General features: G+C 74.5%; 53 protein-coding genes, 3 tRNA genes and 1 pseudogene (1 of these 57 running past the window's edge). 30 read left to right on the plus strand and 27 right to left on the minus strand.

Features of this window, described 5'->3' with window-relative positions; all coding sequences use genetic code 11:
- The first annotated feature begins 124 nt into the window (after nt 1–124).
- Nucleotides 125–201 (plus strand) — tRNA-Met (locus ACI79K_RS08635).
- 79 nt (nt 202–280) lie between these two features.
- On the opposite strand, the gene ACI79K_RS08640 is transcribed toward ACI79K_RS08635, so the two are convergent.
- Nucleotides 281–838, minus strand: coding sequence for a hypothetical protein (locus ACI79K_RS08640; RefSeq protein WP_456589329.1), 558 nt, complete (start codon nt 836–838; stop codon nt 281–283).
- Nucleotides 839–951: 113 nt separating this feature from the next.
- Nucleotides 952–2,298 (minus strand): threonine/serine ThrE exporter family protein, encoded by a 1,347-nt coding sequence (locus tag ACI79K_RS08645; RefSeq protein ID WP_456589328.1) that lies wholly within the window; start codon nt 2,296–2,298, stop codon nt 952–954.
- 182 nt (nt 2,299–2,480) lie between these two features.
- On the opposite strand from ACI79K_RS08645, the gene ACI79K_RS08650 reads away from it, so the two are divergent.
- Nucleotides 2,481–4,070, plus strand: coding sequence for a BCCT family transporter (locus ACI79K_RS08650; RefSeq protein WP_456589327.1), 1,590 nt, complete (start codon nt 2,481–2,483; stop codon nt 4,068–4,070).
- Between the two features lie 83 nt (nt 4,071–4,153).
- Nucleotides 4,154–4,230: transfer RNA gene (locus ACI79K_RS08655), tRNA-Met, on the plus strand.
- A 185-nt stretch (nt 4,231–4,415) separates the two neighbouring features.
- Here the strand turns inward: ACI79K_RS08655 and ACI79K_RS08660 are convergent.
- On the minus strand, nt 4,416–4,703 hold the full coding sequence (locus ACI79K_RS08660; RefSeq protein WP_456589326.1) for a hypothetical protein: 288 nt from the start codon (nt 4,701–4,703) through the stop codon (nt 4,416–4,418).
- Nucleotides 4,704–5,044: 341 nt separating this feature from the next.
- On the opposite strand from ACI79K_RS08660, the gene ACI79K_RS08665 reads away from it, so the two are divergent.
- The 3 genes from ACI79K_RS08665 to ACI79K_RS08675 are packed head-to-tail and all read left to right on the plus strand — an operon-like array spanning nt 5,045 to nt 11,084.
- Nucleotides 5,045–6,832: a thiamine pyrophosphate-requiring protein gene (locus ACI79K_RS08665; RefSeq protein ID WP_456599517.1), complete on the plus strand. Its 1,788-nt coding sequence runs from the start codon at nt 5,045–5,047 to the stop codon at nt 6,830–6,832.
- 3 nt (nt 6,833–6,835) lie between these two features.
- Nucleotides 6,836–9,946 (plus strand): FAD-binding and (Fe-S)-binding domain-containing protein, encoded by a 3,111-nt coding sequence (locus ACI79K_RS08670; protein ID WP_456599518.1) that lies wholly within the window; start codon nt 6,836–6,838, stop codon nt 9,944–9,946.
- Between the two features lie 28 nt (nt 9,947–9,974).
- Nucleotides 9,975–11,084, plus strand: a complete 1,110-nt coding sequence (locus tag ACI79K_RS08675; protein ID WP_456589323.1) for an enolase C-terminal domain-like protein — start codon at nt 9,975–9,977, stop codon at nt 11,082–11,084.
- A 16-nt stretch (nt 11,085–11,100) separates the two neighbouring features.
- On the opposite strand, the gene ACI79K_RS08680 is transcribed toward ACI79K_RS08675, so the two are convergent.
- Genes ACI79K_RS08680 through coxB form a run of 8 tightly spaced genes read right to left on the minus strand, consistent with a single transcriptional unit; the run spans nt 11,101 to nt 18,326 of the window.
- Nucleotides 11,101–12,375 (minus strand): cytochrome b N-terminal domain-containing protein, encoded by a 1,275-nt coding sequence (locus ACI79K_RS08680; protein WP_456589322.1) that lies wholly within the window; start codon nt 12,373–12,375, stop codon nt 11,101–11,103.
- A complete protein-coding gene (locus ACI79K_RS08685; protein ID WP_456599519.1) occupies nt 12,372–13,187 on the minus strand; it encodes a QcrA and Rieske domain-containing protein in 816 nt (271 codons plus the stop codon). The genes ACI79K_RS08680 and ACI79K_RS08685 overlap by 4 nt, the downstream gene beginning before the upstream one ends.
- Nucleotides 13,184–14,017 (minus strand): c-type cytochrome, encoded by an 834-nt coding sequence (locus ACI79K_RS08690; RefSeq protein WP_456589320.1) that lies wholly within the window; start codon nt 14,015–14,017, stop codon nt 13,184–13,186. Before ACI79K_RS08690 ends, ACI79K_RS08685 begins: the two co-directional genes overlap by 4 nt.
- Complete coding sequence (locus tag ACI79K_RS08695; protein ID WP_456589319.1) at nt 14,014–14,400, minus strand: c-type cytochrome; 387 nt, start codon at nt 14,398–14,400, stop codon at nt 14,014–14,016. The genes ACI79K_RS08690 and ACI79K_RS08695 overlap by 4 nt, the downstream gene beginning before the upstream one ends.
- On the minus strand, nt 14,397–14,867 hold the full coding sequence (locus ACI79K_RS08700; protein WP_456589318.1) for a hypothetical protein: 471 nt from the start codon (nt 14,865–14,867) through the stop codon (nt 14,397–14,399). Before ACI79K_RS08700 ends, ACI79K_RS08695 begins: the two co-directional genes overlap by 4 nt.
- Nucleotides 14,864–15,472, minus strand: coding sequence for a cytochrome c oxidase subunit 3 (locus ACI79K_RS08705; RefSeq protein WP_456589317.1), 609 nt, complete (start codon nt 15,470–15,472; stop codon nt 14,864–14,866). Before ACI79K_RS08705 ends, ACI79K_RS08700 begins: the two co-directional genes overlap by 4 nt.
- On the minus strand, nt 15,469–17,373 hold the full coding sequence (gene ctaD, locus ACI79K_RS08710; RefSeq protein WP_456589316.1) for a cytochrome c oxidase subunit I: 1,905 nt from the start codon (nt 17,371–17,373) through the stop codon (nt 15,469–15,471). The genes ACI79K_RS08705 and ctaD overlap by 4 nt, the downstream gene beginning before the upstream one ends.
- On the minus strand, nt 17,370–18,326 hold the full coding sequence (coxB, locus tag ACI79K_RS08715; protein ID WP_456599520.1) for a cytochrome c oxidase subunit II: 957 nt from the start codon (nt 18,324–18,326) through the stop codon (nt 17,370–17,372). Before coxB ends, ctaD begins: the two co-directional genes overlap by 4 nt.
- Before the next feature lie 146 nt (nt 18,327–18,472).
- Between coxB and ACI79K_RS08720 the strand changes: the two genes are divergently transcribed.
- From ACI79K_RS08720 to ACI79K_RS08760, 9 genes are all read left to right on the plus strand, one after another.
- The gene (locus ACI79K_RS08720; RefSeq protein ID WP_456599521.1) at nt 18,473–19,123 is read left to right on the plus strand and encodes an ABC transporter ATP-binding protein; all 651 of its coding nucleotides are present in this window, start codon (nt 18,473–18,475) and stop codon (nt 19,121–19,123) included.
- Complete coding sequence (locus tag ACI79K_RS08725) at nt 19,120–19,797, plus strand: heme exporter protein CcmB (RefSeq protein ID WP_456589313.1); 678 nt, start codon at nt 19,120–19,122, stop codon at nt 19,795–19,797. Before ACI79K_RS08720 ends, ACI79K_RS08725 begins: the two co-directional genes overlap by 4 nt.
- Nucleotides 19,798–19,874: 77 nt before the next feature.
- The gene (gene ccsA / locus ACI79K_RS08730) at nt 19,875–20,612 is read left to right on the plus strand and encodes a cytochrome c biogenesis protein CcsA (RefSeq protein ID WP_456589312.1); all 738 of its coding nucleotides are present in this window, start codon (nt 19,875–19,877) and stop codon (nt 20,610–20,612) included.
- A gap of 91 nt (nt 20,613–20,703) precedes the next feature.
- Nucleotides 20,704–21,117, plus strand: a complete 414-nt coding sequence (locus tag ACI79K_RS08735) for a cytochrome c maturation protein CcmE (RefSeq protein WP_456599522.1) — start codon at nt 20,704–20,706, stop codon at nt 21,115–21,117.
- Nucleotides 21,114–23,111, plus strand: coding sequence for a heme lyase CcmF/NrfE family subunit (locus tag ACI79K_RS08740; RefSeq protein ID WP_456599523.1), 1,998 nt, complete (start codon nt 21,114–21,116; stop codon nt 23,109–23,111). Before ACI79K_RS08735 ends, ACI79K_RS08740 begins: the two co-directional genes overlap by 4 nt.
- Nucleotides 23,108–23,647, plus strand: a complete 540-nt coding sequence (locus ACI79K_RS08745) for a TlpA family protein disulfide reductase (protein ID WP_456589309.1) — start codon at nt 23,108–23,110, stop codon at nt 23,645–23,647. Before ACI79K_RS08740 ends, ACI79K_RS08745 begins: the two co-directional genes overlap by 4 nt.
- Nucleotides 23,644–24,846: a cytochrome c-type biogenesis protein CcmH gene (locus tag ACI79K_RS08750; RefSeq protein WP_456599524.1), complete on the plus strand. Its 1,203-nt coding sequence runs from the start codon at nt 23,644–23,646 to the stop codon at nt 24,844–24,846. The genes ACI79K_RS08745 and ACI79K_RS08750 overlap by 4 nt, the downstream gene beginning before the upstream one ends.
- A complete protein-coding gene (locus tag ACI79K_RS08755; RefSeq protein ID WP_456589307.1) occupies nt 24,843–25,253 on the plus strand; it encodes a hypothetical protein in 411 nt (136 codons plus the stop codon). Before ACI79K_RS08750 ends, ACI79K_RS08755 begins: the two co-directional genes overlap by 4 nt.
- Nucleotides 25,250–26,164, plus strand: coding sequence for a cytochrome c oxidase assembly protein (locus ACI79K_RS08760; protein WP_456589306.1), 915 nt, complete (start codon nt 25,250–25,252; stop codon nt 26,162–26,164). The genes ACI79K_RS08755 and ACI79K_RS08760 overlap by 4 nt, the downstream gene beginning before the upstream one ends.
- A 13-nt stretch (nt 26,165–26,177) precedes the next feature.
- Here ACI79K_RS08760 and ACI79K_RS08765 read toward each other — a convergent pair whose 3' ends face one another.
- Complete coding sequence (locus ACI79K_RS08765) at nt 26,178–26,582, minus strand: phage holin family protein (RefSeq protein ID WP_456589305.1); 405 nt, start codon at nt 26,580–26,582, stop codon at nt 26,178–26,180.
- A gap of 48 nt (nt 26,583–26,630) precedes the next feature.
- Nucleotides 26,631–28,148, minus strand: a complete 1,518-nt coding sequence (locus tag ACI79K_RS08770) for a phytoene desaturase family protein (RefSeq protein ID WP_456599525.1) — start codon at nt 28,146–28,148, stop codon at nt 26,631–26,633.
- 198 nt (nt 28,149–28,346) lie between these two features.
- Here ACI79K_RS08770 and fdh point away from each other — a divergent pair.
- The 3 genes and pseudogenes from fdh to nrfD all read left to right on the plus strand — a co-directional run bounded on the left by fdh (nt 28,347) and on the right by nrfD (nt 33,720).
- Nucleotides 28,347–31,640, plus strand: a pseudogene (gene fdh, locus ACI79K_RS08775) (formate dehydrogenase).
- Nucleotides 31,637–32,674: a 4Fe-4S dicluster domain-containing protein gene (locus tag ACI79K_RS08780; RefSeq protein ID WP_456589303.1), complete on the plus strand. Its 1,038-nt coding sequence runs from the start codon at nt 31,637–31,639 to the stop codon at nt 32,672–32,674. Before fdh ends, ACI79K_RS08780 begins: the two are co-directional and overlap by 4 nt.
- The gene (gene nrfD, locus ACI79K_RS08785; protein ID WP_456589302.1) at nt 32,671–33,720 is read left to right on the plus strand and encodes an NrfD/PsrC family molybdoenzyme membrane anchor subunit; all 1,050 of its coding nucleotides are present in this window, start codon (nt 32,671–32,673) and stop codon (nt 33,718–33,720) included. The genes ACI79K_RS08780 and nrfD overlap by 4 nt, the downstream gene beginning before the upstream one ends.
- 276 nt (nt 33,721–33,996) lie before the next feature.
- Here the strand turns inward: nrfD and ACI79K_RS08790 are convergent, their stop codons facing one another.
- The 4 genes from ACI79K_RS08790 to ACI79K_RS08805 form a co-directional block, all read right to left on the minus strand.
- Entirely contained in the window at nt 33,997–34,446 is a 450-nt protein-coding gene (locus ACI79K_RS08790; protein WP_456589301.1) for an AAA family ATPase, read from the minus strand.
- Between the two features lie 180 nt (nt 34,447–34,626).
- Nucleotides 34,627–35,529, minus strand: coding sequence for a glycoside hydrolase family 15 protein (locus ACI79K_RS08795; RefSeq protein WP_456599526.1), 903 nt, complete (start codon nt 35,527–35,529; stop codon nt 34,627–34,629).
- A gap of 59 nt (nt 35,530–35,588) precedes the next feature.
- A complete protein-coding gene (locus ACI79K_RS08800; RefSeq protein WP_456599565.1) occupies nt 35,589–36,662 on the minus strand; it encodes an SDR family oxidoreductase in 1,074 nt (357 codons plus the stop codon).
- A gap of 118 nt (nt 36,663–36,780) precedes the next feature.
- A complete protein-coding gene (locus ACI79K_RS08805; RefSeq protein WP_456589298.1) occupies nt 36,781–37,317 on the minus strand; it encodes a hypothetical protein in 537 nt (178 codons plus the stop codon).
- A gap of 140 nt (nt 37,318–37,457) precedes the next feature.
- Here ACI79K_RS08805 and ACI79K_RS08810 point away from each other — a divergent pair.
- The 5 genes from ACI79K_RS08810 to ACI79K_RS08830 all read left to right on the plus strand — a co-directional run bounded on the left by ACI79K_RS08810 (nt 37,458) and on the right by ACI79K_RS08830 (nt 40,464).
- Nucleotides 37,458–37,534 (plus strand) — tRNA-Met (locus ACI79K_RS08810).
- 133 nt (nt 37,535–37,667) lie between these two features.
- The gene (locus ACI79K_RS08815; protein WP_456589297.1) at nt 37,668–38,981 is read left to right on the plus strand and encodes a cytochrome P450; all 1,314 of its coding nucleotides are present in this window, start codon (nt 37,668–37,670) and stop codon (nt 38,979–38,981) included.
- On the plus strand, nt 38,981–39,199 hold the full coding sequence (locus ACI79K_RS08820) for a ferredoxin (RefSeq protein ID WP_456589296.1): 219 nt from the start codon (nt 38,981–38,983) through the stop codon (nt 39,197–39,199). The genes ACI79K_RS08815 and ACI79K_RS08820 overlap by 1 nt, the downstream gene beginning before the upstream one ends.
- An 8-nt stretch (nt 39,200–39,207) precedes the next feature.
- A complete protein-coding gene (locus ACI79K_RS08825; protein ID WP_456589295.1) occupies nt 39,208–39,498 on the plus strand; it encodes a GNAT family N-acetyltransferase in 291 nt (96 codons plus the stop codon).
- Nucleotides 39,499–39,570: 72 nt separating this feature from the next.
- Complete coding sequence (locus ACI79K_RS08830; RefSeq protein ID WP_456589294.1) at nt 39,571–40,464, plus strand: polysaccharide pyruvyl transferase family protein; 894 nt, start codon at nt 39,571–39,573, stop codon at nt 40,462–40,464.
- Here ACI79K_RS08830 and ACI79K_RS08835 read toward each other — a convergent pair.
- Nucleotides 40,421–41,302: a glycosyltransferase family 2 protein gene (locus ACI79K_RS08835; RefSeq protein ID WP_456597154.1), complete on the minus strand. Its 882-nt coding sequence runs from the start codon at nt 41,300–41,302 to the stop codon at nt 40,421–40,423. The two genes, ACI79K_RS08830 and ACI79K_RS08835, sit on opposite strands and share 44 nt — an antisense overlap.
- Before the next feature lie 22 nt (nt 41,303–41,324).
- Between ACI79K_RS08835 and ACI79K_RS08840 the strand changes: the two genes are divergently transcribed.
- Nucleotides 41,325–41,642 carry an antibiotic biosynthesis monooxygenase family protein gene (locus tag ACI79K_RS08840; protein WP_456589292.1) on the plus strand — a complete coding sequence of 106 codons (318 nt, stop codon included), beginning with the start codon at nt 41,325–41,327 and terminating at the stop codon, nt 41,640–41,642.
- Nucleotides 41,639–42,409, plus strand: coding sequence for a type I methionyl aminopeptidase (gene map, locus ACI79K_RS08845; protein WP_456589291.1), 771 nt, complete (start codon nt 41,639–41,641; stop codon nt 42,407–42,409). The genes ACI79K_RS08840 and map overlap by 4 nt, the downstream gene beginning before the upstream one ends.
- A gap of 102 nt (nt 42,410–42,511) precedes the next feature.
- Here map and ACI79K_RS08850 read toward each other — a convergent pair whose 3' ends face one another.
- The 4 genes from ACI79K_RS08850 to ACI79K_RS08865 are packed head-to-tail and all read right to left on the minus strand — an operon-like array spanning nt 42,512 to nt 47,274.
- Complete coding sequence (locus tag ACI79K_RS08850) at nt 42,512–43,660, minus strand: cystathionine gamma-synthase (RefSeq protein ID WP_456599527.1); 1,149 nt, start codon at nt 43,658–43,660, stop codon at nt 42,512–42,514.
- Nucleotides 43,657–45,108, minus strand: a complete 1,452-nt coding sequence (locus ACI79K_RS08855; RefSeq protein WP_456599528.1) for a cystathionine beta-synthase — start codon at nt 45,106–45,108, stop codon at nt 43,657–43,659. The genes ACI79K_RS08850 and ACI79K_RS08855 overlap by 4 nt, the downstream gene beginning before the upstream one ends.
- Nucleotides 45,109–45,124: 16 nt before the next feature.
- Entirely contained in the window at nt 45,125–46,297 is a 1,173-nt protein-coding gene (locus ACI79K_RS08860; protein WP_456599529.1) for a zinc-dependent alcohol dehydrogenase, read from the minus strand.
- Nucleotides 46,298–46,326: 29 nt separating this feature from the next.
- Nucleotides 46,327–47,274: an SRPBCC family protein gene (locus ACI79K_RS08865; protein ID WP_456599530.1), complete on the minus strand. Its 948-nt coding sequence runs from the start codon at nt 47,272–47,274 to the stop codon at nt 46,327–46,329.
- A 289-nt stretch (nt 47,275–47,563) separates the two neighbouring features.
- On the opposite strand from ACI79K_RS08865, the gene ACI79K_RS08870 reads away from it, so the two are divergent.
- From ACI79K_RS08870 to ACI79K_RS08880, 3 genes are read left to right on the plus strand one after another with little or no spacing between them, the layout of a single operon-like run.
- Nucleotides 47,564–48,373, plus strand: a complete 810-nt coding sequence (locus tag ACI79K_RS08870; protein ID WP_456599531.1) for a phosphatase PAP2 family protein — start codon at nt 47,564–47,566, stop codon at nt 48,371–48,373.
- A 40-nt stretch (nt 48,374–48,413) separates the two neighbouring features.
- Nucleotides 48,414–49,436, plus strand: coding sequence for an aldo/keto reductase (locus ACI79K_RS08875; protein ID WP_456589285.1), 1,023 nt, complete (start codon nt 48,414–48,416; stop codon nt 49,434–49,436).
- Nucleotides 49,437–49,488: 52 nt separating this feature from the next.
- Nucleotides 49,489–50,835 carry an FGGY family carbohydrate kinase gene (locus ACI79K_RS08880; protein ID WP_456599532.1) on the plus strand — a complete coding sequence of 449 codons (1,347 nt, stop codon included), beginning with the start codon at nt 49,489–49,491 and terminating at the stop codon, nt 50,833–50,835.
- Between the two features lie 13 nt (nt 50,836–50,848).
- Here ACI79K_RS08880 and hisN read toward each other — a convergent pair whose 3' ends face one another.
- Nucleotides 50,849–51,688: a histidinol-phosphatase gene (hisN, locus tag ACI79K_RS08885; protein WP_456589283.1), complete on the minus strand. Its 840-nt coding sequence runs from the start codon at nt 51,686–51,688 to the stop codon at nt 50,849–50,851.
- Nucleotides 51,689–51,710: 22 nt separating this feature from the next.
- Nucleotides 51,711–51,893, minus strand: a complete 183-nt coding sequence (locus tag ACI79K_RS08890; RefSeq protein WP_456589282.1) for a DUF2795 domain-containing protein — start codon at nt 51,891–51,893, stop codon at nt 51,711–51,713.
- Between the two features lie 53 nt (nt 51,894–51,946).
- Here ACI79K_RS08890 and ACI79K_RS08895 point away from each other — a divergent pair, with 53 nt between their 5' ends.
- On the plus strand, nt 51,947–52,483 hold the full coding sequence (locus ACI79K_RS08895) for a DUF2087 domain-containing protein (RefSeq protein WP_456589281.1): 537 nt from the start codon (nt 51,947–51,949) through the stop codon (nt 52,481–52,483).
- 74 nt (nt 52,484–52,557) lie between these two features.
- Nucleotides 52,558–53,277 carry a hypothetical protein gene (locus ACI79K_RS08900; RefSeq protein WP_456599533.1) on the plus strand — a complete coding sequence of 240 codons (720 nt, stop codon included), beginning with the start codon at nt 52,558–52,560 and terminating at the stop codon, nt 53,275–53,277.
- On the opposite strand, the gene rsgA is transcribed toward ACI79K_RS08900, so the two are convergent.
- The 3 genes from rsgA to ACI79K_RS08915 all read right to left on the minus strand — a co-directional run.
- Nucleotides 53,271–54,287 carry a ribosome small subunit-dependent GTPase A gene (gene rsgA, locus ACI79K_RS08905; RefSeq protein WP_456599534.1) on the minus strand — a complete coding sequence of 339 codons (1,017 nt, stop codon included), beginning with the start codon at nt 54,285–54,287 and terminating at the stop codon, nt 53,271–53,273. The two genes, ACI79K_RS08900 and rsgA, sit on opposite strands and share 7 nt — an antisense overlap.
- Nucleotides 54,284–55,567 carry a 3-phosphoshikimate 1-carboxyvinyltransferase gene (aroA, locus tag ACI79K_RS08910; RefSeq protein WP_456599535.1) on the minus strand — a complete coding sequence of 428 codons (1,284 nt, stop codon included), beginning with the start codon at nt 55,565–55,567 and terminating at the stop codon, nt 54,284–54,286. The genes rsgA and aroA overlap by 4 nt, the downstream gene beginning before the upstream one ends.
- Nucleotides 55,568–55,661: 94 nt before the next feature.
- Nucleotides 55,662–56,654: the 3' portion of an NAD-dependent succinate-semialdehyde dehydrogenase gene (locus ACI79K_RS08915; protein ID WP_456589277.1), read on the minus strand. Its footprint extends 471 nt past the window's final position; the window shows 993 of its 1,464 coding nt (coding positions 472–1,464); the start codon falls outside the window, past its right edge; it ends in the stop codon at nt 55,662–55,664.

Consider the following 56,654-nt stretch of genomic DNA (forward strand, 5'->3'; position numbering starts at 1 on the left):
CCCCCCCCCCCCCCCCCCCCCCCCCCCCCCCCCCCCCCCCCCCCCCCCCCCCCCCCCCCCCCCCCCCCCCCCCCCCCCCCCCCCCCCCCCCCCCCCGGCAGGGCTGGTACGGTGATGTCACCGACGCGGGGTGGAGCAGCTCGGTAGCTCGCTGGGCTCATAACCCAGAGGTCGCAGGTTCGAATCCTGTCCCCGCTACCACCACGAAGGCCCGGCCCCACCAGGGGTCGGGCCTTCGTCGTTCTCGTCCTTCCGGGTGCTCGGGCCGCCGGTCCCGTGGTCAGACGGCGCTGAGCTCCTCGTGCGTGCGGGCGTCGGGCCAGTCGCGCGACCAGCCGTCGGCCTGGCGTGGTGCACGGCGGTAGGGCGTCGGCCGCGGTCGTGCCGGCGGCAGCGCCGGTTCCGCCGTCGGGGTGCGCCCTCCGGCCGGCACCTGCTGGACGGGAGACGACGTCCCCGGGGCGGCGGGGAACCGTGGGGCCGGCGGCGTGCCGACGTGCGCGGGTGGGCGCGGTCGCGTGGTCAGCGCGGCGAGCAGCGTGTGCGGGCGCGTGCGGTCCGGGTCGGCCACCGGCGCGGCGGCCAGCGGGCGTGCCGGGGGTGCGGGGAACGGTTCTCGCCGCGGTGGGTGGGCCGGATCCGGCAGGCGGAGCTCGGCGAGGTCCTTCCACGTCGAGTGCCGCAGCCCGTCGACGGTGCACCGCACGCGGGCGGAGACCCGGCCGTCGGGGGTGTGCCGCCAGCCGAGCAGCTCGCCGGAGTACCAGATCCCGCGGTGGTGGATCTCCACCGGCTGCGGGTCTCCGACGAAACTGCTCGCCGCCACGTCCCCCGCCACGACCCGGACTGTAGGCGGGCCGGGAACGGGGGTGCCGGAGGCGCACGGGTCCGGCGCCTCGCGCGTGACGGCCCGTCCCACCGTTCACACGGGTCCGTGCCGACGCCTCCGCGTCAGGCGCGCGCCACCCCGCGACCGCCGCCGGTGACGCTCCGCGCGCGTGCTCCTCGGGCCTGGACCAGGCCGGTCAGGCGCCGCTCCCCGGGCAGCCTGGTCCGTCGCAGGGACTGCGCCACGTACTCGCCGAGCAGGGACCCCGCCGCCAGCGCCAGGCCGATGGCGATGGCGGTCCCGAGCAGCGTGAGGCCGCCCAGCGTGTCGCCCTCGGTGAGCCGGCGCAGACCCCGGTAGATGGCGAGCCCGGGCAGCAGCGGGATGATCCCGGCGGCCACGTAGACCAGCGCGGGGACCCGCTGGCGGGCAGCCATGACGAAGCTGCCGAGGCCGATGACGACGGCGGCGGCGGCCGTCGCGAGGGTGACCGACAGCCGCAGCTGGTCCAGCCCGACGAACACCGCCCAGCCGAGCGCACCGGCGGCCGCCGCCGGAGCCAGGGTGCGCCGGGGGGCGTAGTTGGCGACGGCGAAGGAGGCCGAGACGGCGGCTGCGGCCGCGAGCTGCAGCGGCACCTCCGCCAAACCGCTGGGCGAGGGGTCCCACATCGTCATCGGCACGCCGAGCCGCACGCCGATCGACAGCCCGACCGCCACCCCGCTGATGATCCCGGCCGTCAGCAGCAACGTCTCGAAGGCCCGGGCGCTCGCCGTCACGTAGAAGCCGGTGATCGCGTCGTGCACCGAGCCGACGAGCGTGACACCCGGCAGCAGCAGCACGATGCCGCCGGCGACGACGAGCGACGGGCGGACGCCGATGTCGGCGGCCACGAGGGCGAGGGCGACCGAGGTGGCGATCAGCCCGCCGGCGGCGTTGAGGAAGAAGGGCGGCAGTCCGCGGCGGCCGAGGCGGTCGATGGCGAGGTCGACCAGCACCGTGGCACCGAAGGCGGCCGCCGTCACCACGGGCCCGGCGCCGAGCAGCACGGCGACCCCGGCGGCCAGGAACGCACGCGCCCCGGTGACCACCCACCGGCGGTAGGGGTGCCGTGCGGTGGCGATCGCCCGCAGCCGGTGGTCGGCCTCCGGCGGGGTCACCCGTCCCGCGGCCAGGTCGCCGACCACGTTGTGGACGGCGGTGGCGCGGGAGTAGTCCAGCTCCCGCCGCTGGACCAGGCGCAGCCCGCTGATCGGGGCGGCGTCCGCGGCGGGGTGGCCGGAGACCGTGATCGAGGTGAAGGTGATGTCGCACTCCACCCGCCCGAGCCCGCAGGACCGGGCCACGACCGTGCACGTGGCGGTCACCTCGGCGGCGCTGGCGCCGGCCGACAGCAGCAGTTCCCCCGCCCGGAGGGCGAGGTCGACGGCGTGGTGGGGGTCCTGCTGCGTGGGCGGCTGAGGTGGCACCCGCCCACGATCCCCGACGGTTCCGGTCCCGCGGGGGTGGGGCTTGTCACGCCCGGAAAGATGCGGCGCTCCGCAAGTGGTGCAAGTCTGGATCGTCGTCCGGCCGTCGACCCCGCCCCCGTACGGTCTGCCGCCGGTGGGCGCCCGGCTCTCTTGTTCCCGACCGAAGGATCCTTCCGCTCGTGCGAAGAACATCCGCCGTCTTCTGGGCCTCGCTGGCCATCGTGCTCCCCTTCGTCCTCTGGGGCGTGCTGTCACCGGAGTCCCTCGACTCCGCCGCCACCTCGGCGCGCACCTTCGTGGTCGACCGGTTCGGCTGGTTCTACCTGCTCACCGCCACGATCGTGCTGGTCGCGGTGATCGTGGTCGCGGCCTCGCGGTGGGGACGGGTGCGGCTGGGTGCGGACACCGACCGGCCCGAGTACAGCACCCGGGCCTGGTTCTCGATGCTCTTCAGCGCGGGTATGGGCATCGGCCTGGTGTTCTGGGGCGTGGCGGAGCCGGTGTCGCACTTCCTCACCCCGCCGACGGCCGACCCGGGGACCACGGAGGCCGCCCGGGATGCGTTGCGCTACTCGTTCTTCCACTGGGGCCTGCACCCCTGGGGCATCTACGCCGTCCTGGCCCTGGCCCTGGCCTACGCCCGGTTCCGCCGCGGCTGGAAGGCCACGATCAGCGGGGCGCTGCGACCGCTGCTCGGTGACCGCGTCGACGGCCCGCTCGGCGTGGCGGTGGACACGGTCGCCGTGGTCGCCACCGTCTTCGGTGTCGCCACGTCGCTCGGCCTGGGCGCCGCGCAGATCAACGGGGGCCTCGCCTCGCTCGACGACGGCATCGCGACCGGTTCCGGCGTGCAGCTGGCCATCATCGCGGTGGTCACCGTCCTCTTCCTGATCTCGGCGCTCTCCGGGATCAACCGCGGGATCAAGTGGCTGTCGACCGCCAACGTCGTCCTCGCGGTGGGGCTCTTCGCCTTCGTGCTGTTCACCGCGGCGTCCGGCCGGCTGGTCGGTGCGTTCACCACGACCCTCGGCAGCTACCTCGCCGAGCTCCCCACGATGAGCCTGCAGACCGGCCCCTTCGACGCCGAGCGGTCGGATTGGATCAACGGCTGGACGATCTTCTACTGGGCGTGGTGGATCTCCTGGTCGCCCTTCGTCGCGACCTTCATCGCGCGCATCTCGCGCGGGCGCACCATCCGGGAGTTCGTCATCGGCGTGCTGGCGGTGCCGACGCTGGTCAGCGGGCTGTGGTTCTCCGTCTTCGGCGGAGCCGGAATCCTCGCCGAGCAGGAGGGGGCGGAGCTCGCCGGGCAGTCGACCGAGTCGCAGCTGTTCGGGCTGCTCGACACGCTGCCCGGTGGGGTGGTGGCCGGGATCGGGGCGATGATCCTGATCGTCACGTTCTTCGTGACCAGCGCCGACTCCGCCACCTTCGTGCTCGGCTCGCTCAGCAGCCGCGGTGGGCAGGACCCGGCGCGCGTCGTCAGCGTGATCTGGGGGCTGGTCATCTCCGCCTCCGCAGCCGTCCTGCTGGTCAGCGGCGGCCTGGGCGGGGTGCAGACCGCCTCGATCGTCGCCGCCTTCCCCTTCGCGGTCGTGCTCCTCATGGTGCTCGCGTCGCTGGTCAAGGGGCTGGGGGAGGAGCCCCGTCTCCCGCGCCGCGCTCCGGAGGACCCGCTGCTTCCCGGCACGACGGCGTCGCCGAACGGTCACCCCACCGGCGGGGCGACGGCTGCGCCGCCGGCAGCGGGCACGTCCAGCACCTCCTGAGCCGGCTGTCGGCCCCGTGGTCCCGCCGACCACGGGGCCGACAGCGGGTCGGTCCCGCCGAGAGGGTAGGGTGGCGGACGCAACGCGGGGTGGAGCAGCTCGGTAGCTCGCTGGGCTCATAACCCAGAGGTCGCAGGTTCGAATCCTGTCCCCGCTACCAACGCAGTGCAGTGGCCCCGCCGGGCCCCGGAGACGGGCTCGGCGGGGCCACTGTCGTCAGCGGCCGACCGTGGGTACGCAGTCCGACCGGGTCGTCCTCACCGACGGCCGGGGCGGGGTGGCTGCGTCGGTGCGGGTGCGCGCTCGAGCACGTGCCCGAGATCGTGTGCCTCGAGTCCGGCTCGCTCAGGCGGTCCGGTCGGCCCGCTGACCGGACCGATCGAGGCCCGGGCAAACCCCGTCAGCGGCCGGTTCCGCCTCAGCGCTGTGGTCCGCGCCCCCGGCCCCGGCTGGGCTCTGCGCGTCGGCGGCGGACCTGCCGAGCAGCCACACGCCCAGCATGACGGCGAAGATGATGACGATGATCGCGACGGCGAGCGCGGCGATCCGCCGCCGGGCCGGCTTTCCGCGCCCGACGCGGAACTCGGGATCATGCGGTCCACCGTGCCCGCGGTGGTCTCCTCCTGCGCTCATCGGTCCTCCCGGGTTGGCCGGTGCCGCGTCCGCGGCTACCGGGGGTTGGGTCGGGGCCTGAACGGGGCGGCCGGAAGGTCCGGGCTGCGCGCCCACTCGCGAGGCCGGAGAAGACGTCGTCCCCGCCCCGAGCACGAGCACCCGCTGACGAGGCGGGCTCGGCGGTGAGCGTGGCTGCCTCCGTGTCGTCCCCGGGGGCCGACGTGCTCGACCGACCGGTCGTCCCCCTCACCTCGACTGGGGGGCATGGTCATCCGATCGTAAAGTCCCGTCTCGGTTTCATCCCGGCTCGACGGGTAGCGCGTCCAAGGACGGTGCAACCCAACGGGAGGGATCTCCCCATGAGCCAGACTGTCGCCGACGTCCTGCTGGACCGCCTCCGGGAGTGGGGCGTCGAGAAGGTCTTCTCCTATCCCGGTGACGGGATCAACGGCATCCTCGAGGCGTTCGGGAAGCAGGACGGCCTGCAGTACGTCCAGTCCCGGCACGAGGAGATGTCCGCCTTCGAGGCGGTGGGGTACGCCAAGTTCACCGGCCGGGTGGGCGTCTGCATGGCCACCTCGGGGCCGGGCGCGATCCACCTGCTCAACGGGCTGTACGACGCCAAGCTCGACCACGTGCCCGTGGTCGCGATCGTCGGGCAGACCGACCGGAGCGCCATGGGCGGCTCCTACCAGCAGGAGGTCGACCTGCTGTCGCTGTTCAAGGACGTCGCCCACCACTACGTGCACGTGGTGAACACGCCCGAGCAGCTCCCCAACGTGATCGACCGCGCCATGCGGATCGCGGCCGCCGAGCACGCGCCGACCGCGGTGATCATCCCGGCCGACGTGCAGGAGCTGGAGTACAGCCCGCCGACGCACGAGCACAAGATGGTGCCTTCCAGCAGCGCACACACCTCGGCGCCGACGATCGTTCCGGACGACCGGTCGATCCGCGCCGCCGCCGACCTGCTCAACAGCGGGAGCAAGGTCGCGATGCTCGTCGGCCAGGGGGCTCGGGGCGCCCGCGCGGAGGTCATCGAGGTCGCCGACATCCTCGGCGCCGGCGTGGCGAAGGCGCTGCTCGGCAAGGACGTGCTCCCCGACGACCTGCCGTTCGTGACCGGGTCGATCGGGCTGCTGGGCACCCGGCCGACCTGGGACATGATGAAGGACTGCGACACCCTGCTGACGGTCGGCTCCAACCTGCCCTACAGCGAGTTCTTCCCCGAGTACGGCCAGGCCCGCGGGGTCCAGATCGACCACGACGCGAAGTACATCGGCATGCGGTACCCGTACGAGCTGAACCTCGTGGGGGACGCCGCCACCACCCTCCGGGCGCTGATCCCGCTGCTGGAGCGCAAGGCCGACCGCTCGTGGCGGGAGGGCATCGAGGACGGTGTCCGGCGCTGGTGGGAGACCATCCACATGCGTGCCATGACCGACTCCGACCCGGTCAACCCCATGCGGCTGTTCTACGAGCTGAACGATCGGATGCCCGGCAACGCCATCATCACCGCGGACTCCGGGTCGTCGGCCAACTGGTACGCGCGTCACCTGCGGTTCGGCCCGGACACCCGGGGCTCGCTGTCCGGGACGCTGGCCACCATGGGCCCGGCGGTGCCCTACGGCATCGGTGCCAAGTTCGGGCACCCCGACCGGCCGGTCATCGCCTTCGTCGGCGACGGGGCGATGCAGATGAACGGCCTGGCCGAGCTCATCACCATCTCCCGGTACTGGCGGGAGTGGACCGACCCCCGCATGGTGATCGCGGTCCTGCACAACAACGACCTCAACCAGGTGACCTGGGAGATGCGGGCCATGGGCGGATTCCCGAAGCTCGCCGACTCGCAGACGCTGCCCGACGTCTCCTACGCCGCGTTCGCCGCCGGCCTCGGCTTCGAGGCGATCACGGTGGACGACCCGGACCAGCTGGGGCCGGCGTGGGACCGCGCGCTGGCGGCGGGCCGGCCGGCGCTGCTCGACGTGCACGTCGACGCCGACGTCCCACCCATCCCGCCGCACGCGACGCTCGAGCAGATGACCGAGACGGCCAGGTCGCTGTTCAAGGGCGACGAGGACGCGTGGGGTGTGGTCAGCCAGGGGGCCAAGACCAAGATCCAGGAGTTCCTGCCGCACCGGGGCTGAGCGATGGCGGTCACCGATCTGCCCCCACCCACCAGCCTGCCGCCGGAGCCTGCCGGGCCCCACCGGGTGGACGTCGCGGCGCTGGCGGCCGACCTGCGCCGCCGGGTCGACGGCGGTGTCCGGTTCGACACCGGCACCCGCGGCGCGTACTCCACCGATGCCTCGAACTACCGGATCCCGCCGCTGGGGGTCGTGGAACCGCGGACGGTGGAGGCGGCGGTCGAGGCGGCGGCGGTCTGCCGCGAGCACGGTGTGCCCCTGCTGTCGCGGGGCGGCGGCACCAGCCTCGCCGGCCAGACCACCAACGCCGCCGTCGTCCTGGACTGGAGCCGGTACTGCACCGGCCTGGTCTCGGTCGACACCGACCGGCGGACCTGCGTCGTGGAGCCGGGCATGGTGCTCGACCACCTCGACGCCCGGCTCGCCGAGCACGGGCTCACCTGGGGGCCGCAGCCGGCGACCCACTGGACCTGCACGGTCGGCGGCATGCTCGGCAACAACGCGTGCGGGGCCTCGGCGCAGGTGTACGGCAAGGCGGTGGACAAGGTCTCCCGGCTGGAGGTCCTGCTGCCCGACGGCACCCGCATGTGGGTCGGGCCGACGAGCGACGAGGAGTACGCCGAGATCGTCCGGGCGGGTGGCCGCCGCGCCGAGGTCTACCGCGGGCTCCGGGCGCTGCGGGACCGCTACCTCGCCGAGATCCGCACCGGTTTCCCGCGGATCCCGCGCCGCGTCTCCGGCTACAACCTCGACGCGCTGCTGCCCGAGAACGGCTTCGACGTGGCCCGGGCGCTGGTGGGCAGCGAGGGGACGCTGGTGACCGTGCTGCGCGCGGAGCTGCAGCTGTCGGAGCTGCCGCGGGTGCGCCGCCTGGCGGTCCTGGGCTACCCCGACGTCGTCGCCGCGGGCCGCGACGTCGCCCGGCTGCTCCCGCACCGTCCGCACCGGCTCGAGGGCGTCGACGAGGTGCTCCGCCGCAACCAGGACGAGCTCGGGATGAACCCCCGGGCCCTGGAGAAGCTGCCCGACGGCAGCGGCTGGTTGCTGGTCGAGCTCGCCGGGGAGGACGAGGAGGAACTGGGCGGACGCATGGATCGGATGGTCGAGGACCTCCGCTCCGCGCCCGAGCCGCCGGCCGTGCTGGTCCTGAGCGACCCCGCGGACCAGGCGGACATGTGGGCCTTCCGCGAGTCCGGGCTCGGCGCAACTGCGCATCCGCCGGACGCGCACGACACCTGGCCGGGGTGGGAGGACTCCGCCGTCGCACCCGATCAGCTCGGGGAGTACCTGGCCGACCTCGCGGAGCTGCTCGACCGGCACGGCCTGACGCCCTCCTCCCTGTACGGGCACTTCGGTCACGGGTGCGTGCACCTGCGCATACCGTTCCCGCTGGGCGCACCGGGCGGCGAGGACACCTACCGCCCGTTCCTCGAGGACGCCGCCGAGCTCGTCACCCGCTACGGCGGCTCCATGTCCGGCGAGCACGGCGATGGTCAGGTGCGCGGCGAACTGCTGCCCCGGATGTTCGAACCCGAGATCGTCGAGGCGTTCGGCCGCATGAAGGCGCTGCTGGACCCGGACAACCGGATGAACCCGGGGAAGGTCGTCGCCCCGTACCCCCTCGACGAGCACCTCCGGGTCACCGCCGACTACCCCGCCTGGCAGCCCGAGGTCGCCTTCGGCTACCCGGAGGACGACGGCTCGTTCGCCCACGCCGCAGCCCGGTGCGTCGGCGTCGGCAAGTGCCGCTCCTCCCTGGAGGTCGGGTCCGGCCAGGTGATGTGCCCGAGCTACCAGGTGACCGGCGACGAGAAGCACTCCACCCGCGGCCGCGCGCGCCTGCTGTTCGAGATGCTCCGCGGCGACGTCATCCGCGACCGCTGGCGTTCCACCGCGGTCCGGGACGCGCTGGACCTCTGCCTGGCGTGCAAGGGCTGCCGCAGCGACTGCCCGGTCGACGTGGACATGGCGACGTACAAGGCGGAGTTCCTGTCGCACCACTACGCGGGCCGGCTGCGCCCGCGGACCCACTACACGCTCGGCTGGCTGCCGCTGGTCGCGCGGTTCGCCGCGCTGGCGCCGCGGGTGGTGAACGCCCTGACGCAGACGCCGGGGGTGCGCACGGTGGCCAAGGCGGTCGGCGGGGTGACCCCGGAGCGCGACCTGCCGCTGTTCGCCCCGCAGCGCTTCACCTCCTGGTACCGCGACCGGGGACCCCGAGGAACGGGGGAGCGCGGCGAGGTGCTGCTCTGGCCGGACACGTTCACCGAGTTCTTCCAGCCGCACATCGGCGAGGCGGCGGTGACGGTGCTGGAGGACGCCGGCTTCACCGTGCGAATCCCCGACCAGGAGCTCTGCTGCGGGCTCACCTGGATCTCCACGGGCCAGTTGGCGACGGCCGCGCGGACCCTGCGCCGGACGGCGGGCGCGCTCGCACCGGAGCTGCGCGCGGGCATGCCGGTCGTGGCGCTGGAGCCCAGCTGCACCGCGGTCTTCCGGTCCGACGCCCCCGAGCTGCTCCCGGACGACGAGGACGTCCGGCTGCTCGCGGCGTCCACCCGCACGCTCGCCGAGCTGCTGGGCGAGCGCGCTCCGGAGTGGGAGCCCCCTCGGGCGGATCGCGCGGCGATGGTCCAGACCCACTGCCACCACCACTCGATCATGGGCTTCGACCAGGACCGCGAGCTGATGCGGAGGGCCGGGTTCGACGCCGACGTGCTGAACTCCGGCTGCTGCGGACTGGCCGGCAACTTCGGGTTCGAGCGCGGTCACTACGACGTCTCCATGGCCTGTGCCGAGCAGGCCCTGCTGCCCGCGGTGCGCGAGGGCGACCCCCAGGCGGTGGTGCTCGCCGACGGCTTCAGCTGCCGCACCCAGGTCGAGCAGGCCGACACCGGCCGCAGGGCGGTGCACCTGGCCGAGGCGCTCGCCGGTCTGGTGACCGGCGCGCGGCTCGAGGACAACCCGGAACGGGTGCTGGCACCGGCCCCGCATCCGCCGGGCCGGCTGGCGCAGGGGGCGGTGCTCGCGGCGGCCGCCGGCGTCACCACCGCCGCGGTGACCGGGGCGGTCACCGCGGTGCGGCGCACGCTGACCGGCCGCTCCGCCGGCTGACCACCTCCTGGAGAGGAGCACCGCTGCCGTGGGAACCACACCGGACGTCCCGGTGCAGAGCGTGGTCGTTGCCGTCTACCGGCTGCCGACCGACCGCCCCGAGGCCGACGGCACCCTGCAGTGGGACGCGACGACGGCGATCGTGGTGCACGCCGCTGCCGGGGACCGCACCGGGACCGGCTGGACCTATGCCGACCAGTCCACCGCGGCGCTCATCCCCGGCCTGCTCGCCGGCGTGGTGGAGGGGCGATCGGCCCTGCACCCGCAGGACGCCACGCATGCCATGGCCCGGGCCGCCCGCAACGCCGGCGTTCCCGGCCTGGTCGCGATGGCGATCTCCGCGGTCGACGTCGCCCTCTGGGACCTGAAGGCGCGGCTGCTCGACGTGCCGCTGGCGGTGCTCCTGGGGGCCGTGCGCCGGGACTCGCCGGTCTACGCCAGCGGTGGGTTCACCACCTACGACGACGCCGCGACCCGCGAGCAGCTGACGGGCTGGCTCGACCGGGGCTTCGACCGGGTGAAGATCAAGATCGGGGAGTCGTGGGGCAGCGCGGAGCGCCGCGACCTGGCCCGCACGCGGCTGGCCCGCGAGGTCGTCGGGGACCGCGTCGATCTGCTGGTCGACGCCAACGGCGGCTACACCGCCAAGCAGGCGGTCCGGGTGGGCCGGGCGCTCGACGACCTGGGGGTGGTCTGGTTCGAGGAGCCGGTCTCCTCCGACGACCTGGCCGGGCTGCGACTCGTGCGCCGGTCCCTGGACTGCGACGTCGCCGCCGGGGAGTACGGCGCGCGGATCGAGGACTTCGCTGCCCTCTGCGGCGCCGGCGCCGTCGACTGCCTGCAGGTGGACGCCAGCCGCTGCGGCGGGGTCACCGAGTGGTTGCGCGCGGCGGCGGTGGCCGCGGGGCACGGGCTCGAGGTCTCCGCGCACTGCGTGCCCACCCTGCACGCACACCTCGGCCTGGCCACGCCCAACCTGCGCCACCTCGAGTGGTTCCACGACCACGAGCGGTTCGAGCGCCGGCTGTTCGACGGCGCCCCCGAGCCGCGGGAGGGCCGGGTCCGGCCGGACCTCGCTGCCCCGGGGCTCGGCGTGAGCCTGCGCGAGGCCGACGTCGAGGAGCTGCGGGTGGCCTGAGCCGCGACGCCCGGGGTCAGAGCGGGGACTGGCGGGAGCGCCGCCGGGCGTACCAGAACAGAGCGCCCGCGAGCACCGGCGGGGCCGCCACCAGCGCGATGCGCAGGAACCAGATGACGGTGACCACCTCCAGCCCGAGCACCTGGGCGATCACGTCGCTGGCCGCCCCCGCGCCCGTCACCGCGCCGAGCACCACGACGAAGGTGACGAAGGCGACGCGGAACGGCGCGTCGAGCGGCCGCTCGCTGAGGTCGAGGTCGGCTTCCGGACGCCGGCGGAACAGCCGCTCCAGCAGCGGGTAGACCAGCACCGCCCCGCCGATGAGCACCGGCAGCAGGACACCGCCCAGGAACGGGTTGGTGATCGTCGCCCCCAGGATGCTGAACTCCACGGCCGGCAGGAGGAGGATGCCGCCCTCGGCCGGGAACAGGTACCAGTCCGGGTACATGTCGTTGCCGGCCACACCGGGCAGGTACGGGCCGATGTGCAGGACGTCCCCGAAGGGGACCAGCGCGGCGGAGACGACGAGCAGCGTGGTGGTCAGCAGGGTGAGCAGCAGCGCGCGGGACCGCAGCCCGCTCCGGCCGGGGGTCGCCACGACCAGCTGCCCGTCGGGGCGACGGCGCCGCGGCAGGACTGTGTGCCGCTGGCGGACGACGAGCCACAGGTGGACGGCGAGCAACCCTCCGAAGGCGACCGGCAGCAGCAGGACGTGCAGCCAGAACAGCCGGGGGACGACGTCGGCGACGTCCGGGCCCGCGAAGACGAGGTCGGCCAGCTCCCCGCCGAGCCAGGGCATGCTCGCCGCGATCGAGTACCCGATCCGGACGCTGCTGCCGGTGATCACGTCGTACACCAGGTTCTGGCCCGACCAACCCAGCGCGAAGGCCAGTGCGAGCAGGACCAGGCCGAGCAGGTAGTTCGAGATGCGGCGACCCCGGAAGGCCCCGGCGAGGAGCACCCGGAGCACGTGCAGCAGCAGCGCCGCGACGAACAGGTAGCTCGCCACCCGGTGCACCCGGCGCAGCAGCAGCCCGCCGGGCAGGTCGTGGCTGATCGAGACGACGGAGGAGAACGCGGCCGGCAGCTCCCGGCCGTCGTAGAGGTCGGCCGAGCCCTGGTACTCCACCAGCTCGGCCGACGGCTCGTAGAAGAAGGTCAGCACCAGCCCGGTCAGCAGCAGGACGGCGAAGCAGATCACCGCGACCGGCCCCAGCAGGAACGACCAGTGCGTCGGGACGAACAGCTCGCGTAGCCACCGGGGCCGGGTGGGGGCTTCCTGGACGCTCATCCGCGCACCGGACCGATGGGCGTCCCGAAGTCGCCGAGGGCCACCAGGAAGCCGTCCGCGTCGACGCCGAGGGGGAGCTGGGGGAGGGGGCGCGACGCCGGCCCGAACGTCGGTACTGCCCCGCGCGCCGCGTCGAAGGTGGCCTGGTGGCAGGGGCAGAACAGCGAGTCGCTGTCCTCCTGGTACAGCCCGACCGGGCAGCCGGCGTGCGTGCAGACCTTCGAGTAGGCGACCAGCCGTTCGCCGACGACCCAGTCGAGGACCGTCGGCGGCTGCGCGCTCTGCGCGGAGAGCCGCACCAGCACGACCGCCGCCAGGTCCTCCCGGGCGGCGCCCTCGGGCCACACGGTGCCGAAGCCGCCGATCGGCACGTCCGCCGCGCGGATCCGCTGGCCCTCGGCGGTCACCAGGTGCGTCCCCCGCCGCCAGCTGGTGGCCGGCGGCTCGTCCCGGCCCAGCCAGGCGAGCAGGCCGATCCCGGCGAGCGCGCCGACGCCGACGCCACCGAGGACCCAGCGCCGGCGGACCGGGTGACCGGCGACCGCCGCGAGCAGCGGTGCGTCCCCCGGCTCGCGCTGGCCCGGCCAGACGAGCTCCTGGTCCTCGTCAGCGGGCAGCGCGGCGGCCACGACGAGAGCGGCGCACAGCGTGCCGATGCCGAGGAGCAGCCCGAGCGCGGAGGTGGGCCAGTCCAGCACCAGGCCCGCCACGAACGCCGCGAGCAGGATCGCCGCCACGGCTCCGGCCGCGAGCGGGACCGGGCGGCGCAGGAGCGCGGGGCGGGACTCCGGGCGGGGCTCCGTGGCCGTCACTGCTCCGTGCCCTCCCTGTCCTCCGGGTCCGAGGGGGTGCGCCCGGCCGGTTCCGGGGCCGATCGCCGGCCGGTCCGGACGACGAGCACCAGCGCGCCCGCCATGGCCAGGGCGATCAGGCCGGTGAAGACACCGCCGTAGACGCGACTGACGTCCGAGAGCCCCAGGGGTGTGGTCTCGGCGTCCGACAGGTCCTGCACGTAGGCGGCGATGTCGGCGGCGTCCTGCTCGCTGAGGACCTCGTCGCCGAACCGGGGCATCTCGAACGGGCCGACCCGGATCGCCTCCACGATGCCGGTGGGGTCGATGCCGGTGACCTCCGGGGCGACCGTCCCGTCGGCCGAGATGCCGCCGTTGCCCCCGGCGCTGTGGCAGGGCGCGCAGTTGGTCAGCCAGAGCGGCTGCCCGCGGCCCGGGTCGCCTGCCCCCACCTCCGGGATCCCGCCCTCCAGGTCGAACTCCTCGGCCATCCAGGTGACGACCGCTTCGCGCTGGGCGTCGGTGAGCTGTTCCTCCACGGCGCCGACCGGCCGGTGCAGGATCGGCATCCGGCCGGTGCGGATGACCAGGTCGACGTAGGCCACCGGCAACCCGCGCAGGTCCGGCCCCGCCTCGTCGCCGGTCCCGGGGATGCCGCTGCCGTCGTTGTTGTGGCAGATCCCGCAGTACCGCTGGTAGACGGTCCCGCCGTCGGCGACCTCCTCGGCGGGCGGCGCCGGGGCCGGGGCGGCCTCGACCGGTGCCGCCACCAGGGTGAGGGCGACGCAGGCCGTGACCAGCGCCAGCACCTGGAGCAGGCGCGCGGCCGTCGGGATCCGGCGGCGGCTCACGAGGGCTCCAGCGAGTACAGGTAGGCGACGATGGCGTCGACGTCCTCGTCGGTCACCCCGAGGTCGGGCATCAGGTTGCCGGGGTCCAGCTCCTGGGGGTCCTGGATCCAGCTCCGCAGGTTCTCGGGCGTGTGGGGGAGCTGCCCGGCGATCACCCGCCGCTCGACGAGCGTCCCGAGCGGCGGACCCACCCGGCCCTGCGGCCCGGTCACCCCCGGCACCTGGTGGCAGGCCGCGCAGCCGTACTCGCGCAGCAGCTCGCGCCCGCGGTCCGCGGACACCTGCGGCTCGCCGGTCGCGTCGGTGCAGGCGCTCAGCCCGGCCGCGGCGGCCACGAGCGCCGCCGCCAGCCGGGCCCGCATTCCCCGCCGCCCCCCGGTCACCAGCACGGTCCGTACACGAGGACGGGGGGCAGCGCCAGCACGATCAGGCCGACCGCCAGCAGGTTCATGGTGAGGCCGGTGAGCGCGAGCAGCCGGTTGCGCGCGGGGCTCGGCACCGGGTCCCAGGCGCCGGCCGGGGGCGCGTCCGCGGGGTCGCGCCGACGCCGCCAGGGCAGCAGCGGCCGGAGCTCGGGACCGGGGACGGCGGCGGACTCCGGCTGCGGTGGCAGGTGCCGCATCGACCACCAGGACGCCCAGGTCGCGGCCAGGGCCATGACCGTGAGGGCCACGGTCAGCACGACGAGGAAGACGGGGAGCGCCAGGCCCTCGGTGGGGCACCCGATCTCGATGAACCAGTAGCCGACCAGCAGGTGCAGCAGCCAGGCCGCGGTGCCACCGCCGACACCGAACCAGAACAGGACCGGCCGGCCGGCGGGGCGCTTGGTCTCCGGAGTCGCGGCGGTCACCAGAACCTCGGCGTCAGGTAGAGGGTGGCGGCGATGACGATCCAGGACCAGACCACGAAGTACCAGTAGTGCGCGGCGGTCACCGCCATCTCCTGCTCGCGGGGGGGCATGCTGCCGGTCCGCACGCGCAGCAGCACGATGCCCAGCCCGAGCAGGGCCAGGGCGGCGTTGACGTGGTGGAAGCCGGCGAGGGCGAGGAAGAGGGAGCCGTACACGTCGCGCTGCGGGTCGATGTCGTTGGCCGCGTAGTCGGCGAACTGCACGAGGAGGAACGCCACCCCGAGGACGACGGCGGCGGCCAGCGCGGCGGGGACCCGGCCGGCCGCCTTCCCGGCCCGCGCCGACAGGTGGACCGCGGCCACCGGGACGGCGCTGAGCAGCAGCAGCGCGGTGGCGACCGCGGTCAGTCCCAGCGCGGGGGCGGGCGCCGGCTCGGGCGGCCACGTGTCGAAGCCGTCGCGCAGGTAGAAGTAGGAGAACAGCAGCGCCGCGAGCATCGACACCAGGACGAGCTGGAGCAGCAGCATCCCCCACCACCCGGTGCCGCGGGCGATGTGCGGGGCCGGACGGGGGGCGGCGTCCCCGGCGTGTCCGCTGGTCCTCACAGCCGGTCCTGCCTGTTCCAGACCCAGGCCACACCGGTCACGACCGCGGCGAGCACACCGGTGAGGGCGACGGGGTAGACGTCGATCATCGTGCCGATCAGGGCGACGGTGAGCGAGGAGGCCATCAGCAGCGGCCACCACGACTTCTGCGGCAGGGTGACCAGCTCCTCGGGGGCGGCGTCGAGGATGCTGGTGAGCACGACCTGCCGCACGGGAGCGCGGGGCTCGCGCAGCTCGTCCTGCCAGGTGGCCGGGTCGTACTTCGGCCGGAAGGGCCGGGTGTCCCACAGCGGCGAGCGGCTGGCGACCTCCGGGATGCCGCGGAAGTTGTAGGCCGGCGGCGGCGAGGTCGCGTACCAGTCCAGGGTCTCCCCGCCCCACGGGTCGTCCCCGGCCCGCTCGCCGTACCGCGCCGACAGCACCACGTTGCCCAGCGTCATGAGCAGGCCCAGGGTGAGGACGACGGTGCCCGCGGTCGCGATCGCCTGCGTGAGCTCCCACCCCGTGTTCTCCGCGTAGGTGTAGAGGCGGCGCGGCATGCCCTGCAGCCCGGTGATGTGCAGCGGGAAGAACGTCACGTTGAAGCCGACGAAGGTCAGCCAGAACGCCGTCTTGCCGATGCGTTCGTCGAGCAGGCGGCCGCTCATCTTCGGCATCCAGAAGTGGACGGCGGCCAGCACCGGGAAGAGGATCCCGCCGATGAGCACGTAGTGGAAGTGCGCGACGACGAAGTAGCTGTCGTGCGCCTGCTGGTCGAACGGGACCGAGGCGACCATCACCCCGGTGACCCCGCCGAGGACGAAGATCACGATGAAGCCGACGACGTACATCATCGGCGTCTTCCACACCGCCCGGCCCTGCCAGATGGTGGCGATCCACGCCGAGACCTGGATGGCGCTCGGGATCGGGATGAACAGGCTCGCCACGGAGAAGAAGGCCAGCCCGAGCTGCGGGATCCCCGTCACGAACATGTGGTGCACCCACACGCCGAACGACAGGATGCCGATGGCGACCGTCGAGACGGCGATCAGGCTGTAGCCGACGATCCGGCTGCGGGCGAAGACCGGCACGATCGTGGAGACGATGCCCAGCCCCGGCAGCAGGATGATGTAGACCTCGGGGTGGCCGAAGAACCAGAACAGGTGCTGCCAGAGCAAGGACTCGCCACCGGCCGCCGGATCGTAGAAGTGCGTGCCGATCTTGCGGTCCAGCTCGAGGAGCACGCTGGCGACCACCAGCGGCGGGAACGCGAAGATGACGGCGATCCCGGTGACCAGCACGTTCCACGCCAGCAGCGGCATCTGGCTGATCTTCATGCCCGGCGCCCGGTACCGGAGGATCAGCACCACCAGCTCGATCGCTCCGGCGATCGTCGCGATCTCCACGAACGTCACGCCCAGCAGCCAGAAGTCCATCGAGTTGCTCGGGGAGTACTCGGGCCCGGTGAGCGGGGTGTAGGCGAACCAGCCGCCGTCGGGGACCTGGCCGAACAGGAAGCTGCTGTAGAGGAAGATCCCGCCGAGCACGTAGATGTACCAGCCGAAGGCGGTCAGCCGGGGGAACGGCAGGTCCCGGGTGCCGAGCATGAGCGGCAGGAAGTACATCGCGAAGGCTTCGCCCACCGGCACGGCGAACAGGAACATCATCGTCGTGCCGTGCATGGTGAACAGCTCGTTGTAGGTCTGCGCGTCGAGGAAGGTGCTCTCGGCGCTCCCGAGCTGCCAGCGCATCAGCACCGACTGGATGCCGCCCAGGGCGAAGAAGACGAACGCGGTGATGAGGAAGCGCTGGCCCACCTGCTTGTGGTTGAGGGCCGTGAACCAGCCGGCCAGGCCGGGTGGGGTGGCCCACGTGGCGGCGAGCCGGTCCTCTGTGGCCGGGGGATCCTGCAGCGCGGTCATTCGAGGCTCTCCAGATAGGCCAGCAGCGCTTGCAGGTCGTCGCCCGAGAGGTTGTTCGGCGGCATGCGGACCCCCGACTTGAGGCCCTGCGGGTCGAGGATCCAGCCCGCCAGGTTGCCCCGCGTGTTCTCGAGCATCCCCGCGGCGATCGTGTCCCGGGACGCGAGGTGGGTGAGGTCCGGGGCGAAGTCGTCCCCCTCGCTGACGTCCTCGATCCGGTGGCACTGCCCGCAGCCCGCGGCCAGGTACACCTCGCGGCCGGCCTCCTCGAGCTCGCCGTCCGGCTCCGCGGAGCCCGCCTGCAACGCGACCAGGTGGTCGGCGAACTCGTCCTCATCCTGGGCGACGAGGACGAACTGCATGCGGGCGTGCTGGATGCCGCAGAACTCGGCGCACTCCCCGAGGTAGCGACCGGCCTCCTCGACCTGGAAGGACAGGACGTTGGTCTGCCCGGGGAGGAGGTCGAGCTTGCCGGCCACCGGCGGGATCCAGAGGCTGTGGATCACGTCCGCCGACGTCATCTCCAGCCGGACGGGGCGGCCGACCGGCACGTGGATCTCGTTGGCGGTCACCACGTCGGCGTCGGGGTAGCGCACCTCCCACCAGAACTGGTGGCCGACGACCTCGACGGTGAGCGCCTCGGGAGGGGCAGGCCGGGAGATGTCGACGCCCACCACGAGGCTGTAGGCGAAGACGGCGGGCAGGACGACGATCGGGACGACCACGCCCCACACGGCGATGAAGGCCTTCGCGCCCCGGTTCGCGGCCCGTGGCTCGCGGCGCGCGCGGTGCCGGAGGGCCAGCACCAGGAACACCACGGTGGCCAGCCACAGCAGACCGCCCAGGACGATCATGAACCAGGTGAGCCCGGCGATCTGCGCCGCCTCGGGGCCCACGGGATCGAGCACCGAGCCTGGCTCCGGTGCGGCCACCGGAGCGAGGTCGGCTGGCACGATCGCACCTCCGTGGCGGGCTGGTCGGGCTGCCCCTCCGGGGAGGGCTCCCGTGCGGTCCCGTCCGACCCTAGTGGCTGGCTTCGGCCGCACAACCGCAGCTGCTCGGCCCGGGCGCGGGCGGCGGTGGCACCATCCTCGGCACGATGACCCAGTCGAGGACCGGCCGCCCTGCCGCGGGGGAACCGCCGGTGCTGTGCCTGCAGGAGGTGGCCCGCCGCTACGGCGGGCGGACCGCGCTCGCCCCCCTGACGCTGCGGCTGTCGGCCGGCGCGGTCTGCGTCGTCGGCGGGGGGAACGGCGCCGGCAAGACCACGCTGCTGCGGATCGCGGCGGGGCTGGTGGAGCCGACGTCGGGCACCCGGTCGGTGACCGGGCACGCGCTGTACCTGCGCCCCGGGGCGGCCGCGCGCCGTCGGCAGCGGGCACTGGACGCCGTGACGTTCGCCGGCGCCCTGGCCGGCCGGGAGCAGCCGGCCGGTGCCGCTGCGGCGGCCCTCACCGCGTGCGGGCTCCCCGAGGAGTTGTGGGGACAGGAGGCCGGCCGCCTCTCGGCGGGGCAGCGGGCGCGGGTGACCCTCGCCGTGGCCCGCGTGGTGACCCCGGCGGTGGTGTGCCTCGACGAGCCCATGGAGCACCTCGACGCGACCGGACGCGAGGCAGTGCGCCGGACGGTCGAGGACCTGGCCGGTCACGGGGCGGCGGTGCTCGTCGCGGGCTCGGAGGTCGCCGCCGGCCTGGGCCCGGTCGACGCCCGCCTGGAGCTCGTCGGGGGAGCTGCGACGGTGCTCGGGTGAGCGGGGGAGGTGGACAGCGGCAGGGCCGCGCCGGCGTGCTGCGCACCGTTCCCCTGCTGGTCCGGCGGGACGCGCGGATCGCCCTGGGTGGCGTCGACGGCTTCGCCTCGGTGCTGCCGTTCGTCGCGGCCGGGGTCGTGCTGGGGGGTCTCGTGCTCGGCCCCGACCCCGTCGCGCTCCGGGCCGCCGCGCCCGGCCTGGTCTGGCTGCTCGTGCTCACCGCCGCGGTTCCGCTGGCCCGGCTGGTCGCGGCGGCGGAGCGCGACGAGGACTCCTGGGACCTGCTGCGCGGCCTGGTCCCGGCCGGGGCGCTGTTCCTCGCCAAGGCCGCCGTCCTCTGGACCGCGCTCGCGGTCACCTGGACCACGGGGACCGTCCTCGCCGTCCTGCTCCTCGACGGCCCCGTCTCCCTCGCCGGGTGCGCGGCGGCGGCGCTCGGCCTGGGCGGCGTCGCGGCGAGCACCACGGTGTTCGGCGCCCTGCTGGCGGCCTCGGCCCGCGGTGCGGGCCTGCTCGCGGCCCTGGTGCTCCCCGCCGGGCTGCCCGCCCTGCTGGCCGGGACGCAGGCCGGCGTCGTGGCGGAGCCGCTCCCGTGGCTGGTGCTGCTGGTCGCCTACGACCTGGTCGCCGGGGCGACCGCCTGGGCCGTCTTCCCCTTCCTCCTGGAGGAGTGAGAGGCTGGCCGGGTCCCCGCTGACCCAGCCGTCCCCGGGCCTTCCCGGGCGGGGACCGGTCGACAGGAGGAGCGAGCGTGCGTAGGACTCCGGTGCCCGGCGGTGCGCTCCTCCCCGCCGCCGCTGCCGGGGCGACCGCGGTCGCGCTGGTCCTGGCGCTCGTCGTCGCCCCCGAGGACGGGGTGCAAGGTCCGGCGCAGCGGTTGATGTACGTGCACGTCCCGGCCGCCTGGGTGGCCTACCTGGCGTTCGCGACCGTGCTGGTGTGCAGCGTGGGCTACCTGGTGCGCCGTGAGCTCGGCTTCGACCGGTACGCGCAGGCGGCCGCCGAGCTGGGCGTCGGGCTGACGGCGCTGGCGATCGCGCTGGGCATGCTGTGGGGCCGCCCGGTCTGGGGCGTCTGGTGGACGTGGGATGCCCGGCTGGTGACGACGGCGGTGCTCCTGCTGGTCTACGTCGCCTACCTCGGCGTCCGCCGGATGGCCGACGACCCGCACGTCGCCGCCCGCCGGTCCGCGGCCATCGGCATCGTCGCCTTCCTCAACGTGCCGGTCGTGCACTTCTCGGTCGTCTGGTGGCGGACGCTGCACCAGCCGCCCACCGTGCTCGGCCCCGAGGGCAGCCCACCGATCCACGCCACGATGGCGTGGGCGCTGGGCGCGGGCGTCCTCGCCTTCACCCTCCTCGCGGTGCTCGTCGTCCGCCGCCGGGTCGCCCGGCTGCGGGCGGAGGCGTCCGAGCCGGCCGGCGCGCCCGCCGGTGCCGGCGGCGAGGACGCGCCGGTGATCACCGTCGTCCCCGGGGGCGGCCGGTGAGCGGGCAGCTGGCGGTGGTCCTCGGCTACCTGCTCACGCTGCTGGTGTGGGCCGGGTACCTGTGGGCCACCCGGCCCGGGCGGGGTGACCGGTGAGCCGGTCCACCGCGCGGCGGCGCACCCTGTCGCTCCGGCTGCTGGTGGTGGTCGGGGCGGTCTCCGGCGCGCTCGCCCTGCTGGGGGTCAGCGGGCTCGCCGACACCCTCGTCTACTACCGCACGCCGACGGAGGTCGTCGCGGAGCAGCCGGCGGAGGACGAGCGGCTGCGCCTCGGGGGTCTGGTGCAGGCCGGCTCCCTGGAGCGCGTCGGCGCGGAGGCCCGGTTCACCGTCACCGACGGCGTCGGGACCCTCTCCGTCGTCTACTCCGGGGCACTGCCGGCGGTGTTCGCCGAGGGGCAGGGCGCCGTCGTCGAGGGGTGGCTGCGCGCGGACGGCGTCTTCGTGGGCGACCTGGTCCTGGTCAAGCACTCCAACGAGTACCAGCCGATCGGGGAGACCGGGTGACGGCGCTGCTCGGGACCGCCTCGCTGGCCTCGGGACTCGTCCTCGCGCTCACGTCCGTGGCGGCCTGGGTGGGCGTCGCGACGGGCCGCGCGCCGGCCGGATCGGCGCGGCGGCTGACCTATGCCGTCCTCGGGACGGCGCTGGCGGCCGCCGCCGTGCTCGAGTGGGCGCTCCTCACCCACGACTTCGGCGTGCGGTACGTGGCGGAGAACGGCGGTCGCGCCGTGCCGCTGTACTACACGGTGACCAGCCTCTGGTCCGCCCTGGAGGGGTCGCTGCTGCTCTGGCTGGTGGTGCTCGCCGGCTACGCCGCCGCGGTCGCCCGCCGCCCGGACGCGCGGGCCGCCCGGCACCACCCCTGGGTGCTGGTGACGCTGTCGGTCGTCGCCGCCTTCTTCTTCGCGCTCGCGCTGTTCGGGGGCAACGCGTTCGAGCGGGTCTCCCCGGCGCCCACCGACGGCCCGGGCCCGAACCCGCTGCTGCAGGACAACCCGCTCATGGGGGCGCACCCCCCGCTGCTGTACCTGGGGTACGTCGGACTCGCGGTCCCCTTCGCCTACGCGGTCGCGGCCCTCGTCACCGGGGACACCGGGCGCGGCTGGCTGCTGGCCGTCCGCCGGTGGACCCTCGTGTCCTGGACCTTCCTGACGCTGGGGATCGTGCTCGGCGCCTGGTGGTCCTACGCGGTGCTGGGCTGGGGCGGCTACTGGGCGTGGGACCCGGTGGAGAACGCCTCCCTGCTGCCGTGGCTGACGGCCACGGCGCTGCTGCACTCCGCCATGGTGCAGGAGCGGCGGGCGACCCTGCGGGTGTGGAACGTCTGCCTGGCCGTCGCCTCCTTCGTGCTCGTGCTGGTCGGCACGTTCCTGACCCGCAGCGGCATCGTCGACAGCGTCCACGCCTTCAGCCGGTCGTCGCTGGGTGCGCTGCTCCTGGGGTTCGTCGCCGTCGTGCTGGTCGTCGTCGCGGTGCTGCTGGTGTGGCGGGCCGACCGGCTCGGGCCCGACGGGACCCTGTCCGCCCGGCTCTCCCGGGAGACGGTGTTCCTCGGGAACAACGTGCTGCTGGTCGGGCTGGCCTTCACCGTCCTGCTGGGCACCCTCTTCCCGGTGTTCGCCCAGCTGGCCGACGGCCGCCAGGTGTCGGTGGGCCCGCCCTACTACAACCAGATGGCGGTGCCGGTCGCGCTCGTCGTGCTGCTGCTGATGGCGCTGGGTCCGCTGGTGTCGTGGGGGAGCGACTCGGTGCCGGCGCTCGCCCGCCGGGTGGCGGTGCCGGTCGCCGTCGCCGTCGGGCTGGTCGCGCTGCTGGTGGTGCTGGGCGTCTCCGGCGCCGCGGCGCTGACCGCGTTCGGCCTGGCCGCCCTCGTCCTGGCCACGTCGGTGCAGCTGGTCGGCCAGGGGACGCGCGTCGTCCGGCGGGCCACCGGCCGGTCGTGGCCGCGGGCGCTGCTGGAGGCCGGCCGCCGCCGGCGCCGGTTGTACGGCGGGCTGGTCGTGCACGTCGGGGTGGCGCTGGCCGCCGTCGCCGTGGCGGCGTCCTCCTCCTTCGCGACGGCGACGGAGCAGCGCGTCGCGGTGGGGGACGCGGTGAGCGCGGCGGGCTGGACGGCGCGGCTGGAATCGGTGGAACGCGAGCGGACGGCGCAGGAGATGCGCGTGGTCGCGCGGCTGGAGCTGGAGGAGGCCGGCCGGGCGAGGGGCGCGGCCGCGCCCGAGCTGCGGACGTTCCCCGCGCACTCCATCACGGTGGCCTCGCCGGCGGTCCGGTCCACGCTCGCCGGTGACGTCTACCTGACCGTCACCGAGGTCGACCCGGACGGCGGGTGGGCGTTGGTCCGGATCGCGGTGAACCCGCTGGTCTCCTGGCTCTGGATCGCCGGCGGGGTGATGGCGCTGGGGGCCGCGGTGGCCGGCTGGCCCGCCCGCCGCGTCCGGCGGGGGCAGCAGGCGTCGGAGGAACCCGCGTCGAGCCTGTCGTCGGGGGAGCGGTGAGTGGCCGGCGGCGGTGGCTGCTGCTGGTCCCCGCCCTGCTCGTGGGTCTGGTGCTGACCGTGCCGCTCGCGCTCGCGCTGGACCGGCCCGAGGGGGCCCCCTCCACGGCGATCGTGGGGAGCCCGGCCCCGGCCCTGGCGGGTGCCACCCTGGACGGTGGGCACGTCGACCTCGCGGACCTGCGCGGTTCGGTGGTGCTCGTGAACGTCTGGGCTTCGTGGTGCGCGCCGTGCCGGGAGGAGATGCCGTTGCTGGTCGAGACGGCGCGGCAGTGGGGGCCGCAGGGCCTGCGGGTCGTCGGCATCGACGTGAACGACGACGACGACGCCGCCCGCGAGTTCCTCGCGGGCGTCGGCGGCACCCCGTTCCCGAGCGTGGCCGACGCCGACGGCCGGCTGGCCGTGGAGTGGGGGACGACGGGTGTGCCCGAGACCTTCGTCGTCGACCGGGACGGCACGGTCGTCGCCCGCCGGGTGGGCGCGGTCTCCGCCGCGTGGCTGGCGGACGAGGTGCTGCCGCGGCTGGAGGCGGGGTGAGCGGCCGGGCGCGGGTCCTGGCCGTCGTGCTCGCGGTGCTCGCCCTCGTCGCCGCGCTGTGGTGGCGCCAGGAGCCGGTCACGCAGCCCGATCCGGCGGCGACCGCGCGGGAGATCGCGGCCGGACTGCGGTGCCCCACCTGTGCGGGCGAGTCCGCGGCGGACTCGGCGGCGCCGGCGGCCCGGGGGATGCGGGCGGTCATCGCCGAGCAGGTGGCGGCGGGCGAGAGCCCCGAGGAGATCCGCGCCTGGTTCGTGGGGCGCTACGGCGAGTGGATCCTGCTCGACCCGCCCCGGGAGGGGGTGGGCTGGGCGCTGGTCGTCCTGCCGGGGGTGGCCCTGGTGGGCGGGGTGGTCGCGGTCGGCGTCCTGGTCTCCCGCCGGCGGCCGGGCAGCCGAATCACGTTGACCGACGCCGACCGCGCGGCGGCCGAGGCCGCCGTGGCCGCGGCCGCCGCGCGGCCGGACCGGCTGACCGGGTCGGGCGACGACGAGCGCCTGGAGGCGGCCCTGCAGCTGCTGGACGACGTCCGGTCCGGGCCGCGGACGACCGCGCAGGCGCGCGCCGCGGAGGACGAGCTGCTGGCCGAGATCCTGCGGCTGTCGGCCCCCCGGCGGGAGCCGGTCCCCGACGACCTCGGTGAGGGCGGCGCCCCGGCTCCGGAGGAGAGGCCGGTCCGGGTGCGGCGGACATGGCTGCCGCGACCGGCGGTCGTCGTCCCGGTGGTCGCCGTGGCCGCGGCCGGCGCCGTCGCCCTGGTCGCCGTCCCCCGCGCCGCGGCGCCCGCCGCCGCCGACGCCGCCGAAGAGGGATCCGCACCGGTGAGCGCCCCGGGCGCGGTCGGCGCCGACCCCGCCGACGAGCTGCTGCGGCAGGCGCGGGCGCTGGACGACGCCGGGCACTTCGCCGAGGCGGCGACCGGCTACCGGGCGGTGCTCGAGGAGCGGCCGGGCGACCCGGCGGTGGCGCTCTCGCTGGCGTTCGCCCTGCTCCGCGACGATCGGCCCGACGAGGCCCGCCCCGTGGTGGAGACCGTGCTGGCCGAGCACCCCGAGCACCCGGAGGCGCTGCTCATGCTGGGGTCCGCGCAGCACGCGCTCGCCGACGACGCGGCGGCCGCCACGCTGCGGCGGTTCCTGGAGCTGGCCCCCGACCACCCGGCCGCCGACGCGGTCCGCGCCCTGCTGGAGGAGCCGTGACCGGGCGCCGGGCGCACCGGCGGCTGGTGCCGCTCGGGCTCGCGGTCCTCCTCAGCGGGTGCGCGGCCGGGGCCTCGTCCACGGCACCGGCGGCACCCGCGCCGCCGGCCGCCGACCAGCGCGTCGGGCTGACCGAGTGGGAGATCGTGACCGAGGGGCGTCCGCTGCTCCCGGGGGAGATCCGGCTCGTGGTGACCAACGCGGGAGCGGCGCCGCACGACCTCGCCGTCCGCGTCGACGGCGACCAACGTGCCGTCACCCCGGTGCTCGACCCGGGCGAGGCGCACGAGCTGGCGTTCGCGGTGGCGGCGGACGAGCGCGTGGAGCTGTGGTGCACCGTGACCGGCCACCACGCCGCGGGCATGCACACGGTCCTCGACGTGGTGGCCGGAGGGCCGGCGCGGTGAGCGGCGCCCCGGTCCCCGGCAGCACGCTGGCCCACCCGCTCGGCGGGGGCGGCGACTGGTCGTACGCGACGATCGCCTTCCTCGGGCTGGCCGCGCTCGGCTACGCCTGCCTGCTGGCCTGGACCGCGCCCCGTCGTCGCTCGCCCTGGGCGGCGGCCGGACCGGGGGCGGCCTGGCTGCTCGGCCTGACCGCGCTCGGCGCCGCCCTCGCCTCGCCGCTGGAGCGGCTGGCGGAGGACTCCCTCACCGCCCACATGACGCAGCACCTGCTGCTGACCATCGTCGCCGCGCCGCTGCTCGTGCTCGCCGATCCGGTGCCGCGCGTGCTCACCGCGCTGCCGCCCCGGGCCCGCGAGGTCCTCGCCCGCCCGTGGTCGGCGGTGGCCCGGGGTGCCCGTCGTCCCGCCGTGGTGCTCGGGGTGGCCGTCGGCTACCTGACCGTGGTCCTCCTCTGGCACCTGCCGGGGGCCTACGAGGCGGCGGTGCGCTCGGAGGCGGTGCACGTCGCCGAGCACCTGACGTTCCTCGCCGCGGGTGTCGTCTTCTGGTGGTGCGTGCTGCGCGTCCCGCGCCGACGGCTCGGCCAGCTCGTGGCGGGGCTGGTCGCCGTGCTCGTGCCGGCGTTCGGCGAGGCCGTGCTCGGTGGCGTCATGATGCTCTCGTCCAGCCCCTGGTACGGGGTGTACGTCGAGCGGGCCGCCGACCACGGCTTCGACCCCGTGGCCGACCAGCAGGTGGCCGGCGCCGTCCTGTGGGCCGCCGGCACCCCGGTCTACCTGCTGGCCGCCGTCGTGCTCGTCCTGCGCCTCGTCCGATCCGCGCCCGCGGACGACGCGCCGCAACCGGCGGTGCCCCCGATGCCCGACCGGTCGCGGTCGCCGCGCCCCGCTCTGGACGCCGCGCGGCGCTGAGCGCCGCGGTGCCTCAGCCCGCGGCCGGGCGGCGGGCTGAGGCGATGCGGACGTCGTCGCGCAGGCTCTCCACCGTCTCGTCCGGGACCAGCGGCCACGCACGGCGCAGCTCCGCGAGCGCACCCCCGAGGAGCGCGCCGGCGCCACCGGCGAGGAGCCCGGTCGCCAGCGCGGCGGAGGTGGCTGGGCTCACCCTGCGGTCCAGGGCGCGCAGCAGGAGAGCCGTCGCGCTGCCGACGGACATCGCGCCGAGGACGCCGGCGGCGCCGAGGAGTGCGCCGGCGCGACCGGCCTGCTTGGCCTTGCCGGCCAGCTCGGCCTGGGCGTGCTGCAGCTCCTGCCGGACCAGGGCCGAGAGGTCGGTGCTCAACGACTGGAGCAGGTCGCTGGTGGAGTTGCTCCGGGTCGGTTCGCTCATGGGTGCTCCTCGCGCTGTGGCGGGTGGACCGGTGCGGCACCACGTCCGCTACCCGCGGCCCCCGGGGTCCGAACCCGGGGCGCGCGAACCGGGGCGTCGGGCCGCGGGGGGCCGCAACGGGGGCCCGGTGCGCACGCCGAAGACCTCCCGCAGCGCCACCCGTGCCGCGTTGTCCCCGCACATGCCGTGGACGGCGGGTCCCGGTGGGGTGGCCGACGAGGCCAGGTAGGTGCCCGGCACGGGCGTCTTGTAGGTGTTCCACCGGGGCACCGGGCGGGCGAGCATCTGCCGGAGGGACGCCTCGCCGTTGGAGATCTCCCCGCCGACGTAGTTCGGGTTGTACGCCTCCATCTCGGGTGCGCGCATGGTGTGCCGGGCCAGGATCGTGTCGCGGAACCCCGGGGCGAACCGCTCCACCTGCGCCTCGATCCGGTCGGTCATGTCGACGTCGGACCCGTTCGGCACGTGCGCGTAGGCCCACAGCACGTGCCCCCCGGACGGTGCCCGCGTCGGGTCGGCCACGGTCGGCTGCACGGCGATCACGAACGGCCGGTCGGTGTCGCGTCCCGAGGAGGGGGCGGACTCGGCGGCAACGGTCTCGTCGAGGGTGCCCGACAGGTGCACGGTGCCGGCGCGGCGGACGTCGGCATGAGTCCAGGGCACCGGTTCCGACAGCGCCCAGTCGATCTTGAAGACGCCTGGGCCGTGGCGGTACCGGGAGACCCAGCGGCGGTACCCCTCGTGGACGCGGTCGCCGGCCAGCCGGACGAAGGCCTGCGGGGTGGTGTCCAGCAGGACCGCGGGGACGCCCTCGAACTCGCGCAGGTCGGTGACCTCGTGCCCGGTGACCACCTCACCTCCCTGTTCCCGGAGGGCGACGACCATCGCGTCGGCCAACCGCTGCGAGCCGCCCTCGACCACCGGCCAGCCGCTGTGGTGAGCCAGCATCCCCTGCAGCAGGCCGAGCCCGCCGGTGATCGCGCGGGTGAGGTCCAGCGTCCCGTGCGCGGCGGCCCCGGCGAGCAGTGCGCTCGGCTCCTCGGTGCGGAACCACCGGCGCGCCAGCCAGCGGACGTCGGGCAGGCCGTTGACGGCGAACGAGGCCATCGCCGGGAGGCTCCGGGTGGGGAACCGGCGCAGCGCGCTGCCGAGGAAGAAGTCCACGAGGTCGTCGCCCGCGTCGACCAGCGGGCCGAGCAACCGGCGGTAGGCGGGGCCGTCGGACCCGAACCCGTCGGCCGTCTCCTCCAGCGACCGGTGGGCGACCGCGGCCCGGCCCTCGTCGAGGGGGTGGGCGTACGGGACCTCCGGGTGCAGGAGCCGCACGCCGCGGGACGGCAGGTCGAACTCGCGGAAGAACGGAGCGGCGGCCGCCATGGGGTGCACCGAGGCGCAGATGTCGGAGAGGAAGCCCGGCCGGGTCAGCTCGGCGGAGCGGATGCCTCCTCCGGGCCGGTCGTCGCGCTCGAGGACCTGCACCCGCAGCCCCGCGGCGGCCAGCCGCAGGGCCGCGGCCAGGCCGTTGGGCCCCGAGCCGACGACGACGGCATCCGGCTTCCCGCTCATCGTCCCCATGCTGGGCGACGAGCCCGGTGCGGGCGAGCCGGCGACCACGGCGCAGCGCGCGGACGTGCAGGCAGCGCGGGGGATGGCTAGGGTCGGATACGGCAGCTGAACGGGCCGAGGCGTGCGACCGAGACCGTGCCTGCACGCCCGGCGACCCGTCCGCCCCTCCCGGCGGCGCGGGCTCTGCAGGAGGGGCGCATGAAGACCTGGCTCGACGCCTGGCCGGTGGTCCGGCAGCTCACCGGGAACGATCCGCTCGGTCGTGGCGACGCCGTCCGGAGCAAGCGCACGAACTCCCTGACCCCCCGCACGGCCACCGCCGACCGGGTGGTGCAGAGCGTGTGCCCCTACTGCGCGGTGGGCTGCAGCCAGCGGGTGTTCGTCCAGGACGAGAAGGTCACCCAGATCGAGGGTGACCCCGACTCGCCGATCAGCCGCGGCCGGCTGTGCCCCAAGGGGGCGGCCAGCAAGAACCTGGTCACCAGTACGACCCGTCAGACCAAGGTCCGCTACCGCCGTCCGTACGGGACGGAGTGGGAGGACCTCGACCTCGACACCGCGATGGACATGATCGCCGACCGGGTGATCAGGACCCGCCGCGAGACCTGGCAGGACGAGGTCGACGGCAAGCGGGTCAACCGGACGATGGGGATAGCGAGCCTCGGAGGGGCGACCCTCGACAACGAGGAGAACTACCTCATGAAGAAGCTCTACACCGCCCTGGGCGCGGTCCAGGTCGAGAACCAGGCGCGCATATAGCACTCCTCCACGGTCCCCGGTCTGGGGACCACGTTCGGTCGCGGCGGCGCGACGATGCCGCAGCAGGACCTGGCCAACTCCGACTGCATCGTCATTCAGGGCTCCAACATGGCCGAGGCCCACCCCGTGGGCTTCCAGTGGGTGATGGAGGCCAAGGCGCGCGGCGCGACGGTCATCCACGTCGACCCGCGGTTCACCCGCACCAGCGCGCTCGCCGATCTGCACGTGCCGCTGCGGGCGGGCAGCGACATCGCCTTCCTCGGCGGGCTGATCAACCACGTGCTGTCCAACGGGCTGGAGTTCCGGGAGTACGTCGCCGCCTACACCAACGCGGCGGCCATCCTGCGGGAGGACTTCCAGGACACCGAGGACCTCGACGGCCTGTTCTCCGGCTACGACCCCGAGAAGGGGCAGTACGAGGAGAAGTCGTGGCAGTACGAGGGCGCTCCCGTGACCGCCGCGGCCGGTCAGCGCCAGGGGCCCAAGCCGGGGGCCTCCGGTTCCCGCGACGGTCGGCAGCCCGGGACGGCGCCCGACCCGGAGGAGCACGCGGAGGGCAGCTCGGAGGAGTCGGGCAGCGGCGGCCTGCCCGTCGGCGGCAAGCCGCAGCGGGACGAGACCCTCCAGCACCCGCGGTGCGTCTTCCAGGTGCTCAAGCGCCACTACGCGCGCTACACCCCCGAGCTGGTCCAGGAGGTCTGCGGCATCGAGCCGGCGGTCTTCCGCAAGGTCGCCGATGCGCTGACCAGCAACTCCGGCCGGGAGCGCACCAGCGCCTTCGTCTACTCGGTGGGGTGGACCCAGCACACCGTCGGCGTCCAGTACATCCGGGCCGCGAGCGTGCTGCAGGCCCTGCTGGGCAACATGGGGCGCCCCGGGGGCGGCATCCTGGCGCTGCGCGGGCACGCCAGCATCCAGGGGTCGACCGACATCCCGACGCTCTACAACCTGCTACCCGGGTACATCCCGATGCCGCACGCCCGCGAGGACCGTGACCTGGACGACTTCGTCGCCGAGGCGTCGGGCTCGGTCGGCTACTGGGGCAACATGCGGAAGTACGCGGTCAGCCTGCTCAAGGCGTGGTGGGGCGACGCCGCGCAGCCGGAGAACGACTTCTGCTTCGACCACCTGCCCCGGTTGACCGGCGACCACAGCAACTACTCGACGATCGCCGAGCAGATCCAGGGCACCGTCCCCGGGTACTTCCTGGTGGGGGAGAACCCGGTCGTCGGCAACGCGAACGGGAAGATGTCCCGCCTCGGCCTGGCCAACCTGGAATGGCTCGTCGTCCGCGACCTGCAGATGATCGAGTCCGCCACCTTCTGGGAGAACGGCCCGGAGATCGAGACCGGTGAGCTGATCACCGAGCAGATCCCCACCGAGGTCTTCTTCCTGCCCGCCGCGGCGCACGTGGAGAAGGACGGCTCGTTCACCAACACCCAGCGGCTTCTGCAGTGGCACTCCCAGGCCGTGGAGCCGCAGGGGGACTGCCGCAGCGACCTGTGGTTCTACTTCCACCTCGGCCGAATCATCCGCGAGAAGCTCGCCGGCTCCACCGACCCGCGGGACCGGCCGATCCTCGATCTCACCTGGGACTACCCGACCCACGGTCCGCTGCAGGAGCCCAGCGCGCACGCGGTGCTCCGCGAGATCAGCGGGACGGGGCCGGACGGCACGGCGGTGTCGGGGTACACCGAGCTGGCCGACGACGGCTCGACCAGCTGCGGCTGCTGGATCTACTCCGGTGTCTTCGCCGACGAGATCAACCAGGCCAACCGCAAGAAGCCGCACACCGAGCAGGACCTGGTGGCGCCGGAGTGGGGCTGGGCGTGGCCGATGAACCGCCGGGTGCTCTACAACCGTGCCTCGGCCGATCCCGAGGGCCGGCCGTGGAGCGAGCGGAAGAAGTACGTGTACTGGGACGAGGACGCCGGGAAGTGGACCGGGCCCGACGTCCCGGACTTCCAGGCCACCAAGCGGCCCGACTACACCCCGCCCGAGGGCGCCACGGCCGAGGACGCGCTGGCCGGCACGGACCCGTTCATCATGCAGGGTGACGGCAAGGCGTGGCTGTTCGTGCCCGCCGGGCTGGCCGACGGGCCGATGCCGACCCACTACGAGCCCGCCGAGTCGCCGGTGCCCAACCCGCTGTACGCGCGGCAGGCCAACCCGGCGCGCAAGGAGCTCAGAGGAGCGTGGAACCGGGCCAACCCCGCGATGAACGAGGTCTTCCCGTTCGTCGTCACCACCTACCGGCTCACCGAGCACCACACCGCCGGCGGGATGAGCCGCACCCTGGAGTACCTCGCCGAGCTGCAGCCCGAGTTCTTCTGCGAGGTCAGCCCCCAGCTGGCCGCCGAGCGCGGGCTGGAGCACATGGGCTGGGCCACGCTGGTCAGCGCCCGCAACGCCATCGAGGCACGGGTGCTCGTCACCGAGCGGATGCGCCCCCTGCGGGTCGCCGGCCGCGAGGTGCACCAGATCGGCATCCCGTACCACTGGGGCCAGAACGGCATCACCACCGGCGACTCGGCGAACGAGCTGCTCGGCGTGGTGATGGACCCGAACGTGCACATCCAGGAGTCCAAGGTCGCCACCTGCGACATCCGGCCCGGCCGCCGGCCCCGGGGGCCGGAGCTGGTCGAGTTCGTCGAGGACCACCGCCGCCGGGCCGGCGTCGCGAGCGGGCGGCTGGGACCGAACGGACGGGCCCCGATCGAGGAGCGGTCATGACGACCATCAGTTCAGCGAGCACCGCCTTCTCCGGGGACGACCCGCAGAACCGGTTGTTCGGCCCGGTCCCCGACGTCGCCGGCGAGCGCGGGTACGGCGACGACCACCCGCCCCGGGTCGGCTTCTTCACCGACACGTCGGTGTGCATCGGCTGCAAGGCGTGCGAGGTGGCGTGCAAGGAGTGGAACACGCTCCCGATGGACGACGCCGAGGGCAACCGGGCGCAGCTCGGGCTGACCGGGGCGTCGTACGACAACACCGGCATGCTCGGGGCCAACAGCTGGCGGCACGTGGCGTTCGTCGAGCAGAGCCGCGCGGTCGACCTCCCGATGCCGACGGTGGGAGCGCCGGGCGCGGTCGGCGGTCAGCGGCCGCTGCAGGACCCGCCCGTCGTCCACCCCCGGGTGCCGGCGTCGGCGACCACGGCCGAGCAGAGCGCGCCGCAGCAGACGCCGTCGGCGGACCGGGAGATCCGGTGGCTGATGAGCTCCGACGTCTGCAAGCACTGCACGCACGCCGCCTGCCTGGACGTCTGCCCGACCGGCTCGCTGTTCCGCACCGAGTTCGGCAGCGTCGTGGTGCAGGAGGACATCTGCAACGGCTGCGGCTACTGCGTGCCCGCCTGCCCCTACGGCGTCATCGACCAGCGGGAGGACGACGGGCGGGTGTTCAAGTGCACCCTCTGCTACGACCGGCTCACCGACGGGCTCCAGCCCGCGTGCGCGAGCGCCTGCCCGACCGAGTCGATCCAGTTCGGCGACCTCGACGAGCTCCGGGCCAGGGCCGACGCCCGGCTGGCGGCGCTGCAGGACAAGGGGGTCGAGGGCGTCCGGCTCTACGGGCGCGACGAGGACGACGGCGTCGGTGGCGCGGGCGCCTTCTTCCTGCTGCTGGACGAGCCGGAGGTGTACGGGCTCCCGCCGGACCCGGTGGTGACCACCCGCGACCTGCCGTCGATGTGGCGGCACGTCGCTGCCGGCGCGGCGATGGTGGTCGGCGTGGTGGCGTCGGCGTTCGTGGGGCGACGCCGGTGACGGCGGCCGACGGCGTCCCCGGGGCGGGCTGGCGCCGGGCGGACGGGCCACCGGCCGAGGACCGGGAGCGACGGCGTCGCGCTGGGGGCCGCCCGCCGCGTCCTGGCGAGTCGGTGGTCGGGGAGGCGGAGTTCACCTCCTACTACGGGCGGCCGGTGATCAAGCCGCCGGTGTGGAAGACCCCGGACGTGCCGCTGTACCTCTTCCTCGGTGGGGCGGCCGGCTCGTCGGCGCTGCTGGGGACGATGGCCGAGCTGACCGGCCGGCCGCAGCTCGCGCGGGTCGCGCACCTGACCGCCGGTGGCGGGGCGCTCTCGTCGGTGGCCTTCCTCATCCACGACCTGGGCCGGCCGGCGCGGTTCCTCTACATGCTGCGCGTGTTCAAGCCGACGTCGCCGTTGTCGGTGGGGTCCTGGATCCTGGCGCCGTTCAGCGCCCTGGCCACGGCGACGGCCGGCGCCCACCTGCTGGGTCGCTTCCCGCGCCTGCGGGTGCTCACCGGGGTGGGGGCGGCCGTGCTCGGCGGGCCGATGACCACCTACACGGCGGCGCTGCTCTCCGACACCGCGGTGCCCTCGTGGCACGAGGCGCACCGGGAGCTGCCGTTGGTCTTCGCCGGCTCGGCCATGGCCGCCGGGGGAGGCATCGCCACGGCGTGCACCCCGGTCGCGGAGGCCGGGCCCGCCCGGAAGGTCGCGGTCGCCGGTGCCGCGATCGAGCTCGGGATTATGCACCGGGTGGAGCACGGCCACGGGCTGGTCAGCGAGCCCTACCGCGCCGGCCGCCCGGGTCGGCTGCTGAAGGCGGCCCGGGCCTGCACGGTCGCGGGGACGGCGCTGACGCTGGCCTCCGGCCGGCGCCGGCTGCCGGCGGTGCTCGGGGGAGCCCTCCTGGCGGCCGGCTCCGCGCTCACCCGGTTCGGTGTCTTCGACGCCGGCATGGCCAGCGCGAAGGACCCGAAGTACACCGTCGAACCGCAGCGGACCCGGGCGGCCGACCGGGACGCGGCGAACGCGAGCGCGGAGGAAGCGCGCACCCCGTCCTGAGTTCGGCAGCACGGTGACTCCCGGGTGGGAGGGGCCCCGCCCGGCATGGAGGCCCGCCGTGCCGTATTGGCACGCGGGTCGAGCCGAGCCACCGGGCGTTGAACCGCGCCCTGACGCGGCTCAACGCCCGGCGGGGCGGCCAGACGTGCCCTTCCTGCGCACCACCTGAGGCCACCTGCTGCCGAACTCACGCCGTCCTGAGTTCAGCAGCAAGGTGAGATGTTCTGTGCGCAAGTCGCACGACAGCGCGTGACCTCCGCTGGGTCGAGCTGCAGGTCACGACCTGCCGGTGAGAAGGTCCTCCACCACATCGGCGAGTTCGGCTACCGGACGTCGCCCGTCGAGCTCCCGGCTGGCACCTCGGCGCAGGAGCGGCTCGACCTCGTCCAGGTAGCGGGCCATCTCGGCCTGCTGCTCCATCGTCTTGCCGTACGGGTTGTTCTGCCGGGTGCGCACCCGGTCCAGCAGCACGTCAAGCGGCGCGCTCAGGAGGACGACATGCTCGAAGCGGTCGTAGAAGCGGCCTTGGTTGTCCACCGTGCCGGAGATGACCACCTCAGGGTGCGTGGCCAGCAGCCGGTCCATGCGCTGTTCGTCCCAAGTGCCGTCGGGACGTTTCCACCCGCCGTAGTCGGTGTCAACGGTCAGGTGACCTCGGCGTCCCAGCTCGGCCAAGAGCGTCGTCTTCCCGGCGCCTGACATCCCCGTCACCAAGACTCGCGCCATCGCGAGCACCGTAGTCACTTGGCCGGTGAGCACGTATGGGGTCTGCGGGAAGCGCCGTCCTCCCGCCCCACGACGATGTCAGCACCGCCGCTGGGGACTTGCGCACATCTGTCACACCTTGCTGCCGGACTCACGCCGTCCTGAGGTCCGGACGGCCCGACTCCCACGGGACCAGCCGGCTCAGAGCCGGCCGGCTGTGTCCGATCCGGGTTGCTCGGCCGGGTGCGTCCCGCTGAGGTGCCGGGCGGCGTTGACCAGGCCGACGTGGCTGAACGCCTGCGGCACGTTGCCGAGCTGACGACCGAGCCGGGTGTCGTACTCCTCGCTCAGCAACCCGACGTCGTTGCGCAGCCCGAGCAACCGCTCGAACAACTCCGTCGCCTCGGTTCGGCGTCCCGTGCCGTTCAGCGCGTCGACCAGCCAGAAGCTGCAGGCGAGGAAGGCGCCCTCGGGACCGGGCAGCCCGTCGTCGGTGTCCTCGGCCTCCGGCCGGTACCGCAGCAGGAGGCCGTCCTCGTCCAGTTCGCGGCGGACGGCCTCGACGGTGCCCGTCACCCGGGGGTCGTCCCAGTCGAGGAACCCGAACCGCGGGATGAGCAGCAGGGCCGCGTCCAGACCCCGCGAGCCGTAGTACTGGGTGAACGTGCCGCGCTCGGCGTCGTAGCCCTTCGCGCACACGTCGGCGTGGATCTCCTCCCGCAGGGCCCGCCAGCGGTCCACCGGACCGTCGAGGCCCTGCTGTTCGACCGCCCGCACCGCGCTGTCGACGCCGGCCCAGGCCATGACCTTGCTGTGCACGAAGTGCCGACGCGTGGCGCGCACCTCCCACAGGCCGTTGCCGGGCTCGTGCCACGCGCCCTCCAGGTAGTCCAGGAGCTCCCGCTGCAGGGACCACGCGTCCGCGCTGTGCGGCATGCCGGTCTCGCGGGCCAGGTGCAGGCTGTCGAGCACCTCGCCCCAGACGTCGAGCTGGAACTGGTCGGCGGCGGCGTTCCCGATCCGTACCGGCGCGGAGCCCTCGTAGCCGGCGAGCCAGGGCAGCTCGTGCTCCGGCAGCCGCCGGGTGCTGTCGAGGCCGTACATGATCCGGAGGTCTGCAGGTCCCCGATCAGCGCGTAGTCCTCGATCCGCCCCGCCATCGGTCAGCGGTCGCGGCGCCAGGCGGCCACCGCCGTCGCCAGGAGCCCGGCACCGGCCGCGGCGAGGGTGCCGTGCTGGCGGGAGGCCCAGATCTGCGGATCCCGGTCGCGGGTCCGGTGCCGGAAGCTGCCGCGGGCGCCGAAGTCGCGGCCGTCGGGCCCGTCGGCCGGCTTCCAGAGGTTCACCGGGTCGTCCGGAGAGGCCGGCTCACCGCGCTGCTGGCCCTCGTACCCGTTGCGGGCGAGGTACCAGTCGAGGAACTGCGGCCAGACCTTGTTGCCGAGGATCGTCCAGACGGTCGGGTTGCCGACCCACCACGCACGGCGCCGCGGGTGCTCGCTCGCGTGCACGAGGGCCTCGGCCATCATGTCCACCGGGTAGATCGGCGGCACCGGCTGCGGCCGTTCGGGGAGCCTGTTGAGCACCCAGTCGAACTGCGGGGTGTTGACCCCGGGCAGGTTCACCATCGTGACGTGCACGTTGCTGCCGTCGTGCCGGAGCTCGGTCAGCAGGGACTCGGTGAAGCCCTTGATGGCGTGCTTGGCCCCGCAGTAGACGCTCTGCAGGGGGATGCCCCGGTACGCCAGGGCGGAGCCGGTCTGCACGATCACGCCGCGGTCCCGGGGCTTCATCCGCCGCAGCGCCGACATGGTGCCGTGCACGAACCCGAGGTAGGTGACCTGGGTGACGCGCTCCCACTCCTCGGCGGTGATCTCCTCGAAGGGCGCGAACACGGTGCTGAAGGCGACGTTGCACCAGACGTCGATCGGCCCGAACTCCTCCTCCACCTGGCTCGCCGCCGCGTCGACGGCCGCCGCGTCGGCGACGTCGACCGGGATCACCAGCGGGGTGCCGCCGGCGGCCCGCACGTCCGCTGCGGCCCCGGCCAGGCCGGTCTCGCCCCGGGCCAGCAGGGCTACCCGGTCCCCTCTGCGGGCGAAGGCGACGGCGGTGGCCCGCCCGATCCCCCCGCTCGCACCGGTCACGACGACGACCCGACCGGTCCCGGCTTCTCCCGTTGCGCGCACGGCAGCCCCTTCCGTGGTTGTCGCGGCGCGGGCGCGGCCCGGCCGCACGAACGCGGTGCCGCGACCGGGGAGGTGCGGCGACATCGGCCTCCTCCGGTGTGCACGACCCGCGGGGGCGGCAAACCCGTTCCGGCGGACGTTCCGGGCCCGCCGGGACCCGGAGGGGTCAGTCCGCCGCCCGGTCCGACGCGTGGTCGTTCCCGCCGAAGACCCGCGCGGCGACCTCGCGCCGAACCACGGTGGCCCACTCGTGCTGCCGGTTGGCCTGCTCGACCAGCCCGTCGAGCTGTTCCTTGTCGAGGCGGTCGTCGGCGTCGGCCACCTCCCGCAGGGTCTCGAATCCGCTGCGCTTGGCCCGGACCGCGGAGGCGAGGAACTCGAACTCCACCAGGTCGCTCAGCGGGGAGCGGGTCAGGAGGCGGCCGTTGAGCTTCAGCCGCGAGATCTTCTCGCCGATCCACAGCGCCACCTGCTTGTGCCGCTGGATCGGGAGGCCGAGGGCGTCCATGGTGGCGCTCAGCGCGGCCTTCTCCTCGTGCAGCTCGGCCAGCAGCTGCTCGAGCCTGGGTGCGTACTTCGTCCCCCGGTGCACGTCCAGCATCCGCCGGACCAGCTCGATGCCCCCGGTCGAGGCAGCCAGGTGGTCGTTGCAGTAGATGGCCAGCAGATCGACGTTGCGCAGGCCGGCGGACGGTTGGGACACGGGGGACCTCCAGGGGACGAGCGGCTGGTCACAGTGTCGTCGCGGGCGTGGCGTCGCGCGCGTCGCGGGACCGACACCGAGCTCCGGTGGCCGGCAGGTGTGACTCCGGTGCCCGGCAGGTGTACTGTAGGGATCACCGACGCGGGGTGGAGCAGCTCGGTAGCTCGCTGGGCTCATAACCCAGAGGTCGCAGGTTCGAATCCTGTCCCCGCTACCACGACGGAGGCCCGGTCACGCAGGTGACCGGGCCTCCGTGCGTCAGGCCCGTGGCATCCCGCGGCAGTGTGTTGTGTGTCACCCCGATTCTCTCTAGCGTGCGGGGCACGACCGCCGCCCAGGGAGGACCGCTCGTGTCCGTCGACGCCGCACCAGCACCGGGAACCGTGCCGCCCTCGCGCAAGGCGGGCGCCGCCGACCTCGGCATCGACCTGTCCGACCGCGACTTCTGGCTGCGCCCCCCGGCCGAGCGCCACGCCGTCTTCGACCGGCTCCGGGCCGAGCGACCGTTCGCGTTCTTCGCCGAGCCGGAGATCCCGAACATGCCGAGCGGTCCCGGCTACCACGCGGTCACCCGCTACGCCGACCTGGAGGCGATCAGCTGCCAGCCGGCCGTCTTCTGCTCGGGGGAGGGCGCGGTCTCCATCCAGGACATCCCGGCTGACCTGAACGAGTTCTACGGCTCGCTGATCAGCATGGACGACCCGCGGCACGCCAAGATCCGCCGGATCGTGGCGAAGACGTTCACCCCGCGGATGCTCGAGCGCGTGGTGGACTCCGTGGCCGGGATCGTCGACGACGTCCTGGCCGAGGTGCGGCGGAAGGCGGCCGCGGGGGACGGCACGTTCGACGTCGTGGCCGACCTCGCCGCACCCATCCCGCTGCGGGTCATCTGCGACATGATGGGCATCCCCGAGGCGGACCGGGCGATGGTGCTGGCGAAGTCCAACGTCATCCTCTCCGGCGGTGACCCGGAGCTCGTGGAGAACGAGGAGGACCCGCTCACCGGGGTGCTCATGGCCGGCATCGAACTGGCCGGGCTCATGGAGCGCCTGGCCGCCGAGCGGGTGGCGCGGCCCACCGACGACCTCACCACGGCCCTGGTCACCACCGACGTCGACGGCGAGCGCCTGACCCACCAGGAGATCGCCTCGTTCTTCATCCTGCTGCTGGTCGCGGGCAACGAGACCACCCGCAACGCCATCTCGCAGGGGCTGCTGGCGCTGCAGGAGCACCCGGACCAGCGGGCCCGCTGGCTCGCCGATCCGGGGCTCACCCGCACGGCCGTCGAGGAGATCGTGCGCTGGACCAGCCCGATCACCTGGATGCGCCGTACCGCGACCCGCGACGGGGAGCTCAACGGCTACCGGTTCGCCGCCGGTGACAAGTTCCTGCTCTTCTACGCCGCCGCCAACCGCGACCCCGAGGTGTTCGCCGAGCCGCACCGCTTCGACCTGGGGCGCGACCCCAACCCGCACGTCGGCTTCGGGTCGAAGGGGCCGCACTTCTGCCTGGGCGCCCACCTGGCCCGGCGCGAGCTGGCCATCACCTTCGCCCGGGTGTTCGAGCAGCTGCCGGACCTGGAGATCACCGGTCCGCCGGACCGGCTGCGGTCCTCGTTCGTCAACGGGCTCAAGCGGCTCCCGGCCCGGCTGGCGGGGAGCTGATGAGCCGGCTGGCGGCAGACCTGGAGCGCTGCGTGGGCGCCGGCGCCTGCGAGGCCCTCGCGCCGGACCTCTTCGAGGTCGGCGACGAGGGGACGGTGACGGTGCTGCGCCCGCACCCGGAAGGCGGCGAGCTCCGCGACGCCGAGGAGGCGGTGCGGCAGTGCCCGACCCGCGCCTTGCAGCTGGTCGAGGAACAGCCGGCCACCGCGGCCGGTTGACCGCTGACATGGAGACCACCGTCACCGACGTCCCCGAGTCCGACCGGTTCGAGATCCGCGACGGCGACCGCGTGCTGGGCGTGGCCGCCTACGAGCGCCGCGGCGACACCCTCGTGTTCACCCACACCGAGATCGACCCCGACGCCGGGCAGTCCGGGCTGGGCAGCACCCTCGTCCGCGCCGCCCTCGACGAGGTGCGCTCGCGGGGCGGTGCCGTGGTGCCGCGCTGCTCGTTCGTCGCCGGCTGGATCGAGCGGCACCCCGACTACGCCGACCTGGTGGCCGACACCGACCGCTGAGGCGCGGGACGGGGGCGAGGATCTCCTTTCCTCCGGATGCCCGGGCGACGTCCGGCTGCGAGGCTGGACGTCGTGCGTGTTCTGGTGGCGGGATGGTTCAGCTTCGACGAGGTGATCGCCACCGTCGGCGACGAACTGGGGGCCGACGCCGTCGCCGGGTGGCTGACCGAGCTGGGCATCGACCACGACGTGGCGTGGGCGCCCTACCTGGGGCGGGGCGTGCACTGGCGCGATGTCGACCCGGCGGACTACACGCACCTGGTCTTCACCACGGGACCGGTGGGGAGGGACCTCGCTCCGCTCCGGGAGCTGACGGCGACCTTCGCCACCGCCCGGCGGCTGGCGGTCAACGTCTCCGTCGTCGACGACGCCGTGCGGTCGATGTTCGACGAGGTCTGGGAGCGGGACGCCCCGGACATCACCCGGCCCGATCTCGCGGTGGAGGGCCCGGCACCGGAGGCGCCGGTGCTGGCGGTGGCGTTCGCGCCCGTGCAGGGCGAGTACGGCGACCGCAGCCGGGCCGACCGCGTCCGCGGCGTGATCGAGGAGTGGCTGGCTGCGCGCGCCCTGCCCTGGTTCCCCATCGACACCGACCTCTTCGACAAGCCCCACCCGCGGCGACCGGCGCAGGTCGAGGCGCTGCTCCGGCGTGCGGACGCCGTCGTGAGCATGCGGCTGCACGGCCTGGTCCTCGGTCTCAAGAACGACCGCCCGGTCATCGCCTGCGACCCGATCGCCGGCGGCGCCAAGGTGACCGGGCAGGCGCGGGCACTGGACTGGCCGCTGGTGCTGGACGCGGAGGAGGTCACCGCCGAGTCCCTGGACGAGGCGCTCGCCCGTTGCCTGTCCGGTGACCTCGCCGACGCGGTGACCCGGTCGCGCCTCCGGGGGGCCGCCGGGATCGAGGAGGCGCGGCGGTGGTTCAGCGCGCAGCTGGGGCGTCCAGCGGGCGCTGCGCACGGCTGAACCGGCGCTCGACGGCCGGAGGGACCGGTCGGCGTCGGCGCAGCACGGCCGGTAGCCGGCGCACCCACCCCAGGAGCGCTCGCCGGGCGGCCGGCTCGGTCACCGCCCGCCGGGCCAGCCGGGCGGTGGCGGCCAGCGCCACCGGGAGCGGCCGGCGCAGCCAGTCCACCAGCAGGTCGTTGCGCGTCTGCAGCGCCCAGCGATCGGCGGACACGGTGGCCGGCCCGGCGGGGTCGTGCCAGGCGACGACGTCGTCGGCGTAGACCTGCTGCCACCCGGCCGCGGCGAGGTCGAGCGCCAGCAGGTGCTCCTCCCCGCCGAAGAACAGCAGCGGCGAGAAGCCGCCGACCGACAGGTACGCGTCGCGGCGGACCACGGTGGCGAACGCCGGGTAGCTGAGCACGTCGGGGCCGGGGGCGCCCGGCGTCGTGCCCAGCACGGCGGCCCGGTGCTTGCGCGTGACCGCGTCGACCGACCCGTCGGCGGCCATCCGGACCTGCGCCGCGACGACGGCGACGCCGGGGTGGGCGTCCAGCAGGTCCGCCGCCCGGTCGAGGGCACCGGGCGCCCACCACGAGTCGTCATCGGCGAACGCGACGTAGGGCGTGGCGACCCGCTCGACGCCGGTGGTGCGCGCCACCGCCCCGCGGTTCACGGGCAGCTCGACCACCTGCACGGCGGGGTGCAGCTCGCGCACCGCCTGCGCCGTGCCGTCGGTCGACGCGTTGTCCACGACCACGACCGGCACCCCGTCGCGGTCCAGCCGGCCGAGCGACCGCAGCAGCGACTCGCGGCGGTCCCGGGTGGCGATGACGACGCTGACGCGAGGGGGGAGCACCTGCCTCCCGTACCGTGCCGCCGTGGTCCTCGAACATGCACCGTTGACCGTCCGGGACGGCGAGCAGGCGGCGTTCGAGGCCGCGTTCGCGCGGGCCCGGCACCTCATCGCGTCGATCCCCGGGTTCCGGGGGTTGCGGCTGTCCCGCTGCCTGGAACGGGGTACCGGCTACCTGCTGCTGGTGGAGTGGGACCGTCTCGAGGACCACACCGAGGGGTTCCGCGGCTCGCCGGCCTACCAGGAGTGGCGGGCGCTGCTGCACCCCTTCTACGACCCGTTCCCCGTCGTCGAGCACTACACGACAGTGCTGACGGCCGACCCGCACGAGGAGAACCGTTGATCGAGCTGCGCACCCCCGGTGAGCTGGATGCCATGCGGGCCGCCGGCGCGGTCGTCGCCGACATGCACGCGGCGGTGCGGGCGCTCGCCGCGCCGGGCGTGCGGCTGAGCCAGCTGGACGCCGTCGCCCGCGACGTCCTGGCCGACGCCGGCGCCACTTCGCCGTTCCTCGGCTACGCGCCGCTGTCCACCACCCCGCCGTTCCCCGGCGTCGTCTGCCTGTCGGTGAACGACGTGGCCCTGCACGGGATCCCGACACCGCAGGTGCTGGAGGACGGCGACCTGTTGAGCGTGGACGCCGGCGCCGTCCTGGACGGTTGGGTCGGGGACGCGGCCATCACCTTCCCGGTGGGCACCCCGCGGCCCGAGGACCTCGAACTCGTGGCCACCACCGAGCGCGCGCTCGCCGCGGGCATCGCGGCGGCCGTCGTCGGCAACCGGGTCGGCGACATCTCCGCCGCCATCGGCGCCGTCGGCCGGGCCGGCGGCTGCGGGATCAACACCGACCAGGGCGGCCACGGGGTCGGCCGGAGCATGCACGAGGCGCCGTCCGTGCCCAACGAGGGCCGCGCCGGGCGGGGGGTGCCGCTGCGTCCCGGGCTGGTGATCGCCATCGAGCCGTGGTTCCTCGCCGGCGGCAGCGACGACTACCGGGTGGACGCCGACGGCTGGACCCTGCGCAGCGCCGACGGCAGCCGCGCCGCGCACGTCGAGCACACGGTCGCCGTCACCGAGGACGGGCCCAGGATCCTGACCCTCCCGAGGTGAGTGCCGGTCGTGACGAGTGGGGGCCGGAGGCTCCCGCGAGGAACGACGCAGCGGCTCAGCGCGAGCGGGGGACGGCACGTGGCCGCGGTGTGATCCGGAGGATCACGAGGTCATGGCCTGCTCGAGGTCGGCGAGCAGGTCGTCCACGTCCTCGATTCCGACCGAGAGCCGCACGAGGTCGGCGGGCACCTCCAGCGGCGAGCCGGCGGCGCTGGCGTGGGTCATCCGGCCCGGGTGCTCGATCAGCGACTCGACCCCGCCGAGCGACTCCGCCAGCGTGAAGAGCTTCGTCCGCTCGCACACCGTCAGCGCCGCGTCCTCGCCGTCGCGGAGCCGGAACGAGATCATCCCGCCGAAGCCGGACATCTGCTTCGCTGCGATCTCGTGGCCCGGGTGGTTTGGCAGGCCCGGGTAGAGCACGGAGGTGACCTCGGGCCGGCCGGCGAGGAACTCGGCGATCCGGGCGGCGTTGGCGCAGTGCCGGTCCATCCGGACGCCGAGTGTCTTGAGGCTGCGCAGCACCATCCACGAGTCGAACGGGCCGGCGACCGCCCCCATCGCGTTGTGGTTGTAGGCCAGCTGCTCGCCGAGTGCGGCGTCCCGGGTGACGAGCGCGCCCCCGACGACGTCGGAGTGCCCGCCGAGGTACTTCGTCGTTGAGTGCACGACGACGTCGGCGCCGAGGGTCAGCGGCCGCTGCAGGTAGGGCGAGGCGAAGGTGTTGTCGACGACGAGCAGCGCGCCGGCCTCGTGCGCGATCGCAGCCGCCGCCTCGATGTCGGTGATGTTCAGCAGCGGGTTGCTGGGCGTCTCGCACCAGACCACCCGCGTCGTGGGCCGGATCGCGGCGCGCAGCGCGTCGGGGTCGGCGAGGTCGACCGGCGTGTGCTCCAGGCCCCACTCCGACAGCACCCGGGAGATCAGCCGGAACGTGCCGCCGTACGCGTCGCCACCCAGGACGACGTGGTCGCCGGCCCGGCAGGTGGTGCGCAGCAGGGTGTCCTCGGCGGCGAGCCCCGACGCGAACGCCAGCGCCGTCGTGCCCTCCTCCAGCGCGGCCAGTGCGGCGTGCAGCGTGTCGCGGGTCGGGTTGCCGCTGCGGCTGTACTCGTAGCCGCCGCGCAGCCCACCGACGCCGTCCTGCTTGTAGGTGGTGGTGAGGTGCAGCGGGGGGATGACCGCGCCGGTGGCCGGGTCGGGGTCCTGCCCGGCGTGGATGGCGCGGGTGTTGAAGCCCGGGAGCTCGCTCATGCGCCGACCGTAGGCGTGATGCCGGCCAGGTGCCCGAGCACGTCCTGTCGGGTGACCACACCGGCCGGTTTGCCGTCGACGTGGACCAGCAGCGCGTCCGCCGAGCCGAGCTGGGCGACGGCGGCGCTGACCGCCTCCCCGGAGCCGACGATCGGCAGCGGGGGCGACATGTGCTTCTCCACCCGGTCGGCGAGCGAGGCCCGGCCGGCGAAGAGCGCGTCGAGCAGCGTCTTCTCGTCGATCGAGCCGACGACCTCCCCGGCGGTGACCGGTGGCTCCGCCCGGACCACCGGCAGCTGGCTGACCCCGTACTCGCGGAGGATGTCGATGGCGTCGCGCACGGTCTCGTTCGGGTGGGTGTGCACCAGGGTCGGCGTCTCGCCGGACTTGCTGTGCAGCAGCTCGCCGACGGTCTCGCCGCCGGTGGCCTCGACGAAGCCGTAGTCGGCCATCCACGCGTCGTTGAAGATCTTGTTCAGGTAGCCGCGGCCGCCGTCGGGCAGCAGCACGACCAGGACGTCGTCCTTCGTCAGGCGCTCGGCCACGCGCAGCGCCGCCACCACCGCCATCCCGCAGGAGCCGCCGACCAGCAGCCCCTCCTCGCGGGCCAGCCGGCGGGTCATGGCGAAGGAGTCGCCGTCGGAGACCGCGACGATCTCGTCGGCGACGGCCGGGTCGTAGGTCGTCGGCCAGAAGTCCTCGCCGACGCCCTCGACGAGGTAGGGGCGGCCGGTGCCGCCGGAGTACACCGAGCCCTCGGGGTCGGCGCCGATGACCTGCACCCGGCCGCCGGAGGCCTCCTTGAGGTAGCGGCCGACGCCGCTGATCGTCCCGCCGGTCCCCGCGCCGGTGACGAAGTGGGTGATCCGGCCCTCGGTCTGCGCCCAGATCTCCGGGCCGGTCGTCTCGTAGTGCGAGCGCGGGTTGTTGGGGTTGGAGTACTGGTCGGGCTTCCACGCGCCGGGGGTCTCCCGGCTGAGCCGGTCGGAGACCGAGTAGTACGACCGCGGGTCGGCCGGGTCCACGGCGGTCGGGCAGACGACCACCTCGGCGCCGTAGGCCTTGAGCACGTTGATCTTCTCCTGCCCGACCTTGTCGGGGCAGACGAAGATGCAGCGGTAGCCCCGCTGCTGGGCAACCAGGGCCAGGCCGATGCCGGTGTTGCCGCTGGTCGGCTCGACGATCGTCCCGCCCGGCTTCAGCAGGCCGTCGGCCTCCGCCGCGTCGACCATGCGCACGGCGATCCGGTCTTTCACCGAGCCGCCGGGGTTGAGGTACTCGACCTTGGCCAGCACCAGCGGCGCGTCGGGGCCCAGGTGGCGGGTCACCGACGACAGCTTGACCAGCGGGGTGTTGCCGACCAGGTCGACGACGGACTCGGCGTACTGCACGGTGGCGCCCTCCTTCCACCAGGGCGCGGCTCCGTCGCCGTGCCCGGTCGTGATCATCTCAGCAGATGGACGGTCAGGGCTTGAGGACGACCTTGGTGCAGTCGTCCTCCTTGTCCCGGAACATCCGGTAGCCCTGCGGCGCCTGCTCCAGCGGCAGCGTGTGGGAGATCAGGAACGTCGGGTCGATCTCGCCGTCGCGGATCTTCTCGTAGAGCGGCTTCAGGTAGCGGTGGACGTGCGCCTGGCCGGTCCGCACGGTCAGCGACCGGTTCATCAGCGAGCCGACCGGGAACTTGTCCATGAGCCCGCCGTAGACGCCGATGATGGCGACCGTGCCCCCGTTGCGGCAGGCCATGATCGCCTCCCGCAGCGCGTGCGGCCGCTCGGTCTCGGCCATGACCGCGGTCTTGGCCCGGTCGTAGGCGTCCACCACGGCGGTCGGGTGGGTGGCCTCCAGCCCGGCGGCGTCGATGCACCCGTCGGGTCCGCGGCCCGCGGTGAGCTCGTTGAGCGCGTCGAGGACGTCGACCTCCTCGTAGTTGAGGACGTCGGTGGCGCCCGCCTCCCGCGCCTTCGCCAGCCGGTAGTCGAACCGGTCGATGGCGATGATCCGCTCGGCCCCGAGCATCTTCGCGCTCGCGACCGCGAACAACCCGACCGGCCCGGCGCCCCAGACCGCGACGACGTCGCCGCCGGAGATGTCGCACATCTCCGCGCCCATGTAGCCGGTCGGGAAGATGTCGGTCAGGAACAGCACCTGCTCGTCGGTCAGGTCGTCCTCGACCTTCAGCGGGCCGACGTCGGCGAACGGCACGCGGGCGTACTCGGCCTGGCCGCCGGGGTACCCGCCGACCAGGTGGGAGTAGCCGTAGATCCCGCAGGGGGAGTGGCCCCACAGCTTCTCGGCCATCCCGGCGTTCGGGTTCGAGTTCTCGCAGACGGAGAAGAGCCCGCGCTCGCAGGCATTGCAGGCGCCGCAGGCGATGGGGAACGGGACGACGACCCGGTCGCCGACCCGGAGGTTCGACACGCCCTTGCCGACCTCGACGATCTCGCCCATGAACTCGTGGCCGAGGATGTCGCCCTTCTTCATCGTCGGGATGAAGCCGTCGTAGAGGTGCAGGTCGGAGCCGCAGATGGCGGTGGAGGTGACCTTCACGATCGCGTCCCGGTCGTTGAGGAGCTGCGGGTCGGGGACCTCGTTGACCTCGACGTGGTTCTTGCCCATCCACTGGGTGGCGCGCACGGGGGTGTCCTTCCGGAGACGGGGCGGGATCAGGAGCGGGGTGCGGCGGGCTGCTGCTTGGCCATCCGGCGGGCCAGCGGGCCCTCGGGCGTGCCCTCGGAGCGGACCACCTGTCCGGTCTCGAGGATCTGCTTGAAGCGGGCGAGGTCGTCGCGGATCTGCTGGTCGGGGGCCTCGCCGAAGAGCTTCGCGACCGCCTTGCCCAGCTTCCCGGCCGGCTGCGCGTAGGCCAGCCGGACCCGCACCTCGGTGCCCTGGCCGCCGGGGGCGGGACGGAACTCGACCACCCCGGCGTTCTCGATGTCGGCCCCGGGCAGCGACCGCCAGCGGATCCGCTCGCCCGGGGATTCCTCGACCACCTCGGCGTCCCACGCCACGGTGCGCCGGCCCGGTGCCTCGGCGACCCAGTGCCAGCGCCCGATGCCGGCGGGGCGGACCTCGCGCACGTGGGCCATGAACTCCGGCAGCCGGGAGAAGTCGTGCCAGCGGGCGTAGACCTCCTGCGGCGGCTTGTTCACCGTGGCGGCCGCCGAGACGTCGATCGCGCTCGTCCAGGGCGGGGAGGCGGGCAGCAGCTCCCGCGCGGCGCTGCGGCCGCCCTGCCGCGCCGACCGCACCGCCGTGAGCAGGTCGAGCGCGGCCAGCCCGGCGACGGCGATCGTGGCGTTGCGGAGCCGCCGGTGGCGGTCGCCCTCGCGGTGCGACAGGGCGATGCCCAGAGCGGTGAGGTCCATCGCGTCGCCGGCCACGCGGGTCCAGGCCCAGCCCGGCCGGCCGGCCAGCAACCCCACGGCGTGCACCAGCTCGCGGGCCCCCACGGCGGGGATGAGCGACCGGGCGGTGGCGGAGTCGTCGACCCCGGAGAGCCGGGCGACGCCGCCGGGGTCGCGCAGCATGACCACGCCCAGGCCGGTGCTGGCCAGGCCGAGGGCGCGGGCGGTGCGGCGCAGGCCGGGCCGGCTGCGGTGGGAGCTCATGGGATCCTCCGGTTCGGTCGGTCCGTCCTCGGACGTTCGTCCGGCGGGGTGACGTCGCGCGGGCCCGGGCGGCGGCCCCGGCGCCGGTGCAGCGCGGTGGGAGCACCCGGACGCCCTGCCCGGCTACCCCCGGCCCGCACCCGGAAACTCCCCGCGGCCGGCGACGGTGCGTGAGGACGTGGGCGCGGAGACGTGCCTCGGTACGCGCGTCGTGGGGGGCACGCGCCGAACGGCCCGCCGCCGCCGTCGTCGCGGGGCGCGGTCGGGCCGCCCCGCCTAGCCTGGACCCGTGGGGGTCCCAGGCGGCGGTGGGTCCTCGCCCTCCTCGCCGCGCCCCGGTCGTCGGTACCGCAAGGTCCTGCTGGCGGGGGTGCTGGTCGCCGTCTACGCCGCCCTGGCGGTCGCCGTCCGCACCGGATCGCCCCTGGTGGCGGTGGATGCCGCGGCCCTCCGCTGGCAGCCCGCGCTCCGCTGGCCGGAGTGGGAACCGCTGCTGTCGCACTGGGTCCTGCTCGGGCAGCGGATGGTCTGCCTGGTGGTCCTGGGCGGCTGGCTGGCCGTGCGGTTCCTCCGGGACCGCGATCCGCGCCCGCTGCTCGTGGTGGCTGCCGCGACGCTGCTGCTCAACGCCACGGTGGGCGCGGCCAAGATCGCCTTCGGGCGGCTCGGCCCGTTGCAGCTCGAGGAGGCCGCGCTCCGGCCCGGGGCCGCCGAGGTCTTCACCGACGGCATGGTGTTCCCGTCGGGGCACGCCGCCAACGCCGTCGTCATGTGGGGGCTCGTCGCGTACCTCGTCACGCGTCACCGGCGCCTGGCGGCGGTCGTCGCGGCGGTGCTCGCGGTCACGGTCGGCGCCACCACGGTCTACCTGGGCACCCACTGGGTCAGCGATGTCCTGGCGGGGTGGGCCGCCGGGGCGCTGGTGCTCCTCACGCTGCCCACGCTGTGGCGCCTCGCCGACCGTGCCTGCCGGCGCTGGTCCGCCGGTGCGCGGGTGCGGACGGTCCGCCCCGCCGGCGCGGTCCCGTCCGCGCGGCTGGGGCCCGCCCGCCCGCGACCTCCCGCTGCCGGGTCGGGGTGGGTGCGGGACGCCGCCTGAGCAGTGGCGGACGGCGCGACGCCCGGACGAGGATGCGGGCATGCCTGCCGCCACGCCGCCTGCCGTCGGTACCCGCACGCTCGGCCGCGACGGCCTGACCGTCTCCAGCGTCGGCCTGGGCTGCATGGGGATGAGCCAGATGTACGGCCCGGCCGACCGCGCCGAGTCGATCGCGACCATCCACCGGGCCCTCGAGCTGGGCGTGACCTTCCTCGACACCTCCGACGTCTACGGCAGCGGCCACAACGAGCAGCTGGTGGGCGAGGCGATCGCCGGGCGAAGGGACGAGGTGCAGCTGGCGACCAAGTTCTCGCTGTCCCGCCGCCCGGACGGCGGCATGACCATCGACGGCCGGCCGGAGAACGTGCGGGCCTGCGCCGAGGCCAGCCTGCGTCGGCTGGGCGTCGAGGTGATCGACCTCTACTACCAGCACCGGGTCGACCCACGGGTGCCGATCGAGGACACCGTCGGTGCCATGGCCGGGCTGGTGACCGAGGGGAAGGTCCGTCACCTGGGCCTCTCCGAGGCGAGTGCGGCGTCGATCCGGCGCGCCGTCACCGTCCACCCGATCGCCGCGCTCCAGAGCGAGTGGTCGCTGTGGACACGCGACCTGGAGGAAGAGGTGCTGGGGGTCGCCCGCGAGCACGGCATCGGCATCGTGCCGTTCAGCCCGCTGGGCCGGGGGTTCCTCACCGGGGCGATCAGGGGTCCGGAGGACTTCGACGCCGACGACTGGCGGCGGGGCCACCCCCGCTTCACCGGGGAGGCGTTCGCGGCCAACCTGCGCCTGGTGGACGCCGTCCGCGAGCTCGCCGCGGAGAAGGGCGTGGCGCCCGGTCAGCTGGCGCTGGCGTGGGTGCTGGCCCAGGGCCACGACGTCGTCCCCATCCCGGGGACCAAGCGCCGGCGCTACCTGGAGGAGAACGTCGCCGCCGTCGGGGTCCAGCTCGACGACGACGACCTCGCCCGGCTGGACGCCATCGCGCCGCCGGGCGCTGCGGTCGGCGGGCGGTACGTGGACAGCAGCTACGCCTACGGGGACAGCCCGGAGCCGGCCGCGTGACCGCGGCCGCCGACATGCCGGGCTCCGGCCCGCTGGGAACCGTCGGCAGCCGGTGAGGACGGGCCTCTTCCTCGGGGCGGACCTCGGCACCAGCGGGCTGAAGGTGGTCGTGCTGCGCGACGACGGCGCCGTCGTGGCCGAGGCCGAGTCCCCGTACGCGTACGACCGGCCGGCGCCGGACCGGGCCGAGATCGACGTGGCGGTGTGGCGGGGCGCCCTGGACGCGGCCCTGGACGAGCTCTCGCCGGTCCTGCGGGGTTCCCGGGTGCGAGCGCTCGGGCTGTCGGGTCAGATGCACGGCACCGTCCTGGTGGACGACGCCGGTGCGCCGCTGCGGCCGGCGGTGCTCTGGCCGGACACCCGCGCGGTCGACGAGCTGGCCGGCTGGCGGCAGCTCGCCACGGCCGACCGGGCCGCGCTGGCCAACCCGCTCGTGCCCGGGATGACCGGGCCGGTGCTCGCCTGGCTGGCCCGGCACGAGCGGGAGGTGCTCGGGCGGGCGGCGGCCGTCCTGCTGCCCAAGGACGCGCTGCGGGCCGCGCTCGTGCCCGGCGGCTCGCCGGTCACCGACCGCAGCGACGCCTCCGGCACGCTGCTGTGGGACGTCCCGGCGGACGGGTGGTCGAGTGCCGCGACCGCTGCCGCCGGGGTGCCGGCGCGGCTGCTCCCCACGGTTCGCCCCGGCACGGAGCTGGTCGGCGCGGCTGCCCTGCCCGTCGGGGAGGTGCCGGTCGTCGTCGGCGCGGCGGACACCCCGCTGGCCCTGCTGGCGGCGGGCACGGACACCGGTCTGCAGGTGAACCTGGGCACCGGTGCGCAGGTGCTGCGCCCGGGCTGGTCGCCGCGTCCGGTGGTGGACCCCCTGGTGCACGGCTACGCCGACGCGCAGGGCGGCTGGTACGCGATGGCGGCCCTGCAGAACGGCGGCTCGGCCTGGGCCTGGGTGTGCGGTGTCCTGGGCCTGTCCTGGGCCGAGCTGTTCGCGGCGGCCGCGTCGGTGCCCGACGCCGGGGGAGCGGTCTTCCGGCCCTTCCTCACCGGCGAGCGGGGCGGGGTCGCCGGACCGGAGGACCGCGCCGGCTGGGACGGGCTGCACCCGGGAACCAGCCGGGCGCACCTGGCGCGTGCGGCGGTGGAGGGCGTCGTCGGGGCGGTGGCCGCCGCGACGGGGCTGCTCGAGCCACCCGACGACGACGTCCCGGTGGTGCTCACCGGTGGCGGGGTGCGGTCCGCTCCGGTGCCGCAGCTGCTCGCCGACGCCCTGCGGCGCCCGGTCCAGGTCGTGCACCTGCGCAGCGCCTCGGCCGTCGGTGCGGCGCTGCTGGCCGCGCGCGGTGTCGGGGTGGACGTCGTCCCGGTGCGCGAGGCCGGGCCGGTGGTCGATCCGTCGCGGTGCTGATCAGTGGAGCTGATCAGGAGGGCGGGACCGGCGGGGCGGAGGTCAGCGGGTGGACCGTCTCGCCCGCCCCCAGCCGCTCCAGGGCGGCGTCGTGCAGCTTGCCGTTGGTCGCCAGGGCGCTCCCGCCGGCCGGTCCCGGAGCGCCGGAGACGTCGGTGAACCGGCCGCCGGCCTCGCGCACGATCACGTCCAGCGCGGCGAGGTCCCAGATCGAGACCTCCGGCTCGCAGGCGATGTCCACCGCCCCCTCGGCCAGGAGGACGTAGCTCCAGAAATCGCCGTAGGCACGCGTGCGCCACACCGAGCGGGTGAGGTCGAGGAAGCCGTCGAGCTGCCCCCGCTCCTCCCAGCCCGAGAGGCTGGAGTAGCTGAGGCTGGCGTCACCGAGCCGGGCGACCTCCGACACGCGGCAGCGGGTGGCCGACTCCAGCCGGCGTCCGGTCCAGGCGCCGACGTCCTTCGCCGCCCACCACCGCCGGTTCAGCGCCGGCGCCGAGACCAGCCCGACGACCGGTTCGTCGCCGTCGAACAGCGCGATCAGCGTGGCCCACACCGGCACGCCGCGGACGAAGTTCTTCGTGCCGTCGATGGGGTCGAGCACCCAGCGGCGGGACCCGTGGCCGGTCGTGCCGAACTCCTCGCCCAGCACCGCGTCGCGGGTGCGTGCCCGGCTCAGCGTGATGCGCAGCATCTCCTCGACCGCCCGGTCGGCGTCGGTGACCGGGGTCAGGTCGGGCTTGGTGTCGACCGTCAGGTCCTGCGCCTTGAACCGCTCCATGCTGATCGAGTCGGCCTGGTCGGCCAGCACGTGTGCCAGCCGCATGTCCTCTGAGAAGCCCCGACCCGACGTCATGGGCACCCAACCTAGCGGGGAGTCAGTCGAAGACGGCGGAACTGACCCCGCTCGGGCCCTCGTACTCGCGGTCCTCGATGTTCCTCAGCGCGTCGAGGACATCCTTGTCGCCACCGTGCTGCTCGGCGTGCTTGACGATGTCGTCCTTGCCCGCGGGGTAGTCCATGCCGGACAGGGCCTTCTGGATGTCGATGGGGCTGACCATGGTCGGGGTCCTACCCCGCAACCGGGCACCGATGCACGGATACCGTCGGGTGCGTGGACGCAGCGACGATCGCGGGGCTGCTCGCCGACCCGGTGCGGCTGAAGGTCGTGGCCGCGCTGGCGCTGGGCGCCACGACCATCGAGGAGGTGGCCGCGGCGTCGGGGCTGTCGTTGAAGGAGGTCGCGCTCGCCGCCCGGCGGCTGGCCCGCGGAGGGCTCGTCGCCCGCGACGGGCACTCCCTGGCGCTGCGCACCGAGCGGTTCGGGGCAGCCGCCCGCGCCGCGGCGGAGGCCGCGCCGCCACCGGAGCCGCTGTCGGACGACCCCGCTGCCGACGCCGTCCTCACCGCGTTCGTCCGCGACGGCCGGCTGACATCGATCCCCGCCCAGCGCAGCAAGCGGCTGGTGGTCCTCGACCACCTGGTGCGCGTGTTCGAGCCCGGCGTCCGCTACCCCGAGCGCGAGGTGAACGCGCTGCTGGCGGTCTGGCACCCCGACGTCGCCGCGCTGCGCCGCTACCTGGTCGACGAGGGCCTGCTCAGCCGCGATGCGGGGGTCTACTGGCGCAGCGGCGGCTACGTGGAGGTCTGAGTCACCTCGTCGACGTGTCGACCTGTCGACGAATCCGTTCGACGACCCGCTGCCGGCCCCCGCAGACTGCCGGCGTGGCCCCGACCCCGTCCGCCGATGCCTTCGCCGCCCTCGCGCGTTCCTCGCCGTGGCGGTGGACGACGCTCCGCTTCACGGTGTCCTGGCCGGGCGACCCGTGGCGGGCCACGCCCGTGCGGGCGTGGCTGCGCCGGCCCGACTCCCTGCGGGTGGAGGACCTCGACGGCGCGGTGCTGCAGGCCGGCCGTGATTCGCGCCTGACCGTGCCCGCTGCCGCGCCGGTGTGGCGGGCCGACGGTCTGGTGGCGGAGCGGCCGTGGGGAGTGCTCCACGACGACCCGATGTACGAGAACTACTTCTGGATCGCGATGCTGGACCCGGCCGAGCTCGCCGACTCGCACACGGATGCGGAGCCCGGCGAGCCGCCCCTGCTGGTGGACACGGTGGTCACGACCGAGCACGGCGGACGCCCGGCGTGGGAGGCCGTCGCCCGGGTGACGCCGGCCTACGAGCCGCGCTGCGGGTGCTGCTCGCTGCTCCGCTCGCGGGACGTGGACGTCGTCGAGTACCGGGACCACCCCCAGCAGGTGCTGGCCACCTACCCCGAGGCGCACCGGGTCCGCCTGGACCTGCAGACCGGTGCCTGCGTGCTGACCGAGGCCCTCGGGGGCGACGTGGCGGGTCAGGGCCACGACCTGCGGATCGAGGCGGTCGACGAGCCGATGGCCGACGACCTGTTCACCGAGCCGCGGCGGAGCTGGTTCCGCCGTCAGTAACCGGGGCCGACCTGGCCCACCGCACCCAGCAGGACGCGCAGGGCGGCCAGCTGCTGCTCCCGGGCCGGCGGTCCCGCGGCGGCCCAGGCGTCCAGCGCGCACTCGGGGTCCTCGGCGGTGTGCCCGCAGCCCGGTGGGCACTCGGTGGCGGCCTCGGCGATGTCCTCGAAGGCGGCCAGGACGTCGTCGGCGGTGACGTGCGCCAGGCCGAAGGACCGGATGCCGGGGGTGTCGATGACGGTGCCCCCGCCGGGGAGGTCGAAGAGCACGGCCGACGACGACGTGTGCCGGCCCTTGCCGATCTTGCTCACGTCGCCGGTGGCGCGAAAGGCGTCGGGCACCAGCCGGTTGACCAGGGTCGACTTGCCGACGCCGGACTGCCCGACGAACACGCTCATCCGGTCCCGCAGCCGTTCGGTCAGGTCGTCCAGCGGCAGCTCCAGCGACATCGGGACGGCGTCCAGGCTCAGCCCGGCGTAGCGGTCCAGCAGCGGCTGCGGTGACGCCAGGTCGGTCTTGGTGAGGCACAGCAGCGGCTCGAGCCCGCCGGCGTACGCGGCGACCAGGCAGCGGTCGAGGAAGCCCAGCGCCGGCTCGGGGTCGGTGACCGAGGTGACGATGACGAGCAGGTCGGCGTTGGCCACCACCACGCGCTCGGTCGGGTCGGTGTCGTCGGCGGTGCGCCGCAGCGAGGTCGTGCGCTCCTCGATCGCGACGATGCGGGCAAGGCTGTCGGTGCGGCCGCTGGTGTCGCCGACCACCCGCACGCGGTCACCGACGACGACGCCGTGCTTGCCGAGCTCGCGGGCGCGCATGGTGGTCACGTCGACGGCGCCGTCGGGCCCGTCGACCCGCACCGTCATGCGTCCGCGGTCCACGGCGATCACCAGACCGGGCACGGCGTCGGCGTGCGTCGGGCGGGTGCGCGTGCGGGGGCGGGAGCCACGGCGGCTCGGCCGGACCCGGACGTCGTCCTCGTCCATGCGCCGGGTGCCGCGCTGCGCGCTCACGAGAGGGCTCCGCCCGGCCCGCCCAGCAGGCCCGCCCACCGCTCGCGGAAATCGGGCAGCGTCTTGGTGACCGCGCCCGGGTCGGCCACCCGGACCCCCTCGACGGCCAGGCCGAGGACGGCGGCCGCCATGACCATGCGGTGGTCGGCGTAGGAGTCCAGCAGGGCCGGCCGCTGCGGGCCGGGCGCGATCTCCAGCCCGTCGGGCAGCTGCCGCACCCGGGCGCCGACGGCGGTGAGCACCTCGTCGAGCGCCTGCAGCCGGTCGGTCTCGTGCCCGCGCAGGTGGGCGATCCCGGTCAGCCGGGAGGGGCCGTCGGCCAGGGCGCACAGCGCGGCCAGCACCGGCGTCAGCTCGCCCACCTCGCCGAGGTCGGCCACGAGCGGGCGGACGCCCGCCCCGCCGGTGACCCGCAGCGCGCCGTCGGGGGTCCGCTCGACGGAGGCGCCCATGGCGGCCAGCAGCCGGTCCAGCTGCGCGCCCGGCTGGGTGGTCACCGCCGGCCAGTCGCGCACCGTCACCCGCCCGCCGGTCACCAGCGCGGCGGCGAGGAACGGGGCGGCGTTGGAGAGGTCGGGCTCGACGACGCGGTCCAGCGCCGCGACCGGCCCGGGGACCACCCGCCAGCCGCTCCCGGTGCCGGTGACGTCGACGCCGTGCTCGCGCAGGGTCGTCACCGTCATCTCGACGTGCGGCATCGACGGCACCCCGCCGGTCAGGGCCAGGTCGATGCCCTCGTCGAACCGGGCCGCGGCGAGCAGCAGCCCGGAGACGATCTGCGAGGACTCGCTCGCGTCCACGGTGACCGCGCCCCCCCGCACCCGCCCCGTGCCGTGCACGGTGAACGGTGCCCGGCCCCGGCCGTCGTCGTCGACCTCGACCCCGAGTGCCCGCAGGGCGCCGATCAGCCCGGCGTTGGGGCGCTCACGCAGCCGCGGATCGCCGTCGACCGTCACGTCGCCGTCGGCGAGGGCGGCCACCGGCGGCAGGAACCGCAGGATGGTGCCGGCCAGGCCTGCGTCGACCGTCACCGGCCCCCGCAGCCCGCCCGGGGTGACCAGCCAGTCCTCGCCGTCCTCGTCGACCCGCACCCCCAGTGCCTGCAACGCCGCCGCCATCAGGTCGGTGTCCCGGGCGCGCAGCGGGCGGACCAGCCGGCTGGGGCCGTCGGCCAGGGCGGCCAGCACGAGCGCCCGCGCGGTGAGGGACTTGGAGCCGGGCAGCGTGACGACGGCGTCGACGGGAGCCGGGTGGTGCGGCGCGGACCAGACGTCTGACACGTGATCAGTCTGCCCGGTCACCCGCGCCGCACCGTGGCCCCGTCCCGAGGCTCGCGCCGAGCGTGCGAGGCGAGAGGAGGACGGGGTCCTTCCATCAGCCCGCCTGCGGCTTGTCGGCCTTCTTGACCGGCACGGTGCGCAGCAGCCGCCGGTTGGCGAACTCGAACATCGCCAGCTCGGAGAGCTCCCGGCCGTAGCCCGAGCGCTTGATGCCGCCGAACGGCAGCTCGGGGGAGGAGCCGGTGGGCTGGTTGATCCACACCATCCCGGCCTCCAGCCGCTCGGCCACCGCGCGGGCGCGGTCGAGGTCGCTGCTCATCACCGTGGCGCCGAGGCCGAAGGCGCTGTTGTTCGCCAGCTCGACCGCCTCGTCGGCGTCCTTCACCTTGTAGACGACGGCGGCCGGGCCGAACAGCTCCTCGCTGTAGGCGCGCATGTCCGGGGTGACGTCGGTGAGGATCGTGGCCTCGACGAACGCACCCGGGCGGTCGGGCCGCCGGCCGCCGGCGACCACGGTCGCCCCCTTGTCGATCGCGTCCTGGATCTGCGCGTGCAGGTCCTGCGCGGCCCGCTCGCTGGACAGCGGCGCCAGCGACGTCGAGGAGTCGGCCGGGTCGCCCGGGGAGAAGGTCGAGAACGCCTGCTTCAGCCCCTCGACGAACGGCTCGTACAGCTCCTCGGTGACGATCAGCCGCTTCGAGGCGGTGCACGCCTGCCCGGTGTTCTGCATCCGGCCCATCGTCGCGGCCTTGACCGTCGCGGCCATGTCGTCGGCGTCGAGCACGATGAACGGGTCGCTGCCGCCGAGCTCGAGCACCGACTTCTTGAGGTGCTTGCCCGCCAGCGCGCCGACCGCGCTGCCGGCGCGCTCGCTCCCGGTGAGGGTCACGCCCTGGATGCGGGGGTCGGCGATGACCTGCTCGACGTCGGAGATGCGCAGGAAGGTGTTGGTGAAGACGCCCTCGGGTGCACCGGCGTCGGCGAACAGCTGCTCGATCGCCACCGCGCACTGCGGGGTGATCTCGGCGTGCTTGAGGATGACGGTGTTGCCGAGCACCAGGTTCGGGCCGGCCACCCGGACCACCTG

The sequence above is a fragment of the Blastococcus sp. SYSU DS0616 genome (assembly GCF_054051015.1).

What these genes read in the sequence shown, in the direction of transcription:
- ACI79K_RS08660 (WP_456589326.1), bottom strand. Translation starts at nt 4,703, where the DNA reads ATGAGCGCAGGAGGAGACCACCGCGGGCACGGTGGACCGCATGATCCC.
- ACI79K_RS08665 (WP_456599517.1), top strand. Translation starts at nt 5,045, where the DNA reads ATGAGCCAGACTGTCGCCGACGTCCTGCTGGACCGCCTCCGGGAGTGG.
- ACI79K_RS08670 (WP_456599518.1), top strand. Translation starts at nt 6,836, where the DNA reads ATGGCGGTCACCGATCTGCCCCCACCCACCAGCCTGCCGCCGGAGCCT.
- ACI79K_RS08680 (WP_456589322.1), bottom strand. Translation starts at nt 12,375, where the DNA reads ATGAGCGTCCAGGAAGCCCCCACCCGGCCCCGGTGGCTACGCGAGCTG.
- ctaD (WP_456589316.1), bottom strand. Translation starts at nt 17,373, where the DNA reads ATGACCGCGCTGCAGGATCCCCCGGCCACAGAGGACCGGCTCGCCGCC.
- ACI79K_RS08720 (WP_456599521.1), top strand. Translation starts at nt 18,473, where the DNA reads ATGACCCAGTCGAGGACCGGCCGCCCTGCCGCGGGGGAACCGCCGGTG.
- ACI79K_RS08765 (WP_456589305.1), bottom strand. Translation starts at nt 26,582, where the DNA reads ATGAGCGAACCGACCCGGAGCAACTCCACCAGCGACCTGCTCCAGTCG.
- ACI79K_RS08770 (WP_456599525.1), bottom strand. Translation starts at nt 28,148, where the DNA reads ATGAGCGGGAAGCCGGATGCCGTCGTCGTCGGCTCGGGGCCCAACGGC.
- ACI79K_RS08780 (WP_456589303.1), top strand. Translation starts at nt 31,637, where the DNA reads ATGACGACCATCAGTTCAGCGAGCACCGCCTTCTCCGGGGACGACCCG.
- ACI79K_RS08790 (WP_456589301.1), bottom strand. Translation starts at nt 34,446, where the DNA reads ATGGCGCGAGTCTTGGTGACGGGGATGTCAGGCGCCGGGAAGACGACG.
- ACI79K_RS08795 (WP_456599526.1), bottom strand. Translation starts at nt 35,529, where the DNA reads ATGTACGGCCTCGACAGCACCCGGCGGCTGCCGGAGCACGAGCTGCCC.
- ACI79K_RS08820 (WP_456589296.1), top strand. Translation starts at nt 38,981, where the DNA reads ATGAGCCGGCTGGCGGCAGACCTGGAGCGCTGCGTGGGCGCCGGCGCC.
- ACI79K_RS08825 (WP_456589295.1), top strand. Translation starts at nt 39,208, where the DNA reads ATGGAGACCACCGTCACCGACGTCCCCGAGTCCGACCGGTTCGAGATC.
- ACI79K_RS08850 (WP_456599527.1), bottom strand. Translation starts at nt 43,660, where the DNA reads ATGAGCGAGCTCCCGGGCTTCAACACCCGCGCCATCCACGCCGGGCAG.
- ACI79K_RS08855 (WP_456599528.1), bottom strand. Translation starts at nt 45,108, where the DNA reads ATGATCACGACCGGGCACGGCGACGGAGCCGCGCCCTGGTGGAAGGAG.
- ACI79K_RS08865 (WP_456599530.1), bottom strand. Translation starts at nt 47,274, where the DNA reads ATGAGCTCCCACCGCAGCCGGCCCGGCCTGCGCCGCACCGCCCGCGCC.
- ACI79K_RS08875 (WP_456589285.1), top strand. Translation starts at nt 48,414, where the DNA reads ATGCCTGCCGCCACGCCGCCTGCCGTCGGTACCCGCACGCTCGGCCGC.
- hisN (WP_456589283.1), bottom strand. Translation starts at nt 51,688, where the DNA reads ATGACGTCGGGTCGGGGCTTCTCAGAGGACATGCGGCTGGCACACGTG.
- ACI79K_RS08890 (WP_456589282.1), bottom strand. Translation starts at nt 51,893, where the DNA reads ATGGTCAGCCCCATCGACATCCAGAAGGCCCTGTCCGGCATGGACTAC.